Origin of the sequence: Alteromonas sp. Cnat2-8 (assembly GCF_022348355.1) — a bacterium.
In the GTDB taxonomy this organism is placed as follows: Bacteria; Pseudomonadota; Gammaproteobacteria; order Enterobacterales; family Alteromonadaceae; genus Alteromonas; species Alteromonas macleodii.
Genome location: NZ_JAKREX010000006.1, coordinates 115,344 through 173,014 on the forward strand (window position 1 = coordinate 115,344; position 57,671 = coordinate 173,014).

48 protein-coding genes and 1 tRNA gene (2 of these 49 cut by a window edge) are annotated in these 57,671 nt (G+C 44.5%); 27 read left to right on the plus strand and 22 right to left on the minus strand.

Annotation, left to right across the window (positions count from 1 at the left end; translation table 11 throughout):
- Positions 1-235, minus strand: the 5' end (the start) of a protein-coding gene (locus MHN00_RS16440; protein ID WP_061486089.1) for a Crp/Fnr family transcriptional regulator. 455 nt of this gene lie to the left of the window's left edge; 235 of the gene's 690 nt are visible here — the first part of the coding sequence; the start codon lies at positions 233-235; its stop codon lies beyond the left edge, outside the window.
- Between the two features lie 174 nt (positions 236-409).
- Here MHN00_RS16440 and MHN00_RS16445 point away from each other — a divergent pair, with 174 nt between their 5' ends.
- The 10 genes from MHN00_RS16445 to purF all read left to right on the plus strand — a co-directional run bounded on the left by MHN00_RS16445 (position 410) and on the right by purF (position 15,075).
- Positions 410-1,165, plus strand: coding sequence for a class II aldolase/adducin family protein (locus MHN00_RS16445; RefSeq protein ID WP_039225270.1), 756 nt, complete (start codon positions 410-412; stop codon positions 1,163-1,165).
- A 237-nt stretch (positions 1,166-1,402) separates the two neighbouring features.
- Positions 1,403-2,605: a 4-phosphoerythronate dehydrogenase gene (locus MHN00_RS16450; protein ID WP_239301827.1), complete on the plus strand. Its 1,203-nt coding sequence runs from the start codon at positions 1,403-1,405 to the stop codon at positions 2,603-2,605.
- A 29-nt stretch (positions 2,606-2,634) separates the two neighbouring features.
- The gene (locus MHN00_RS16455) at positions 2,635-3,651 is read left to right on the plus strand and encodes an aspartate-semialdehyde dehydrogenase (protein WP_014979671.1); all 1,017 of its coding nucleotides are present in this window, start codon (positions 2,635-2,637) and stop codon (positions 3,649-3,651) included.
- Between the two features lie 498 nt (positions 3,652-4,149).
- A complete protein-coding gene (locus tag MHN00_RS16460) occupies positions 4,150-8,739 on the plus strand; it encodes a FimV/HubP family polar landmark protein (protein WP_239301828.1) in 4,590 nt (1,529 codons plus the stop codon).
- Between the two features lie 204 nt (positions 8,740-8,943).
- Positions 8,944-9,735, plus strand: coding sequence for a tRNA pseudouridine(38-40) synthase TruA (gene truA / locus MHN00_RS16465; protein ID WP_014949946.1), 792 nt, complete (start codon positions 8,944-8,946; stop codon positions 9,733-9,735).
- Positions 9,736-10,044: 309 nt separating this feature from the next.
- A complete protein-coding gene (gene accD / locus MHN00_RS16470) occupies positions 10,045-10,890 on the plus strand; it encodes an acetyl-CoA carboxylase, carboxyltransferase subunit beta (RefSeq protein WP_014949945.1) in 846 nt (281 codons plus the stop codon).
- A complete protein-coding gene (gene folC, locus MHN00_RS16475) occupies positions 10,890-12,221 on the plus strand; it encodes a bifunctional tetrahydrofolate synthase/dihydrofolate synthase (RefSeq protein WP_239301829.1) in 1,332 nt (443 codons plus the stop codon). Before accD ends, folC begins: the two co-directional genes overlap by 1 nt.
- 46 nt (positions 12,222-12,267) lie before the next feature.
- Positions 12,268-12,888, plus strand: a complete 621-nt coding sequence (locus tag MHN00_RS16480) for an SPOR domain-containing protein (RefSeq protein ID WP_239247467.1) — start codon at positions 12,268-12,270, stop codon at positions 12,886-12,888.
- Between the two features lie 160 nt (positions 12,889-13,048).
- A complete protein-coding gene (locus MHN00_RS16485) occupies positions 13,049-13,537 on the plus strand; it encodes a CvpA family protein (protein WP_239301831.1) in 489 nt (162 codons plus the stop codon).
- A gap of 14 nt (positions 13,538-13,551) precedes the next feature.
- Positions 13,552-15,075 carry an amidophosphoribosyltransferase gene (gene purF / locus MHN00_RS16490; protein WP_014949941.1) on the plus strand — a complete coding sequence of 508 codons (1,524 nt, stop codon included), beginning with the start codon at positions 13,552-13,554 and terminating at the stop codon, positions 15,073-15,075.
- A gap of 76 nt (positions 15,076-15,151) precedes the next feature.
- On the opposite strand, the gene MHN00_RS16495 is transcribed toward purF, so the two are convergent.
- Together MHN00_RS16495 and miaE are read right to left on the minus strand one after the other, a co-directional pair.
- A complete protein-coding gene (locus MHN00_RS16495; protein ID WP_014949940.1) occupies positions 15,152-15,751 on the minus strand; it encodes a Yip1 family protein in 600 nt (199 codons plus the stop codon).
- Positions 15,752-15,967: 216 nt separating this feature from the next.
- Positions 15,968-16,744, minus strand: a complete 777-nt coding sequence (gene miaE, locus MHN00_RS16500; protein WP_239301833.1) for a tRNA isopentenyl-2-thiomethyl-A-37 hydroxylase MiaE — start codon at positions 16,742-16,744, stop codon at positions 15,968-15,970.
- 181 nt (positions 16,745-16,925) lie between these two features.
- On the opposite strand from miaE, the gene MHN00_RS16505 reads away from it, so the two are divergent.
- From MHN00_RS16505 to MHN00_RS16520, 4 genes are all read left to right on the plus strand, one after another.
- Positions 16,926-17,513: an ACP phosphodiesterase gene (locus tag MHN00_RS16505; RefSeq protein WP_049586864.1), complete on the plus strand. Its 588-nt coding sequence runs from the start codon at positions 16,926-16,928 to the stop codon at positions 17,511-17,513.
- 150 nt (positions 17,514-17,663) lie between these two features.
- A complete protein-coding gene (locus MHN00_RS16510) occupies positions 17,664-19,280 on the plus strand; it encodes a carboxypeptidase (protein WP_239301983.1) in 1,617 nt (538 codons plus the stop codon).
- Between the two features lie 178 nt (positions 19,281-19,458).
- Positions 19,459-20,715, plus strand: coding sequence for a nidogen-like domain-containing protein (locus MHN00_RS16515; RefSeq protein WP_239301834.1), 1,257 nt, complete (start codon positions 19,459-19,461; stop codon positions 20,713-20,715).
- 53 nt (positions 20,716-20,768) lie between these two features.
- Positions 20,769-21,248, plus strand: a complete 480-nt coding sequence (locus MHN00_RS16520) for an invasion associated locus B family protein (protein ID WP_014976879.1) — start codon at positions 20,769-20,771, stop codon at positions 21,246-21,248.
- Positions 21,249-21,264: 16 nt separating this feature from the next.
- On the opposite strand, the gene MHN00_RS16525 is transcribed toward MHN00_RS16520, so the two are convergent.
- Entirely contained in the window at positions 21,265-22,194 is a 930-nt protein-coding gene (locus MHN00_RS16525; protein WP_197047992.1) for a LysR family transcriptional regulator, read from the minus strand.
- 99 nt (positions 22,195-22,293) lie between these two features.
- Between MHN00_RS16525 and MHN00_RS16530 the strand changes: the two genes are divergently transcribed.
- The gene (locus MHN00_RS16530) at positions 22,294-23,307 is read left to right on the plus strand and encodes a zinc-binding alcohol dehydrogenase family protein (protein WP_075177559.1); all 1,014 of its coding nucleotides are present in this window, start codon (positions 22,294-22,296) and stop codon (positions 23,305-23,307) included.
- 76 nt (positions 23,308-23,383) lie between these two features.
- Entirely contained in the window at positions 23,384-24,145 is a 762-nt protein-coding gene (locus MHN00_RS16535) for a TerC family protein (RefSeq protein ID WP_039225280.1), read from the plus strand.
- A gap of 64 nt (positions 24,146-24,209) precedes the next feature.
- Here the strand turns inward: MHN00_RS16535 and MHN00_RS16540 are convergent, their stop codons facing one another.
- On the minus strand, positions 24,210-25,205 hold the full coding sequence (locus MHN00_RS16540; RefSeq protein WP_239301835.1) for a YhdH/YhfP family quinone oxidoreductase: 996 nt from the start codon (positions 25,203-25,205) through the stop codon (positions 24,210-24,212).
- Positions 25,206-25,425: 220 nt separating this feature from the next.
- Here MHN00_RS16540 and MHN00_RS16545 point away from each other — a divergent pair, with 220 nt between their 5' ends.
- Positions 25,426-25,866, plus strand: a complete 441-nt coding sequence (locus MHN00_RS16545) for a helix-turn-helix domain-containing protein (RefSeq protein ID WP_275444371.1) — start codon at positions 25,426-25,428, stop codon at positions 25,864-25,866.
- 212 nt (positions 25,867-26,078) lie between these two features.
- Here MHN00_RS16545 and gtfA read toward each other — a convergent pair whose 3' ends face one another.
- The 3 genes from gtfA to MHN00_RS16560 form a co-directional block, all read right to left on the minus strand.
- On the minus strand, positions 26,079-27,575 hold the full coding sequence (gene gtfA / locus MHN00_RS16550; protein ID WP_239301836.1) for a sucrose phosphorylase: 1,497 nt from the start codon (positions 27,573-27,575) through the stop codon (positions 26,079-26,081).
- Positions 27,576-27,948: 373 nt separating this feature from the next.
- Entirely contained in the window at positions 27,949-28,128 is a 180-nt protein-coding gene (locus MHN00_RS16555) for an oxidoreductase-like domain-containing protein (protein WP_239301837.1), read from the minus strand.
- 230 nt (positions 28,129-28,358) lie between these two features.
- The gene (locus MHN00_RS16560) at positions 28,359-29,114 is read right to left on the minus strand and encodes an SDR family oxidoreductase (protein WP_239301838.1); all 756 of its coding nucleotides are present in this window, start codon (positions 29,112-29,114) and stop codon (positions 28,359-28,361) included.
- Between the two features lie 112 nt (positions 29,115-29,226).
- Between MHN00_RS16560 and MHN00_RS16565 the strand changes: the two genes are divergently transcribed.
- Positions 29,227-30,132, plus strand: coding sequence for a LysR family transcriptional regulator (locus MHN00_RS16565; protein ID WP_239301839.1), 906 nt, complete (start codon positions 29,227-29,229; stop codon positions 30,130-30,132).
- A 58-nt stretch (positions 30,133-30,190) separates the two neighbouring features.
- Here the strand turns inward: MHN00_RS16565 and MHN00_RS16570 are convergent, their stop codons facing one another.
- The 4 genes from MHN00_RS16570 to MHN00_RS16585 form a co-directional block, all read right to left on the minus strand.
- A complete protein-coding gene (locus MHN00_RS16570) occupies positions 30,191-31,960 on the minus strand; it encodes a flotillin domain-containing protein (RefSeq protein ID WP_039236487.1) in 1,770 nt (589 codons plus the stop codon).
- Between the two features lie 18 nt (positions 31,961-31,978).
- A complete protein-coding gene (locus tag MHN00_RS16575; protein WP_014949924.1) occupies positions 31,979-32,593 on the minus strand; it encodes an OB-fold-containig protein in 615 nt (204 codons plus the stop codon).
- Between the two features lie 113 nt (positions 32,594-32,706).
- Positions 32,707-33,432: a UDP-2,3-diacylglucosamine diphosphatase gene (gene lpxH / locus MHN00_RS16580; protein ID WP_239301840.1), complete on the minus strand. Its 726-nt coding sequence runs from the start codon at positions 33,430-33,432 to the stop codon at positions 32,707-32,709.
- A gap of 140 nt (positions 33,433-33,572) precedes the next feature.
- Complete coding sequence (locus tag MHN00_RS16585) at positions 33,573-34,064, minus strand: peptidylprolyl isomerase (RefSeq protein ID WP_014949922.1); 492 nt, start codon at positions 34,062-34,064, stop codon at positions 33,573-33,575.
- 185 nt (positions 34,065-34,249) lie between these two features.
- On the opposite strand from MHN00_RS16585, the gene cysS reads away from it, so the two are divergent.
- Positions 34,250-35,632, plus strand: coding sequence for a cysteine--tRNA ligase (gene cysS / locus MHN00_RS16590; protein WP_101565047.1), 1,383 nt, complete (start codon positions 34,250-34,252; stop codon positions 35,630-35,632).
- A 122-nt stretch (positions 35,633-35,754) separates the two neighbouring features.
- Here the strand turns inward: cysS and MHN00_RS16595 are convergent, their stop codons facing one another.
- Positions 35,755-37,761 (minus strand): arginine N-succinyltransferase, encoded by a 2,007-nt coding sequence (locus MHN00_RS16595; RefSeq protein WP_239301841.1) that lies wholly within the window; start codon positions 37,759-37,761, stop codon positions 35,755-35,757.
- 213 nt (positions 37,762-37,974) lie between these two features.
- On the opposite strand from MHN00_RS16595, the gene MHN00_RS16600 reads away from it, so the two are divergent.
- A complete protein-coding gene (locus MHN00_RS16600) occupies positions 37,975-38,409 on the plus strand; it encodes an Lrp/AsnC family transcriptional regulator (RefSeq protein WP_014949919.1) in 435 nt (144 codons plus the stop codon).
- A gap of 19 nt (positions 38,410-38,428) precedes the next feature.
- Here the strand turns inward: MHN00_RS16600 and MHN00_RS16605 are convergent, their stop codons facing one another.
- The 4 genes from MHN00_RS16605 to gloB all read right to left on the minus strand — a co-directional run bounded on the left by MHN00_RS16605 (position 38,429) and on the right by gloB (position 42,606).
- Positions 38,429-38,854, minus strand: a complete 426-nt coding sequence (locus MHN00_RS16605) for a halomucin (RefSeq protein ID WP_231514300.1) — start codon at positions 38,852-38,854, stop codon at positions 38,429-38,431.
- Between the two features lie 119 nt (positions 38,855-38,973).
- Positions 38,974-40,005 carry an ion transporter gene (locus MHN00_RS16610; protein ID WP_239301842.1) on the minus strand — a complete coding sequence of 344 codons (1,032 nt, stop codon included), beginning with the start codon at positions 40,003-40,005 and terminating at the stop codon, positions 38,974-38,976.
- 80 nt (positions 40,006-40,085) lie between these two features.
- Positions 40,086-41,750 carry a LysM peptidoglycan-binding domain-containing protein gene (locus tag MHN00_RS16615; RefSeq protein WP_239220211.1) on the minus strand — a complete coding sequence of 555 codons (1,665 nt, stop codon included), beginning with the start codon at positions 41,748-41,750 and terminating at the stop codon, positions 40,086-40,088.
- Between the two features lie 64 nt (positions 41,751-41,814).
- Complete coding sequence (gloB, locus tag MHN00_RS16620; protein WP_239301844.1) at positions 41,815-42,606, minus strand: hydroxyacylglutathione hydrolase; 792 nt, start codon at positions 42,604-42,606, stop codon at positions 41,815-41,817.
- An 84-nt stretch (positions 42,607-42,690) separates the two neighbouring features.
- Here gloB and MHN00_RS16625 point away from each other — a divergent pair, with 84 nt between their 5' ends.
- Entirely contained in the window at positions 42,691-43,548 is an 858-nt protein-coding gene (locus tag MHN00_RS16625; protein ID WP_239301984.1) for a methyltransferase domain-containing protein, read from the plus strand.
- Between the two features lie 187 nt (positions 43,549-43,735).
- Here MHN00_RS16625 and MHN00_RS16630 read toward each other — a convergent pair whose 3' ends face one another.
- Both MHN00_RS16630 and metG read right to left on the minus strand, forming a co-directional pair.
- A complete protein-coding gene (locus MHN00_RS16630) occupies positions 43,736-44,575 on the minus strand; it encodes a mechanosensitive ion channel domain-containing protein (protein ID WP_014949914.1) in 840 nt (279 codons plus the stop codon).
- Between the two features lie 343 nt (positions 44,576-44,918).
- On the minus strand, positions 44,919-46,946 hold the full coding sequence (metG, locus tag MHN00_RS16635; RefSeq protein WP_014976866.1) for a methionine--tRNA ligase: 2,028 nt from the start codon (positions 46,944-46,946) through the stop codon (positions 44,919-44,921).
- Between the two features lie 108 nt (positions 46,947-47,054).
- On the opposite strand from metG, the gene apbC reads away from it, so the two are divergent.
- From apbC to MHN00_RS16650, 3 genes are all read left to right on the plus strand, one after another.
- The gene (apbC, locus tag MHN00_RS16640) at positions 47,055-48,161 is read left to right on the plus strand and encodes an iron-sulfur cluster carrier protein ApbC (protein WP_239301846.1); all 1,107 of its coding nucleotides are present in this window, start codon (positions 47,055-47,057) and stop codon (positions 48,159-48,161) included.
- A 236-nt stretch (positions 48,162-48,397) separates the two neighbouring features.
- Positions 48,398-48,991, plus strand: a complete 594-nt coding sequence (gene dcd, locus MHN00_RS16645; protein ID WP_014976864.1) for a dCTP deaminase — start codon at positions 48,398-48,400, stop codon at positions 48,989-48,991.
- Positions 48,992-49,115: 124 nt separating this feature from the next.
- Positions 49,116-50,552 carry an SLC13 family permease gene (locus tag MHN00_RS16650; protein ID WP_049586885.1) on the plus strand — a complete coding sequence of 479 codons (1,437 nt, stop codon included), beginning with the start codon at positions 49,116-49,118 and terminating at the stop codon, positions 50,550-50,552.
- On the opposite strand, the gene MHN00_RS16655 is transcribed toward MHN00_RS16650, so the two are convergent.
- Entirely contained in the window at positions 50,539-51,435 is an 897-nt protein-coding gene (locus MHN00_RS16655) for an AraC family transcriptional regulator (protein WP_049586886.1), read from the minus strand. The two genes, MHN00_RS16650 and MHN00_RS16655, sit on opposite strands and share 14 nt — an antisense overlap.
- Positions 51,436-51,563: 128 nt before the next feature.
- Between MHN00_RS16655 and MHN00_RS16660 the strand changes: the two genes are divergently transcribed.
- Together MHN00_RS16660 and MHN00_RS16665 are read left to right on the plus strand one after the other, a co-directional pair.
- On the plus strand, positions 51,564-52,025 hold the full coding sequence (locus MHN00_RS16660) for a YHS domain-containing (seleno)protein (RefSeq protein WP_101565029.1): 462 nt from the start codon (positions 51,564-51,566) through the stop codon (positions 52,023-52,025).
- Between the two features lie 111 nt (positions 52,026-52,136).
- Positions 52,137-52,213: transfer RNA gene (locus MHN00_RS16665), tRNA-Pro, on the plus strand.
- A gap of 305 nt (positions 52,214-52,518) precedes the next feature.
- On the opposite strand, the gene MHN00_RS16670 is transcribed toward MHN00_RS16665, so the two are convergent.
- A complete protein-coding gene (locus MHN00_RS16670) occupies positions 52,519-53,355 on the minus strand; it encodes a DUF3596 domain-containing protein (RefSeq protein WP_239301848.1) in 837 nt (278 codons plus the stop codon).
- Positions 53,356-53,540: 185 nt separating this feature from the next.
- Entirely contained in the window at positions 53,541-53,975 is a 435-nt protein-coding gene (locus MHN00_RS16675) for a hypothetical protein (RefSeq protein WP_239301850.1), read from the minus strand.
- 1,055 nt (positions 53,976-55,030) lie between these two features.
- Here MHN00_RS16675 and hsdR point away from each other — a divergent pair.
- Positions 55,031-57,671, plus strand: the 5' portion of a protein-coding gene (gene hsdR / locus MHN00_RS16680) for a type I restriction-modification system endonuclease (protein ID WP_239301851.1). Its footprint extends 881 nt past the window's final position; only the first 2,641 of its 3,522 coding nucleotides appear in the window; its start codon is at positions 55,031-55,033; the stop codon falls past the right edge of the window.

Consider the following 57,671-nt stretch of genomic DNA (forward strand, 5'->3'; position numbering starts at 1 on the left):
TGCCGGGGCCCAGTAGCGCAAATAGCATTTCGCGACCATCTACGCCCACAGTGACAACTCTTAAACGGCCTTCGCATACGCCGTAAAAACCGACACCGTCTTCACCTTTGGCATGAAGTTGCTGCCCTGCTTTTAGGTGTTTTAGGCGCATCTTGTCGAACATGGCTTCCTGCAAATAGGGTGGGAGCGCGCCAAACCAAGTAGAGCTAGCGAGAACAGGTTTAAATTTTTCCATTTAACAAATTTCTTACAATGTCGTATATCCGACAGTGTATAGCAATTACTGCGCGTAATGTAGGCGGTAAGAGAAAGTAAGTGGAAGTTTCATTGAAACGTTCAAGGTATCGAGCCTTCCACCTAGGGCACCCGCCTCAAATGAAATTAATTTGTACGTTAAAAGAGTAAAGCTATGACAGATTCAGTAAAGTCGAAAGTTAGCAGTGAAGAATGGCAAACCCGTGTTGATCTAGCCGCATGTTATCGTGCAGTCGCTATGTATGGTTGGGACGACCTTATTTTTACTCACATTTCTGCTCGTGTTCCTGGGCCTGACCACCATTTCTTGATTAATCCCTACGGTTTAATGTTTGATGAAGTTACTGCATCAAGCTTGGTTAAAGTTGATCTTCACGGTAACAAAGTAATGGAAAGTGAATACGACATTAACCCAGCAGGTTTTACTATTCATAGCGCTGTTCATGAGGCTAGAGACGATGCCAAATGTGTGTTGCATTTGCATACAGCAGAAGGTGTGGCGGTATCCATTTTAGAAGAAGGGTTGCAGCCATACTCGCAGCAATCGCTTTTTCCGCTGGCGTCGCTTTCCTATCATGCCTACGAAGGCGTGGCGTTGAATCCAGAAGAAAAAGTGCGATTGGTTCGCGACCTTGGCGATACCCAATTTATGATTTTGCGCAATCACGGGCTTTTAACCTGTGCAGACAATATTCCCGATGCCTTTTTGTTTATGTTTATCATGCAGCGCGCCTGTGAAATTCAGTTAAAAGCGCAGGCCACAGGCAAGCCGCTTATTCCAATTCATTCGGCAATTCTAGATGGCATTCGTACACAAGCCGATCAAGTCACTCGGCAGGCTGGTGGTTCGTTAGCATGGCCGGGTATTAAACGACGCGTTGAACGCCGTTTCCCTGGTTACGACAAGTAACTATTTAAAGTTAACGTTATCCAATACCACGTTCGCAAAGGATGAAGTGGACAAAAAACGTGAGCTAAAGCGGTTTGCTCTAAGCGTTCCCGTTTTAAAGAATTGTATGAACTTCGGCCGTCTCTTTAATGTTGCGGCCAAACGTGCATCAAAATGACGTAAATTAAACGAATCACCGATAAGATAAATCAAGGGCGCTTGGTTACTAAAAGCCTAAGTTAAGGTACACTTAGCGCCATGAAAATACTTCTTGAAGATACTATTCCGTTTGGCACCGATTACCTTAATAGCGTAGGTGAGATTGAAACCTATGCGTGGCAATCTCTTGTGCCTGAAATGCTGCGCGATGTAGATATTCTTGCGCTACGTTCTACCACCAAGGTTACCCCTGAACTGCTGACCAGCGCTAGCAAGCTCAAGTTTGTTACTACGGCAACGGCGGGGACCAATCATTTAGATAAAACGCATTTAGATAGCGTGGGTATTATGCACAGCAGTGCAGCAGGCTGTAATGCCGTAGCGGTTGCCGAGTACGTGTTGAGTGTTTTGCTGCACGCGCAAAAAGCCCAAATGCTCGATTTATATAATGCGACAGTGGGAATAGTAGGTGCTGGTAATGTGGGAACTGCATTATCAAGAATTTTAATGGCAATTGGCGTTAAACACTGTCTGTATGACCCGCCGCTACAGCGAGCGCTAACAAAATCTGGTAAGAAGGAGCATAACGGTCAGTCATTTGTAGACTTAGCGCAAATAGCAAAGTGCGATGTTATCTCGCTTCACGTGCCTTTTATTAAAGGCGGCGAATATCCTACATATCAGATGATAGACGAAGCGTTTCTGGAAGGATTAACGTCAAACCAGCTGCTTATAAATGCATGCCGGGGTGAGGTTATTGATGAAGTGGCACTACTTAGCGTACTTCAATGGGAAAAACCGCCAACGGTGGTACTCGACGTATTCGACAATGAGCCTGCCATAAATACAGCATTATTTGACTATGTTTGGTTCGTTACACCACATATTGCGGGGCACTCTGTAGAAGGCAAAGTGCGCGGTACGCAAATGATTTACGAGCAAATTTGTGACGTAGTGGGCAAAGCCCCAGATAAATTGCTTAGCGACTTTTTAGAGAAAACCAACCCGATCAAAGCTGAGTTAAATTCGCCAGAGGCAACGCGGTTGTCTGTTGATGATCTCATTGCCGTATTCCACGATGTGTATGATGTAGCTATTGACGATAAGATAACGCGAAATGCGTTTGCGTCAGGCCATAATGAAACGCCAGAGACACACATTGCAAATACGTTCTCTACATTGCGTAAGCAATACAGAGTGCGTCGCGAGTGCAGCGCCTATGCGTTACACTTGCCAAAAAACACCAGTAAGCAAATCCAAGATACATTCACCAAACTGGGCTTTCACGTAAGTCTGGTTTAGTTATTTTTACATTAGGAGCAAAAAGCATTATGTCGCAAGCGTTTGACGTAGCGGTACTTGGCGCCACAGGTTTAGTGGGCCAAACCATGATTGAACTATTAGAAGAGCGAGACTTTCCGGTAAACCGTTTGTATCCGCTTGCCAGTAAACGTTCAGCAGGTAGTACCGTGTCGTTTAAAGGCGAAGACATTGAAGTATTAGATGCTGATGATTTCGACTGGTCATTAGTGCAATTTGGCTTTTTCTCAGCTGGAGGCAGCATTTCTGCAAAATTTGCTCCGCTAGCGGCAGAGGAAGGCTGTATTGTTATCGACAATACTTCAGAGTTTCGTTACGAGCCAGATATCCCACTTGTGGTGCCAGAAGTTAACGCCCATGCACTGGCAGAGTTTCGCAATAGAAACATTATTGCGAACCCAAATTGCTCAACCATTCAAATGTTGGTTGCACTTAAGCCTATTCAAGACGCGGTTGGTATTGACCGTATTAATGTATGCACGTACCAGTCAGTTTCTGGTGCCGGTAAAGAAGCCATGGAAGAACTGGCTAAACAAACCGCAGGTTTGCTAAACGCACGTGAAGTAAAACCAGAATCGTTTAGTCGCCAAATTGCCTTTAATGTCATACCTCAAATCGACGTATTCCAAGACAACGACTACACCAAAGAAGAAATGAAAATGCTGTGGGAAACCCAAAAAATCATGGGCGATCAGAGTATTTTGGTAAATGCGACGGCTGTGCGTGTACCGGTTTTCTACGGGCATGCTGAAGCTATTCACCTTGAAACGCGTTCGCCAATAGACGCGCAGCATGTTAAAGAGCTTTTAGCCGATGCGCCAGGCGTAACAGTTTACGACGGCAATGAGCAATTCCCAACGCAAGTAAGCAGTGCTAGCGGCAACGACATTGTGCATGTAGGGCGTATCAGGAATGATATTACTCACCCTTGTGGTTTAAACCTATGGGTAGTGTCAGACAACATTCGAAAGGGTGCAGCGACAAATAGCATTCAAATTGCTGAGACACTTATTCGCGACTACTTGTAAGTATTCTACAGAGACACAGCCTCTGATTAATCGGATAAGCACAGGAAAAGGTAAACATTTTTCTGTGCTTGCCGATACGCAATGAAAGGGGCATTACCTGTTGCAATGAAGCGGCACTATTCAACGGGATAGAAAGACAGCACTCTAAGCTACTGAATGACGGTTTTTAGCGAAAATTTGAGCATTAGAGCGCTTCAATACTACTGTCTAACTAGATCACCCTTAATAACTGGTTTATAGTTTGTAAAGTTAGGAATAGAACAACGTTAAAAACAATACTCAGTCAGACACTTAGGCGAAGGGTAAGAACTCTAAAAAGCGCAAATAAATCTTACTGCTAAGTTCATAAAGACTGTAAAACGCTAGCTTGATTATTAATGGTTTCAAGGTGGCTTAAGAATAAAAATAAAAGCCAATATTTTCTTCCGTACTGATTGGCTAGAAAATCCGCCCATACGTCTCGGGTGGTAAAGACGCTTGAGGGCATATAGGACTGCTATGAAATTGCATTTGACGGGCTTACTTTTACTAACACTTTGTTTGTCTGGCCCTATTATCACTGTAGATGCACAAGAACGCGCTACCTTCTTAAAAGGTCCCAAAGACGCAACTGACCAGTATTCAGGCCTAGAATATGGCCCTATCGACGCCAACGATACCTTATGGCGTATTGCTGAGCGCTATCGCCAAAACAATAACCTGAGCGTATATCAGGTTATGACCGCCATTTACGAGCTCAATCCAAACGCATTTGAAAACGGCAATTTAAATTTATTAGTTGATGGTGCGGTATTAAAGTTACCATCAGAGCGATATATCGCTAGAATTGATAAGCAAAAAGCCCAGATGCGTGCTGAGCAGGATGATAGAGCATTTGCTGAAATGCTTAATAAACCTGGCAGTAGCGTAAGAAACATCAAGCCCGCATCGCCTCTAGTAAATCAACAAGACTTAACGCAAACCCAAACTGATATTGAGCAGAAAATCACTCGCTTGGATCAGGAGCAAACCCGACAATTCGACGAACTGCGTATGCAGTTTGCAGCCTCACTTGAGAATGTTGAAGCGATTCTTAACGAAAACAGACGCTTGTACGAGCGTGTTGAGGCCGTTAATGGTGAGGTAGAAACCTTGCGTGGACAAGTGGAAGGTGATGTTAAGAGCCAACTTGATATGCAAGTGGCGCTTCAGCAAGAATTGCTCGACATGATCAAGGCCGAGCAAGCGCAGCGCGAAGCAGAAAAGCAGTCTTCGTTTTTAAGCGCACTTACCAGCCCACTCAGTCTAATCATAGGCTCTGCAATTCTGTCACTATTGTTAGTAGGTGGCCTTATCCTGTGGCTGCTAAAACGTAATAGTAAGCCTGACGAAGCGCCTGCGGCTGGACCTACGATTACAGCCGATAACGATGAAGTGCCGGTACCTGATTCTGACATTGGCGATCTTTCAAGTGCACTGGCCCCTGACTTTGATGATAAAGCAGAGTTGTCAGATGATGACTTGTTCAATGACGACGACCTACTTGATGACGTACTTACCTCAGATTTAGAAGAAAGCCTAGATGACGAACTAGAAACCTTCGCTGACCTTGAAGACGACATGTTGGTGCCAGACGATGGCAGTGATGACTTGTTTGAAGCTGGCGATGATGAGCTTGATCAAAGTGAACTAGATAGTCTGTTTGATGACGATGACCTGTCAGATAAAGTATTAAACGAAAACGACACTGACGACCTTGAAGGCTTCGACCTGTCAGGGGATGACGACATCTTTGATGAAGATTCTGCCGATGAAAGCGAGCCAGAGACGGAAGTTGCTGACGAGGCGGCATCGACAGATGACGATGATTTTGACATTGATGACTTGCTTGATGATGTACAAAGCCAAGACGCGGCAGAACTTGAGAGTGATGAGCTAGATGAGTCGGGCGACATAGACCCTGACGACATACTGGCTGAGGTCAACGGTACCGCTGAATCTGACAATGTTGATGAAGACGATATCGACGCGTTGCTTGCCAGCTCGGTTGATGATTTATCTGACGCTGGCGAAGAAACAGAAAGTGTTTCTTCTTTGCCAACCGTAGAAGATGAGGACGATAAGCCTGAAATCAGTATTGACGATTTGCTAGAAGAGCACGGCGTTGATGCAGGTCTTACTGATGAGCTAGACAGCAATGACGACCTTATCAATGAGGATATGTTGAGCAAGCTCGACGACGAGATTAATCAGCAAAATAAAGAAATAGATAAAATCACCGACGATTTGTTAAATGAAATTGAGCAAATCGAAATGATGGGTGGCCTAGGTGAAGAAGATGACGAAGACGAGGATGATCTTGAGGAAGAAATAACAACTTCTTCGCCGTCGCCGCAGTCTATTCAGAGTCTTGATGCCATTACCGACGATTTAGACGAAATAGTCACCGACGAAATCGAAACTAACGCGGACTTCAGTGACCCTCTTTCCGATGAGCTTATTGCTGAGCTACAGGCGGAAGATGAGCTTGCTGAAGAGCCTTCAGCGGTTCAAATGCCTTCAGCGGATCAAGAGCCTTCAGCTGATGAAGAGCTTAATGAAAGCGCTTCTAGCGATTTACCTACTCAATCCGATGAGGAAGGTGATTTTGATGATCCGTTTACTGATGAACTACTTGCAGAGCTTGAAGCAGAGTTAGATGGCGAGCCTGAAGTTAGTCCTGAAGCTCACGAAGAAGACGTAGATCTTGAAACGCCTGAAGGCGATGAAGAAGATGCAAGCGAAGATGATTTTAGCGACCCGCTAACTGATGAGTTGCTTGCTGAACTAGAAGCTGAAGAATCTAAAAGCAGTGAAGATGTAGATTTGCTGACAGACGAGCTACTTTCTGAGCTTGAGTCTGAAATAGAACCAGATGATGAAACAGATGCAGAGTTCGAACCTGAGGTCGAGTTTGAGTCAGAACCAGAAGCTGAGCTAGAAGCTGACTCGGAAGATGAAGTAGAGCTTGAGACGGAAGCCGAAGGTGAACCGCAGTCAGAACTAGAATCAGAGCTTGGCACTGAAGTAGAAGCAGAGCAAGACGCTGAGATTGAGCCTGAACTAGAAGCGGAACTTGAGTCTGAGCCGGAGCCGGAATCAGAGCTAGAATTTGAAGCTGATTCTGAATCTGAATTCGAACAGGATTTCGATTCTGAAACAGAACTAGACCAAGAAGCAGAAGAAAAAGCTGAGCACGAAGCCGCCTCGGAAGATGCAGTAGAGTTAGACACAGAATCCCAGGGTGAAACGGAGTCAGAACTAGATTCAGAGCCAGAACTTGGCACTGAAGTAGAAGCAGAACAAGACGCTGAGATTGAGCCTGAACTAGAAACGGAACTTGAGTCTGAACCAGCGACGGAGTCACAGCTTGAATTTGAAGCTGAGCCTGAGCCTGAGCTTGAATCTGAAGTAGAACAGGATATCGATTCTGAAACAGAACAAGACCAGGAACCAGAAGAAAAAGTTGAACCTGAAACTGAAGTTGAACCTGAAACCGACTTGGAAGATGAAGTAGAGCTAGAGGCGGAAGCCGAAGGTGAACCAGAGTTTGGCACTGAAGTAGGTGCAGAACAAGACACTGAGATTGAGCCTGAATTAGAGGCGGAACTTGAATCTGAGCCAGAGCCAGAATCAGAGCTAGAATTCGAAGCTGAGCCTGAAACCGACTCGGAAGATGAAGTAGAGCTAGAAACGGAAGCCGAGGCAGAACTACAGCCAGAAACAGGCTTAGAGCCAGAGCTCGACGCTGTCGATGAAGACGCTGAAGAAAAGGCAGGGCAAACGTCAGACGATCCACTAGATGACGCTATTGAAGCGTTTGAAAGACAGATGATGGATGATATTCCTTCGTTCAGTCAGATGGATACGGAAGAGCCATCAGCGCAGGAAAAGCCCTCAGCGCCAACAGAGCCAGCGGAAGATGCTTCAGCAGAAGACAGTGATGAATACGACGACAGCCTGTTAAACGCTGCGTATGACGAAGTAGAAAGCTTTGAATTAGAGCAAGAAATTGACGGTGAAGATGAAGGTGACGAAATATCATCAGAATCTAGTGCTGCTGAAGAATCGAGCTCACCTGAAGAAACTGATTTAAACCAAAGCGATTCAGATAAGAACAGCGAAGAAGACTTTAACGAACTTGACGATGTTCCAGGCCTTGACGACTGGTTGTCTGCTTCCGGTGACGATGACCATGTAGACGACAACGAGATTCTTGACGATCTTGACAGTGCGGAATTCGATGAGCTTCTTCAAAGTCTTGAGTCAGACGCTATTGTTGATACAAGTGATGTCGACACCAGTGAAATTGAAAGTGATGACGACGGTCAGGATCCAGAAGCATCTTCAGCAGAGAGTGAAGATACTTTCGAACTTGAGCTGGAAGATGATGAAGCCACATTCGAGTTAGAAGGGAGTGACGACAACCTTGGATTCGACGAAAGCGATGATACGTTTGAACTAGACGAAGAAGATGAAACCTTTGAGCTAGACGAAGATGGTGCTTTTGAGTCTGAGCAAGAAGACGACGAAGATACTTTCGCCCTTGAAGAAGATGATGCGGAACTTGCATTAGACGACCTTGAAATTCCAGATGATGTGGAATTGGATATTGCCACGCCAACTGAAATTGAAGAGGACGAACAAGAGGCTCAATCCGTTGAGACTGAAAAGGCTCAAGAGGATGATCTTAAACTCGATAACCCTGATTTAGATCTTGCCGCCTTACTTAGTGATGTCGATAGTGAAAGTGACGCGCAAACGCCACCAGAAGACTTCCTTGATGTAGAGGCTTTAATGGACGATGGCGATGATGCAGACGCTATTGACCCGGATAGCCAAGCACTAGATCTTGATGTAAGTTTATCTGACTTCACAGGTGTATCTGATGAAGATACGGTGATTGATATAGATAAAGACGCAGGGCAGAACGCTAACCTGGACTTAGCTCGCGCTTATATTGAAATGGACGATGTGGACGCTGCAAAAGAGTTGCTTGAAGAAGTAATGAAAGAGGGTAGCGAAGAGCAAAAACAGGAAGCCGCATCGATTTTAGCGAATATTGCTTAAGTAGTTTGCTCTTATGCGCATAACCGCGCTCTCGTTTGAGATTTTGGACGGCCAGTATATTTACAAGATATACAGGCCGTTTTTGTTTTAGGTGATGTACATTTATTTTCTATGACCTAAAAGAGTTTTGCGTATTAGCGGCATTGCATGTTGCAAGCGACATGACTACACTTAGCGCCTTTTCAGAAACGGGGTAATACAGATATGGGGCGAATTGCCTTAGGGATTGAATACGACGGTGCTGCTGTATACGGATGGCAACGCCAGCGTGAAGTACCAAGTGTTCAGGAACATCTTGAAAAGGCACTATCGACAGTAGCCAACGAACCCATTGAAGTGCAGTGCGCTGGACGTACCGATGCTGGTGTACACGCTACTGGGCAAGTGGTTCACTTTAACTGTGATGCACCACGCTCAGAGCGCGCTTGGACACTCGGCGTAAATGCGAATCTGCCTAACTCTGTTGCTGTTACCTGGGCAAAGAACGTCAGCGATGACTTCCATGCACGTTTTTCTGCTACCCATCGCCGCTATCGTTACGTTATTCATAATGCGAAAATGCGTCCTGCTATTCTCCATTCCGGGGTTACCCATATCCACCGCGAATTAGACGAGAAAAAAATGCATGTTGCCGCACAAGCCTTGCTAGGCGAACAAGATTTTACCTCTTTTCGCGCAGCGCTTTGCCAAAGTAAAACACCATTTCGCAACGTTACTGATGTAAGCGTATATCGCCAAGGGCGATACGTTATTATCGATATTCGCGCCAATGCTTTCTTGCATCATATGGTTCGCAATATCACGGGCGCGCTTGTTGAGATTGGGGCAGGGGAGCAAGATGTAAATTGGATAGCTCACTTGTTAAGCCTGAAAGACAGAAGTAAATCTGCAGCTACGGCGAAGCCAAATGGGTTGTACTTGGTTGACGTCACATACCCTGACGAGCACGGTTTGCCTAAACCGCCTTTAGGGCCGCTATTCCTTCCAGAGGCCTAATCTATCTACCTTCGTCTTTAAATTTTTCAATCTGAGTTAGTTGCACATTATCTAGCAGTTAACTCAGGTTGTATTGAAGCATGTATCTTCAAATCATCCCTTGCCAACTTCTAAGACCAGTTTTGTTTTTTCCATTTCGTTGTATTGTGGTCTAATAGCGCGCTATATTAGGTAGCTGTTCTATTGTGTTACGTATTTTTTCTTTGTAATACAGTATGAAACTTAAAAAATTAATGTGTTGTTGGCCACAAGTATGAACAAACATCAATCGTCACGGTCGGCAAACAAAAAACAAAGGATTCAATTTCCATGAGCTGGATTCAAAAAATTCTTCCTCGCACGCAAACATCAACCAAAGGTAACGTACCAGAGGGTATCTGGACGAAGTGTGGTTCATGCCAAGCAGTGCTGTATAAGAGCGAACTGGAAAAACTTCAGGAAGTTTGCCCTAAATGTGACCATCACATGCGTATTACGGCACGCCGCCGTATCGATGCGTTCCTAGATGATGGCGATCGCGTTGAGTTAGGTGCAGAGCACGAGCCGCAAGACGTACTTAAGTTTAAAGACTCTAAGCGCTATAAAGACCGTATCGTTGCAGCACAAAAGGCAACGAACGAGAAAGACGCGCTAGTGGTAATGCAGGGCAAGCTAAAAGGTATGCCGGTAGTGGTTGCGTGTTTTGAGTTTGCGTTTATGGGCGGCTCAATGGCATCGGTTGTAGGTGCTCGCTTCGTTGCTGCTGTTAATGCATGCTTAGAAAACGATATGCCGCTTATTTGCTTTAGTGCTAGTGGCGGTGCGCGTATGCAAGAAGCACTGATGTCGCTAATGCAAATGGCTAAAACATCTGCAGCGCTTGCTAAAATGAGTAAGAAAGGCCTGCCTTATATTAGTGTACTTACAGACCCTACAATGGGTGGTGTATCTGCAAGTTTGGCAATGCTTGGTGACGTAAACGTAGCCGAGCCAAAAGCGCTAATCGGCTTTGCGGGTCCTCGCGTAATCGAACAAACAGTAAGAGAAAAGCTGCCTGAAGGTTTCCAACGCAGTGAGTTCCTTGTTGAGAAAGGTGCAATTGATATGATTGTTGACCGCAGAGATATGCGTGATAGATTACACAGCCTGTTGGTTAAGTTGCATTATAAGAATTAGTGAATAACGAAAACAATCTAAATACTGGCTCAGCGCCACACGCAGAAAACGCTTCAGCGTCTTCATCTTCGCAAAAAAGCCTGAGCCAGTGGTTATCCTACCTAGAATCTATTCATCCTAGCGCCATCGATATGGGGCTAGACAGAGTGAAAGAAGTGGCCAATGCCATGGCACTTTCACTTAGCCAGTCTTTGGTTATTACTGTTGCAGGCACAAACGGTAAAGGCACAACGTGCCGCTTACTTGAGCAGGCCATGCTTTCGCAAGGCAAAAGTGTTGCGGTATACAGTTCACCCCATTTAACCGACTATCGTGAACGCGTGCGTTACAACGGCGAATTACCGCCTGCCGATGAATTTGTAAATGCATTTGAGTTTGTTGAAAGCGCGCGAAAAGACACGGGTGGCGAACCTATTACTCTAACTTACTTTGAGTTCGGTACACTGGCTGCCATGAAAATGATGCAGTCATGGGCTGTTGATGTGGTCATTCTTGAAGTAGGCCTAGGCGGACGTTTGGATGCCACCAACATTATTGATCCCAATCTAGCTGTTATTACGACTATCGATCTTGACCATCAAGATTGGCTTGGTAATACCCGCGAAAAAATTGCTCGGGAAAAAGCGGGTATTATGCGCAAAAACGGCAATGCTGTGGTTGGTGAACTGTTTCCTCCATCATCGCTTTACGATGTGGCTAACGAGCTACAAGCTAACGTACGTTGGGCTACACAAGATTTCGAAACAGTGGTAGCAAGTGATTACAGTGAGTGGAGCTGGAGAGGGAAGAGCAATAGTTATACGTCGCTACCTTATCCTAAAATTCCACTTCAAAATGCGAGTACTGCGTTGGCCGCGCTAGAACTTTTAGACTTGCTGCCCGAAGAACATGTGGTTAGAGATATTATTGAAAATACCACCATGCCCGGGCGTCAGCAGACTATTAGTGAATCACCCCTCGTAGTTGTTGACGTTGCCCATAATCCACAGGCGACGACAGCTATGCAAGATTGGCTAAATCGTTACGATGTAAGCCAAATGCGTATTGTGGTTGGCATGCTAAAAGATAAGTCTATTGCAGAGACCTTAGCGCCACTGGCGGCACTTAATGCCAAGTGGTACGTAGCATCAACAAGTGGTCCTCGGGGCTGTAAGGCAGAAGTACTTGAAAATGCACTTGTTAATGCCGGCACAACCATAGAGAATATAGACACGTTTCAGAACGTGACCTCGGCATATCAGCGCGCGCTTGCAGATTATCAAACTGGTGAACTTATTCTCGTTTTTGGTTCTTTTGTTACCGTAGCAGACGTGCTTGCTGAGCAAAACTAACACGCGCATTGTAGAGTAAAACCGTGTATTCAAGCAGGAGAGCACAGTGACATCGGCATTAAAGAATAGACTGGTGGGGACAATTATTGTTGTCGCCCTAGCGGTAATCTTTTTACCAGACTTTCTTGATGGCAAAAAGCAAACAAACAGAGAGCCTTTTGTCTCTGTACCTGCTAATCCGCCTAAAAAGCCCATCGTAGAGCCAGAATCTTTTCCATCAGAGCGCGTAGCGAAAGCTGCGGTGCCAGCGGTTGAAATTCAAGATGAAACGGCATTAGATGATGATCTGGATTCTTCTGGCGCAGGGGAAAGTGGTAGTGCAGGTGAAGCCACTACCGCAAAAGCGCCAGCGGTGAAAACCTTTGAAGAAGAGGACAATCTAGCAAGCCAAACGGTGGTTAATACAAAAAGTGCCGCAGACGATGACGCTGGTTGGGTTATTCAACTTGGTAGCTTCCGCCACGAGAAAAACGTAAAAGCGCTGTTAGCTAAGCTAGAAAAGGCTGGATATCGTGCGTTTAGTCGCAAAATTCAAACCAGTTCTGGCCCGCTTAATAAAGTTTTCGTTGGCCCAGATTTAGACAAGAAAAAACTGGAATCGGCACTACCGCATTTAAAAGAGCTGACGAGCCTTAAAGGTAAGGTCACTACGTTCAAAGTTGAATAGTGCGCATTGTTCCTGGCGCTAGTCGAATTAAGCACGGACAGAGCAACAGGGATTGGTATTACAGACTAGTAATATTTTTATCTTCTGTTAGAATGCGCGCCATCTCGCCAAAGGCTCGTTGCTTTACGATAAAAAGCAACATCAACGCAATAAAGAGACGATGAACTGGGTAGACTTTTCCATACTGGGTATCATTGCGGTATCTACCTTAATAAGCCTGATCAGAGGGTTTGTTAAAGAAGCCATCTCGTTAGTGGTATGGTTTGCTGCACTCTTTATTTCAAGCAATTTCTACGCTGACCTCGCCGTTTACTTCACAGCCATTGACGATCCTTACTTAAAAAACGGTGCTGCAATTGCAGCATTGTTTGTCACCACGCTCATTCTTGGCGGCATGATCAATTACGTGATTAGCCAATTGGTTCAGGCAACAGGGCTGTCTGGAACAGATAGGGCCCTCGGTATAGTTTTTGGCGCACTGCGTGGCGTGCTTATAGTTAGCGCATTGCTCTTTTTTATGGATACCTTTACTGGTGCAGCTTCCTCAGATTGGTGGCAAGTATCGGTACTCATTCCAGAGTTTGGTGTCATCATTGAGTGGTTTTTCAGCTATGTGAAAGACTCCTCCAGTTTCTTAAATCCCGCTTGAAATAGGTAACGCACATGTGTGGTATAGTCGGAATAGTTGGTAAAACGCCCGTAGCTCAGTCACTGTACGACGGTCTAACGGTTATTCAACACCGTGGACAGGATGCCGCAGGCATAATGACTATCGACCAAAATATGTTTAATTTGCGTAAGGCAAATGGTTTGGTTCGAGATGTTTTCCATACGCGTCATATGAAGAGGCTGTCTGGCAACATGGGTATTGGCCATGTTCGCTATCCTACCGCGGGTACATCAAGCTCTGCAGAGGCGCAACCGTTTTATGTGAACTCGCCGTTTGGTATTGCCTTTGCTCATAACGGCAACCTCACCAACGCCCATGAGCTACAGGAAGAAGTATTCCGCATTGCACGCCGCCACATCAACACCACCTCAGATTCAGAATTATTGCTTAACATTCTTGCGCATGAACTGCAGCAGGTAGCAGGTTTAAGCGTAAGTGCCGAACACATTTTTGAAGTGGTAACGAAAGTTCATAAGAAAATTCGTGGTGCCTACGCAGTTGTTGCGGCCATCATCGGCCAAGGTATTGTAGCGTTTCGCGACCCGCACGGTATTCGTCCTCTAGCACTCGGTAAGCGTATGAGCGAGCTGGGTGAGGAATGGATGGTGGCATCTGAAAGCGTGGCGCTTGATGCTGTTGGCTTCCAGTTTGTACGCGATGTAATGCCAGGTGAAGCGGTATTCATTACCGAAGAGGGTCAACTGCACACCAGACAGTGTGCCGAGAATCCAGTAACCTCTCCGTGTATCTTTGAGTTTGTTTATTTTGCTCGCCCAGATAGCTTCATAGATGGCATTTCAGTTTATGCATCGCGTGTAAACATGGGCCGTAAGCTAGGTGAAAAAATTAAGCGCGAATGGGCAGATCTGGATATCGACGTGGTTATTCCTATTCCTGAAACGTCGATGGATGTGGCGCTTCAAATCGCGAACACACTGGATTTGCCATATCGCCAAGGCTTCGTTAAAAACCGCTATATTGGTCGTACTTTCATTATGCCTGGCCAAACCATGCGTAAAAAATCAGTACGCCGTAAGCTAAACGCAATCTCATCTGAGTTTAAAGGTAAGAGTGTACTGCTTGTCGATGACTCTATCGTGCGCGGTACTACATCGGGTCAAATCATTGAGATGGCGCGTGAGTCAGGTGCGAAGAAAGTATACTTTGCGTCAGCTGCTCCAGAAATTCGTTTCCCAAATGTGTATGGTATTGATATGCCATCGGCAAACGAACTGATTGCTTATGGTCGTGAAATAGATCAAATTGCAGAGCTTATCCAAGCAGATGGCCTTATCTTCCAAGACATTTCTGACTTAGTAGATGCCGTTCGCGAAGAGAACGAAACCATTCAGCGTTTTGAAACGTCTGTTTTTGATGGTAACTATATTACTGCGGATATCGACCAAGAGTACCTTGAGCGAATTGATATGTCGCGCGGTGAAGCGTCAAGAAAAGCGCCAGTGGTGCAAGCAGAGCTTAGCAACCTTGATGTGCATAATATTGATGCCGCTGATTAATGTAAGACGCTCTTTGATATAACAAAAAGCCGCTTTTTAAAGCGGCTTTTTTAATGCTTTATTTCAATGAAAGAGGCTAGTGAACAAATACTGGCCCGCCAGACAGTCCCCACACCAAAACTGAACCTGTCATTAGAATAACGAGCAATACTAGCCCACATGTCACTACCGAGCTTGAGTAAATGAACCCTTTATCTTCTGGCATATGCATCAAAATTGGCACGCCAGAGTAGAGCAGGTATACCGAATAGCTAATACCGACTAACAGCGCCGTCATCACTACCCAGAGTTCTGGGTAAAGACCTGCGAAGCCCACCATAAACAACGGTGTAGCCGTGTAGGCCGCAAGTTCCAGCGACTGCGTATAAGTTGGCGTCGCATCAAACGCTTTAGCCAACTCATGAATAAGTACAGCCAATGCGACTACGCCTGCAATCAAGCCAAAATACATGCCTATACCCATCATAATGGCGGTATTTTCGCTAAGGCGAATTATGTCACCTGCGCCGATACTCCAGCCAGTATGGGCACTGGAATAATAGGCCACGAGTGATGGAATGAGAGATATAAAAGCGATATGGGTAAGCGCGTAAAAATAGGTTTCGTGTTTGGTATCAATGGTTTGCCACTCTTCTTTTGGATGAGTGTAAATACCAATTAAATGATTCAAAATCATAAAGTCCTGCCTTGTTCACCAACGTTATTATTTTAAAAAATATTGTTGTGAGGCAGGGAGAACACACGGATTAACCGTAAAACCAAGGAAACACAAACACAGCGCAAAGCGCTAAACACTGCCGTTAACAATATGTTTACAAATTGAGTGTGCAGCAGAATGACTAAGCCGTCAACATAAATTGATTAATTTATAAACGGATGCAAAGCGTTAACTTTAGCGTGGTGCGCCTGAGTGGAAACGCAATTCGTCATCGTCGCTTTCAATCAATGATCTTTCAACGTTTCCGAAGTGGGCAACGCGCTCTGAAATATCAGTTTTAGCGATTTGCCCAGCCAGCGTTAGGTAGTCTTCAAAGTGTCTGGCCTCAGAGCGCAACAGCGACACATAGAACTTGCCTAAATCTTCGGAAACATACGGCGCAAGTTTGGCAAAGCGTTCACAGGAGCGCGCTTCAATGTAGGCACCACAAATGAGCTTGTCGACAAGCTTTTCAGGTTCGTAAGTGCGTACGTGACGCAATAAGCCATTGGCGTAACGACTGGATGTTACCGACTTATATTCAAACCCCAACTCGTGCATAATTTCTAGCACTTGGTAAAAATGATGAAGCTCTTCTTTAATTAGCATGACCATTTTATCAAGCATGTCTTTTTTAAAAGTGTCTAGCCCTTCTGTGTTAAATACATTTTTGGAAAGGTGCTTAGTATTAAGCGATTGCCAATCGCCTTCGTGGCGGTAAGTGAAGTCTTCGTAAGGTTTCAACCAGCCCAGCAATACCTTACTGGTTTCTTCATCGGCCACATAGCGGCGAAGTAGGTACATAGCAGACTGAGCTGCTTTAAGCTCGCAAATTAGGTGGTCAGTAAGGATAACGCGAAGGTTTTCCTCTTTCTGCGCTTCGTCTATCCATGACTGAGGCGTCTCGCAATGTAAAAAGGCATTGATTGGTGAAAGTAGAGACGTGACTTCAGAAGTGGATATTACAGACATGTTGAAACTCAATTTTAAGTGCTATGGTTTTTCAGTTACATTTGAATTTGGCTGCTGCCAACGCTAGTTTCGGCAGTTCGGTTTATAAAAGCACAAAATTCAGCGTATCTGAATTGGACCGCAATTTTACTTGATACCAACAAGCCCTTACAACTTAAAATAGAGGCCAATAAATTACAAAATGAATTATCTTGCCCATCTTTTCTTAGCCCGACCAACTGCCGATTCTCAATTCGGTAACTTACTCGGTGACTTCAGGCGGGGTGTTGATATTAAAGAGTTTGGACAAGCGGTACAGCTAGGTCTTAAAAACCACTATGAAGTCGATAGGTTCACCGACAGTCATACCAGCGTCTTAGCAGCAAAGGCGTTATTTCATAAAAGTCGTCGGCGCTTTGCACCTGTGGCGCTGGATATCTACTTCGATCACTTGCTAATTAAACATTGGGCGTCGTTTACAGCACAGGGTTTTGACGACTTCAGGGAACAGAGTTTCGCATTGTTAGAACAGCGATTGCCCACTATGCCAAGAACGATGCAGCACAGTGTTGGGCATATGATAACCCATGACTGGTTTGAAGATTATGCTAAGGAAGAGGGCATTGCTAAGGCGATTGCTGTGGTTGCTAAACGTATTCGTTTCCCCAACACGTTTCATCATGCTGTGGATGATATTAATACGAACAGAGACGAGATTGAAGCGAGATTCTTAACGTTTTTCCCTGAACTCATTACACACATAAAAATCAATGGCCCTGAGAATATTTGAAAGGCTTAACCGTGTTACAGAAATGTATCGAAGAAATTGGTCGTTTTGTCGTTCATTGCTAAGCTGTCATGTGAACAGCGATATAGTAAAGCGTGCAATACAAAGACAACACAAAAAAGATAAAATTAACGACACTCAAAGATAATAATGATGAATATTCAATCCTTAGTTAGAAATACATCGCCCGTATTATTAAGTCTGGGTAAAAATAAACACAAAGCGCAATCGCACGCGACCCTAGCATGGTTAACGGCAGCCTTAATTGCTTTTGTAGGCTTAACTACCAGTGCTTCAGCGCAAGAAGAAAGCGCATCTGCCCATGCTCGTTCAATAAAAATTGATAGCAGTGTACTGACAGAGCACGAAACTAAAATCCTAGGCAAGCGCGTAAAGTACAGTGCTACCACGGGTACTCAACCGGTTTGGAACAGTAAAGACGAAGCGGTTGCCACTTTGTTTTACACTTACTATCAGCGCACTGACGTAAAAGAGAATACTGAGCGCCCGCTTATTATTTCTTTTAACGGTGGTCCAGGCTCTGCGTCAGTGTGGATGCATGTAGCCTACACAGGCCCTCGTATTCTTAATATTGACGATGAAGGCTATCCAGTTCAGCCCTATGGTGTTCAAACCAATCCTTACTCCATTTTGGATGTGGCAGACATTGTGTTTGTTAACCCAGTGAATACAGGGTACAGCCGTGTGCTGCCTAAAGCTGACGGCAGCATGCCATCGCAAGATGAACAGCAGAAAATGTTCTTTGGTGTAAACGCCGATATTAGCTATTTGGCAGACTGGGTGAATACTTTTGTAACGCGTAATAATCGCTGGCGTTCACCTAAATATCTTATCGGTGAAAGTTACGGCACGACGCGTGTGTCAGGATTAGCATTAGAGCTTCAAAATCGCCAATGGATGTACTTAAACGGCGTTGTGCTTGTATCGCCAACCGATATTGGTATAGAGCGCAACGGGCCGGTAAAAGCCGCTAATCGACTGCCTTATTTTGCTGCCGCGGCGTGGTATCACAATAAGCTTGAACCCGCGTTGCAAAACAAAGATCTTACTGAGCTATTGCCTGAAGTTGAAGACTTCACCATCAATACGCTTATTCCTGCTCTGGCCAAAGGTGGCTTCATTGGTGAAACGGAAAAGCGCGATGTGTTAAAGCAAATGGCGCGCTATTCTGGGTTAAGTGAAGCGTCTATTGCGCAAAACAACTTAGACGTGAGCACTGCATTTTTCTGGAAAGACTTACTGCGCGACGAAGGGAAGACGCTAGGTCGTTTAGACAGCCGCTATTTGGGTATAGATGCTAAGCAAAGCGGCGACCGCCCTGACTATTGGGCTGAGCTAACATCATGGCTTCATTCGTTCACGCCCGCTATTAATTACTATTTGCGTGAAGAGTTAAACTACAAAACTGATATTAAGTACAACATGTTTGGAAACGTGCACCCATGGGATAGAAGCAATAATCAAACGGGTGAGAACTTGCGATTGGCCATGGCGCAAAACCCGTATCTGAATGTGATGATTCAAGCTGGCTATTACGACGGCGCTACGAACTACTTTGATGCCAAGTATACGATGTGGCAGCTCGATCAAAGTGGCAATTTAAAAGACCGTTTGAGCTTTAAGGGATATCGCAGCGGCCACATGATGTACCTGCGTCGCGACGACTTAAAACAGTCCAACCAAGACCTACGCGAGTTTATTAAAATGAGCACACCAGGCAAAGGCATACCTGCTGAATACAAGCGATAGTACGTCTGAAAATCTAAAGACAAGGATGTCAGGTTTTTTTACATTATATTAAACTAATTCATTATTTATTTTTTAAGCTTCTGTATTTAAAAGCTATTTTAGATTTGGCTTACACTTTGCTAAATCGGGTCTGCTAAATAATGAAATTCTTATTAACATAAACTACAAGGACGTATACATGAAAAAGTCTTCGCGTTTTTCATTATCCCTGTTGGCGAGCGCAGCGCTAGCATTCTCAATCTCAAGCACCACAGCCAATGCTTCAGTGCTCCTTTCCGGCTGGGAAGGCTCTACTGAAAGTGGATTTGGCAACTTAGCGATGAATGGTAACGACGACGGTTCATCGGGCGCTATCGTATTTGACGCATTTGAATCGCTTGCCTTCGATAGTGGCGTAAATTTCTTTGGTACTTCATACGATAGATTCTTCATAAACAATAACGGTAATATTACCTTCAATGGCACCGTGAGCTCCTTTACGCCAAGACCCTTCCCCATAAGCAACCAGCCAATGATCGCGCCATTTTGGGGCGATGTAGATACGCGCTGTGCAGAGTGTGGCGACGTGTTTATCGGTTCACCGAATGAAAACACGCTGGTAGTGACATGGAACGATGTTGGTTACTACAGTCAAAACAGTAACCCCACAAACACGTTCCAATTAGTGTTAATTGATCGGGAAGACACAGGTGCGGGAAATTTCGACGTTGAGTTTAGATATGAAGATATCGGCTGGACTTCAGGTAGTGCGTCAGACGGCGTTCCAGCACAAGCGGGTTATGACGCGGGAGATGGGGAAAACTTTTTCACTGTGCCGGGGTCTCAAACCGCCGCTATCGCTGATATAGACGAAAGTAACAGCAACACGGGCACGCCTGGTATTTGGAAGTTTGCTATTCGCGATGGCGTACTACCGGGTGATACTCCAGAAAACCCTATATTGCCAATTGTTAATCCAGAAACACCGACAGACTATGAATTTGAATTCTCTATCGATGATCCAGATGAACTTGTATTCATCGACCCAGATGTGGCAGTAGGCTATGACTATATTGTAAATAGTGGTCCAAACATCGCGTCAGTACTTTTGCCTGAAGGTTACGATGACAACATGTTTGACCTATTTCTTTGGGATAATGTTCTGATGGATTGGTTCGATACAGGCACAAATATCACTGGTGGTGAGGAGTACGACTTCAACACCCCTGTTGACCGCTTCAGAATTATGGGAATAGATGTTTCGAATATGCTCGAGCCTACGCCGGACGCATTTGTAACCGGCCTCACTTTCGATGGTTCTGGCGTTGTTAATATGAACCAGAATGCCGTTACTGTGTTTGTACCTGATCCTGTATCTGTGCCAACACCCAATACTCTATTTCTAATGCTAAGTGCAATGTTTGCTACGCTTGTTATAAGAAAGCGGAAGCAATAAAGTTGTCATAAAAGAGGGGGAGCGTGCGCTCCCCGTTTTGCTAAGAGGTGAAAGTGAAATATTTAGTAGCAGTTAGTTTAGTACTTGCATCGTTCTTTTCATGGGCTGTAACCACAAGTGACTTTGGTAGTTGGAGTTTGCTATGTAATGATTCTTCTGTGTGTACGCTCAGCCAGCTCGTTGCCAAAGACAAAGAAGCAAAAAAAGTGCTATTGGGCGTCAACGTTGACTACTCCTATTCGCAAGATTTTCCAGTATTGAAAATAAAGCTTCCAAAAAATACACTCACAAAAAATGGTGTAGGAGTAAAAATAGACGATTTTGCATCCATACAAGTGCCATTCTCAGGCTGTGACGAAAAGTCTTGCCAAAGTATAGTGAAAATCGACAATGAACTTTTGAAACAAATGCACAATGGACAGACTATGCTAATAGCGTTTCAAAAATCTGAAAACCAGCAAGTTACCTTACCCATATCATTGACAGGTTTTGAGGAAGCTTACGTACAGCTAAATCAAAGTATTCAAAAGTAAATGCACAGATACTCGTCTATTTTTGATATTTTGACACGTTGAATGCGGCTAGCTGCGCTAAACATTCAGCGCAGCGCTCTTTCAGCATATCTCTGAATAGTCTTACTGCTGGAGTAATAGATTGGCGGCTAGGGCAAATCAGCCAAAGCTGTTTCGGTTTAGGTTGATATTCGGGCAACAAGGTTACAAGTCTACCCTTTAAAATGTCGTCGCACGCATCTAAGCCAGATTTAACAGCAATACCTTTACCCGCGACGGCCCAACGCTTTACTATTTCTCCGTCGTTTGCGGTTCTGTTGCCTCGCATTTTTATCTTCAGCGGTGTCCCTTTGTGAAAAAACTCCCATTCGTTATATACCTTGTCATGTAGTTGGTAAAAAAGCCCGTTGTGTGTTTGCAAGTCTTCAAATTTTTCAGGGGCACCATGAGAGCTGATATAAGATGGGGAGGCAACAAGTAAACTTGGTACATCACAAATTTTGAAACCGTATACATTCGCATCGGTTGGAGTACCGTACCTTAGCGCTAAATCGACGGGATCGCGATAAAAGTCGATGTTGCTGTCACTCAGGTTGAGCTTTACGGTTATTTTGTCATGCAAATCCATAAAGTCATCTAGCCACGGCGCAATCACATTTCGGCCTAAATCAGACGATAAACCTAACCTAAGCTCGCCCTCAATCACGCCTGTATCGCCCTTTAAGTTCTGCTTGGCATTAGCCAGCATTGACATGGCTTCTTGGCACGTTGGCAAAAACCTTTCACCCGCAGACGACAGACGTAGTGAGCGTGTAGTACGAACAAATAATTCGGCACCAAGGGCCTGTTCTACGCGTTTGACCGCAGCACTTGCGGTTGCTGTACGCATATTCAAATGTGTCGCTGCTGCAGTAATGTTTCTAAATTCAGCAACTTTTATTACTACATTCAAGTCGTCGAGTAACATGGCTTTCAAAAACTATTTGATAATGTTTCTTTTATTGTGCTGTTTATCCAAATTTAATCAAGAGTATGATGATGATATTACTCAAAGGAGAGACAAATGATGAAAGCTATTGGTTATACCCACTCACTTGGTATTAGTGAGCCTAATGCACTGGTGGATATTGACATCGAAAAGCCCAGCGCGTCGGGTCGAGATTTACTTGTAAAAATAAGTGCGATAGCAGTTAACCCGGTGGATTATAAAATTCGTCATCGCGTTAATCCTAATGGAGGTGATCCCAAAATTCTGGGGTGGGATGCAGTAGGTGAAATCGTTGATATAGGCGCTGATGTTACCGAGTTCGCAGTTGGTGACAGGGTTTACTACGCTGGCGACCTTACCAGAGCCGGCTCAAACGCAGAGTTTCAATTAGTTGATGAACGTATTGTCGGTAAAGCGCCTAAGTCTCTGTCAGACAGCGATGCTGCGGCACTTCCTCTAACCACAATCACAGCATACGAATTGTTGTTTGATCATCTTGCTCTAAGGCAACAAAGTGAAAAGAGCGATGAGGTTGTGCTTGTGGTAGGCGCAGCTGGTGGCGTGGGTTCTATTATGCTGCAATTGCTTAAAGTACTAACGGGGGCTACCGTGATCGCCACTGCCTCGCGTGAAAGCTCAAAAAGCTGGGTTCAGGAGTTAGGTGCCGACTACGTAGTGGATCACAGCAAGCCTATGGCTGAGCAAATCAAGGCGTTAAACATTGGTGAAGTGACTCATGTCGCAAGTTTAAATAATACGCACCAGTACATTGAAAGCTTTGTTGAAGTTATGAAGCCAAAGGGCAAACTAGCGCTAATTGACGACCCAGAAAGTCTTGACGTAGCCAAGCTAAAGCAGAAGAGCTTGTCACTTCATTGGGAGTTCATGTTTACGCGCTCAATGTTTGAAACCGACGATATGGCAGAGCAAAGCCGTCTGCTTACTCATGTAGCATCGCTTATTGACGAAGGCAAAATTAGAACTACCGTTGGCAAACACTTAGGTAAAATTAACGCTGCTAACTTAATCGACGCGCACAAAATTTTAGAAGAAGGGCGAGCTATCGGTAAGTTGGTTCTAGAGGGCTTCTAAAGAAAGCGTGCTTGAGATGATATTCCGTAATACTATGCGCTAAATTAGGTGGTTTTGGCTAAGGTTTATAGCGCAAATGTTTGAATGGCTTGCGAGTCCAGAAGCTTGGGTGGCATTAGGCACCTTAATGGCATTAGAGATAGTGCTTGGTATTGATAACATAATCTTTATTTCAATATTGGTGGGCAGGCTACCTGAACATCAAAGAAATAAAGCACGTCAAATAGGCCTTGGTTTAGCCATGGGCTCGCGACTGTTATTGCTATTTAGTTTGGCTTGGGTAATGGGCTTAGTTAATCCGTTATTTAGCCTCTTTGGGAATGAAATATCTGGCCGTGACATTATTTTAGTGTTGGGCGGCCTCTTTCTTATTGCAAAATCAACCCACGAAATACATGCCAGTTTCGAGGTGACCGAAGCATCAACTACGGAAGTAGCAGCTTCTGGTTTTTTCTCAATTTTGGTTCAAATTGCGGTGCTCGATGTTATCTTTTCTCTCGACTCTGTTATCACAGCAGTAGGGTTAGTTGAACATTTAAGCATCATGGTTATTGCTATTGTTGCGTCAGTAGCAGTGATGCTAGTAGCTGCAAAGCCGATTGGCGACTTTGTGGATGCAAACCCAACCATCAAAATGCTGGCTTTATCGTTTTTGATTTTAGTGGGCTTTACCTTAATAACAGAAGGCTTTGATGTTCATGTACCTAAGGGGTATGTTTATTTTGCGATGGCGTTCTCGTTTATTGTAGAAATTCTGAATATTAAGGTTCGCTCGCGAAGAGCAAAGCAGGTCAGCACCATTCACTTGGCTAAAAAAATGAGTAACGACGGGAACTAGTCACTCGTAGGGGCGAGCCAGATAAACCGAAGGCACCATATTAAGGTGCCTTCTTTTTATGTGCTTAGCCTTGAACATTAACCAAAGTACGGCCAGAAATCTGCCCTTTTAAGATTGCGTCTATTTTTTCATTTACCGCATCAAGGGTCACTTCCTCGGTAAGGTCATCAAGGCAGTTTAGCTTCCATTCACTAGCAAGCTTGTCCCACAACCTCAAACGGGGAGGCATTGGACACTGCACAGAGTCGATTCCAAGCAATGAAACGCCTCGCAAGATAAATGGAAATACGCTTACGTTAAGTTCAGCAGATGCGGTTAGGCCACAGCACGTTACTGTGCCGCCATATTGTGTCGCTTTAATTGCCTGCGCTAGATATTCACCGCCTACCGTATCAATAGCGCCAGCGTATAGCTCTTTTAACATAGGGCGTTCTTTATTTTCCAATAACTCGTCGCGAGTTATCACTTTGCCTGCGCCAAGTGTCTTTAAAAATGACTCATGCTCTTTTTTTCCAGTGCATGCCACAACCGAAAAGCCAGCTTTGGCCAACAGGGCAACAGCGACAGAGCCCACGCCTCCTGTAGCGCCAGTGACTAGAATATCGCCTTTGTCAGGAGTCACGCCGTGTTCAACCAAGCCTTGAACCGATAGTCCTGCAGTAAAACCTGCGGTACCAATGATCATTGACTCTCTCAACGTAAGTCCATTTGGCTTAGCTACCGCCCATTCACTTGGAATTCTGATGTATTCGCCAAAGCCTCCAGCGGTGTTCATGCCGAGGTCAAATCCGGTGACAATAACTTCGTCTCCTTCTTTAAAGCGATTGTCACCACACGATACCACCGTGCCTACTGCATCAATTCCTGGGGTATGAGGAAAGTTTCTGCTCACACCTGGATTGCCGGTGGCTGACAGTGCATCTTTGTAGTTAAGCGATGAATAATGCACCTTAATGAGCAGCGTGCCTTCAGGCAAGTCATCAAGTGAACGCTGCGTTACTTTACGCGTGAAGGATTTATCTTCCAGCTTTTCTACAAGCAAAGCTTTAAACGATGTCATACCTGTCTCCGTTAGTCGAATGATTACGCTACCCATTGTGACGATATATAAACTTTGCGCAAGTATGCACTTTTTAGTAGGGTAGTACCCTAAAATATACTATTGGCGTGATGTAAACCCTTTGCTCGATTTAACAAAGACCACTGACATCAATGCTGACATTAATAATAATGCCTTTTACGTAGTGAATATGAACGTAATTACTCTAAGAGGGAGTAGTATGACCGCAACTTTGAACAGTGTAGTGGCAGAGGAAAGTGATGTGACATCAGACATTGACAATAACGCCGTCCTAAAAAGCCAGAAACAAGATAATGCGCCCAATGCTGCAGAAAATACGAACGACTCAAATCAATACATTTGTGGCGTAGCAGTATCCCTTGAGATAATAGGCGGTAAATGGAAAGGGGTTATTTTGTGGCACCTTTGCCATAAAACGCTACGTTTCAGTCAGTTGCGTAGACGATTGCAAGGCGTTACCCAAAAAATGCTTACACAGCAACTCAGAGAGTTAGAGCGTGATGGGTTGGTAAACAGGAAAGTGTATGCTGAAGTGCCCCCTCGTGTAGAGTATTCTCTTACCGATTTAGGCCGTACACTAGAGCCTACTTTACGTCAGCTATGTGACTGGGGTAGGGCGTATAACGACGACTATAGATAAAACACCAACACAAAATAATACGTCGTTTAGGTAAACGAGTACTGAGTTAATTCACAACAATACCAGTTCTTCTGGTGGGGCTTGTAATACTTAAATCGTAATGGCTAATACAAGGTTTACGTGCCGCTAATGCGTTTAAGCGCATTAACGGCACGTGTTAATTCCTGAATAGCTGAGCGCTAAGTAGCTAAACTAACGCTAGAGAGTGCGCTTTAAGCAAGTAGCGAGTCGATTGACAACACACTTTCTTCACCATTATCCACTGTATGAACAGTTGCTTCCATTGTGCTGAAGTTCACGTTTAGTGACGCCGCATGGTTGCCGTTTTTCCACGAAAGCACGAATACGTTGTTGATGTAACTCACGTCAAATACACCGTTAAAAGCATCGCTTTCGTTTCTTAGCCTAATAAGCTGCATCAAGCCTTTAACCACTGGCTTTTCAACGGCTTCTTTTACCATGGCAGTAGACAAGTATGGGCGGTTAATGTCGCGGCCAACATTGGTTTTAGCAAGTAACGCCATGTCATTGTGCGCAGCAAGCAAGCCACCGTAGTAAACTTGAGGGATACCCGGGCTAAAAAATTGAATGGCGCGTGCGACTAAATAAGCGAAGTCATCTTTACCTAACGCATCGTAATATGTGCAGTTAACCTGGTAAAGGTCTACATTATTTGCCGCAGCACCGGTGGCTTTTTTAGACTCGCCATTGGAATTTTCATGTATTTGGTCAACGAGCGAATTAATCGCATCTGCGGTAAGCAGACCTGGTTTGTCACCACTCGCGCCCACGTCAACAATGCCGATGCCATCGTGAGTATCAAGCACGGTAAAGCAGTTACGTGGCGAAATTGAAAGCCAGTATGCCAATGCCTCTGCATTTTTAGAGAACAAGGTGTGTAGTACAAGCGGAGGTAAAGCGAAGTCGTAAACACTGTCGCAACGCGCAGCAATATCAATTTGAGTTTGATAGTGACTGTGTATTTCGACCAAACACTGCATGCCCATACCACGTGCGCGGTTTGATAATTCTTCGATAAATTCGAAGGTTTCTTCAAGCATAAAGCAGTTCGAACCTGCGCGTTTAATTGCATAGCCCGCCGCATCTAAGCGAATAAGATCAACATTACTTTCAGTAAACGACTGAAGAATAGAAGATAGGTAGTCTTTGCCTAACTGTGACTCCACATCAATATCAATTTGATTAGAGGTAAAAGTTGTCCAGAACGGCACGGTTTCAGGGTTACCAGTCTCTGTGCCCACCTCGTAATCGCTGAAAAACGGTGTGGGTCGAGGGCGGAACACTTGTGCTATTTGTTCGTCAATTTGCGTTTGATCGTTGCCCTTAAAAATATCTTCCTTGGTTAAGAACAGCGGCCAATAACTCGATTCGCGCCCGTTTTTCAGCACGTCTTTGAAAGCTTCACTTTGCCCCGACATATGGTTAACAATGAGGTCGGCCATGATATCTACCGATTCGCCAAGCTTTTTAACGTTGTCCCAATCGCCCAAGCGCTCATCGACCAAGGTATGATCGATAGGATCGAAACCCGCGTCTTCACCATCGTAAGGGTAGTAAAAAGGAAGGATGTGAACACCCGTAAACAGGCCACCTAACGGGCCCTGAAGTATGCTTGTTAGACTCTCGATGTTGCCATCGCCTAGTCGGTCTGCATAGGTGATTAGTTGAACGCCATTGCGTATAGACATGATAACTCTCCAAAATTCAGCATGCGCTTGCTCGTACTTCTCTTACGTATCGCGAGCACACATTACTACGAATTAAGCACTACCAGTCTGGCAGATTCAAAATTAACCATGTAACGGGTTTAGCTTAATTCTTAATCTTCTGCTATTGACTGACCAAATTTGGTTGAGACTCACAGAAAATCAAAATCTTAATCGATTAAGATAAAATAGCAGTAGAATAGAAATTTGTAAATGAGAAGTTTAAAAAATGGAACTGTCGAACGCTCATGCGGCGGTTTAAATTAGGCAAGTTCTAAGGCAGGGTAGCTCGTTCAAGGGCTGTTCAATAGTAGAAAATAGCGAACAGGGCATTTTTAAATACGAGTACGGACCGCTAGTCTGAAGATCTTGTTTCTGATGACTCATTATTCGCTAACTCGTCAAATTCTCGCTTTGCTTCTTTCCACTTAGCAAGCTTTTCGTAGTATAGGTCCCAAATACATGGGCAACACGAACCTCCGCCGCAACAATCGTCTCTTAATGGTTTCTCTGGTTCTTCGGGTAGCGACTTCATAGCACTTATCCTCGACTTTCTGCCTTAAAAATATCTAAATCTCAGATAATATTTTCAAGGCTTAACAATATCCTCACGTCCAAACCTAATGTTTAAGCGCAGAGAATACAACTTTGCCTGTGTATGTTACTCCTTATGATACGCCTTTGCAGCTTGAAAGGTTACAAAGGCGTTTAACCTATTTTCGTTAATACGTAAAAGCTGACATCAATGCCATCATGCTTATGGTGTTACAACTTCATACCACCAGATGCCTCAATCCTTTGGCCGTTAATCCAATAACTATCGTTACTTAATAGCGCTGCCATAACGCCACCTATATCTTCGGGTTGGCCAACGCGGCCTAAAGTGGTCTGAGAGGCTATAGCATTATTGACTTCGCTATTATCGCGAACATAGCCACCGCTAAAGTCAGTCTCAATGGCACCTGGAGCCAGGGTGTTTACTCTAATTTTACGGGCTCCTAACTCTGCAGCCAGGTAACGACTCATGACCTCTATGGCTCCTTTAGCCATACCGTAGGCGCTGTATCCTGGGAAGCAAAATCTTGCCAAGCCAGAGGAAACATTCAGTATTGCTCCGCCATCCTCAACAATAGGTAACAGTGTTTGGGTTAAAAAATAAGGTCCCTTCACATGCATATCAAATAGCGTATCGAACTGTTTTATACTTGTTTCTGTAAAAGAAGCATTTAGACCAACGCCGGCGTTATTTACCAGATAGGTAATAGCCTGTTTGCCAAATTGGTTTTTCAGGACGTCTTTAAGCGTAACCAGAAATTCCGGGAACGAATAATGCGAGGCGGCAGTGTTAAGGGGCAGGGCACAGGCTTTTCTTCCAATGCTCTGAATCTCTTTAACAACCTCATCGGCCGCTGCTTCGTTAGTGTTATACGTGATAACAACGTCTATCCCTTTTTTCGCCAGTGCTAATGCGCCAGCGCGCCCAAGACCTCGACTTCCACCTGTTATTAATGCAATCGCCATTGTTATCTCTCTTTGTTGGTTAATTCGTAGACGATTATATTGACTAAAATTGGTATGAAAAACCTACCTAAAGCGATAACATTGTTCTTATTTGGTGAACAATAGGCGAAAGATGGACAGGTTCGATATGCTTACACGGTTTGTAGAAACCGCGAGATTGGGAAGCTTCAGTGCGGCGGCCGCACTTCTTGGTTTACCGAAATCGAGTATTTCTCAAGCGGTAACAAATCTTGAAAAGCAGTTGGGCACGCGCCTTTTTAACCGAAGTACGCGAAGCGTTTCTCTCACCTCTGATGGAGAAACGTTTTTGCCGCAAAGTATTGCCTTATTGAGTGAATGGGACGCCTTACAATCACAATTCATAACGTCAGCAGACAGCGTAAGTGGCGAGCTTCGTATCGATATGCCAAGCCGATTTGCAACCAATATTCTGCTTCCCATTTTAGGTGAGTTTATCTCTACTTACCCCAAGATTACGTTGCGAGTAAGCAGTGTCGATCGCAAAGTTGACCTTATTAAAGAAGGCTTTGACTGTGTGATTAGGGTTGGTGAATTAGCGGATAGCAGTTTGGTTGCCCGTCGCCTTTTAACTTATCCAATTTATAACTGTGTAAGTCCTGATTATGCGACGAAGTGGGGCATACCGCAGTCGCTGGAAGATTTAGCTAATCACAAGCTTATTGATTATTCCCATACCCTAAGCCATAAAACACCAGAATTTAAATTTATGAAAGGCGGAGAACTCCATGGTGTCGAAATGCAAAGCTTGTTAAGTGTTAACAGTACCCAGGCCTACTTTGCGGCGTGCGCAAGTGGATTAGGTATTGCGCAAATTCCAAGTGTGGGGGTTGAGTCAGAGCTGAAAGAAGGAAAGCTAATTCGTGTGCTTCCTGAATTCGAGGCCCAGGCGATGCCGGTAAATCTCCTGTACCCCTCTAGAAGACAAATGCCACTTCGATTAAAAGTATTTTCAGAATGGTTAGTTGATAAATTACGTGAAAACAAAAAGCCCTGTTGAATTACAGGGCTTAGGATGTTGTGTCGTATTAGCTAGCTAAATACTAGCTCAATAAGCATTAATCAGCTGGAAGCTCTTCCGACGCTTTATTACCATTTAGGTTTTCTGGTGCTGCCACAATAGGTTTAGGTTTTACGGCATTGGCCTTGGTCAGTATGTCGCTGTTGCCTGTTACCAAATCATCTAATGTGCCTTTTTCCGCATCGACCAAGCCCACTTCACGCAACATAGAGTCTACCAGTGGGGCGTTAGCACGATAGCTTAGTGCGGCTTGCGTTACTTGTTCAGCTAAACCACTACCAGCAGTAGCAACGGTGTGATCGCCTTTCACGCCACTCCCTTGGCCGTAGCCTTGAAGAATTTTAATACCTTCTATGTTTTCAAGTGGCTTAACGGCGTGTGCCACAAGCTCAGGCAATATTTTGAGCATGGCAAGGGCTTTTTGCAGCTCAATTTGCTCGGTCTTAAGCGTATTTTCAGCCTCATAAAGCGCTTGTTTACCTTGTGCTTCAACAGCAAGCACTTTCTCATCAGCTTCAGCCTGAAGCATTTTTGCATCGGCAGCGGCCTTAGCTTCCGTAAGAATAGCGGCAGCAGAGTTTTCAGCTGCTTCTTTCTTAGCTTGTGCTTCTACGGTAATGCCTACAGCCTCACGCTCTGCCTCTTTGCGCGCGTCTATAACTTCAATTTGTTTCTTACGCTCAGCTTCTGCCACCATTTTCGCTGTGGTTACTGCTTCCACTTTTTCCACTTTAGCTTTTTCCGCTTCAGCAGCTTTAGCACGTGCGGCCGACTCTTCCTCAGATTTTGTCGCAACGGCAATTTGTTTAATTTGCTCAGAAACCTCAACTTCTTGCTGCTGACGAATGCGCGCTTGCTCTAATGCCTGACGCTTAGCAATTTCTTGGGTTTCAATTTCCCGTGATTTTTCGATCTCCGCAGCCTCGATAGCACGGTTTTTCGCGATCTCTGCTTCGCGCTCTTCCCGTTCTTTCATTTCGCGCTGCTTAGCAATTTCTGCTTTTTGTTCCTGACGTTTAAAGGCTAGAATTTGCTCTTGGGCTAAGCGAGCTTCTTCTTCGTCTCGTTTCACCTCTAGTGATTGTTTCTCAGCAGCCAAATTACGCTGTTCAATGAAAATGCGGTTTTCTTGTTGAATATCGTTGGTTTCTTTGCGTTTTTCTTCAATGATCTTCGTTAAGCGTGCACGCCCCTCTGCATCGAAAGCGTTGTTTTCATTGAAAAACTGTAGGTCGGTTTGGTCAAAACCAGTCAAGCTCACCGATTCTAACTCAAGACCGTTCTTTTCAAGGTCGTTAGCTACGCTTTGCTGAACTTTTTGTACAAAGTCAGCACGCTGTTCATGCATTTCGGTCATGCTCATTTCAGCAGCTACGGCACGTAGTACGTCAACAAACTTAGACTCCATTAGTTTCTTAACTTCTTCAGCGCGAGTGGTGCGCGTTCCTAGCGTTTGCGCAGCCATTGATATGCCATTGGCATTGGGGGCCACGCGTAAATAGAAGTCTGCCTTAACATCAACACGCATGCGATCTTTGGTAATAAGCGCGTCTTTTTGAATTTTTTCCACTTCTATACGAAGGGTGTTCATATTTACTGGAATGATTTCGTGAACGACAGGAAGCACGATAGCGCCACCGTCCTTAATGACTTTTTCACCGCCTAAACCGGTTCTTACGAACGCTGTTTCTTTCGTCGCGCGGGTGTAAAGTTTGGCAAAGATAAGGCCAATAACGATAAGCCCTACAACAATAGCACCGGCAATAAAGAGTATTGACGGCAAGCTAGATGGTTGAATTGTATCCATACTTTTATCTCTTTTAGGTTATAGGTAGCGGGTTGCTAACCAGCTGTGTTGTTTTTTCTGAACTAAAATGACGCGCTCTCCCTGTGCGAACAACTCTTCATCTTCGAAAGGCTCTACTAACACAAAATGAGGCTGTGAATAATGGTCGGTAAACTTTGCTTCAGCTGGGTTGCCTCGGCTTGCTTTTCCAATCGTGATTTCGGCCACAGACCCAATGAAGTCATCGCTGTTAACCGCGCTAGACTCTACACTAGGCAACAAGCCTGAAATTACCTTTACGGTTTTAGCTGTTACGAATGCGCCAATAACAAATGCAAGAGGAACGGATAGGAAAGCTGGCAAGGTATAGCCGAGTGCACTCGCTGTTAAGCCGTTAACCATCAAGCCAACTAAACCGAATAGAGTAAGAAGTACTACTAGGTAAATAAGAAAGGGAACTTTATTGATATTAAGCCAGTTGGCAAACGAGGTATTAAGAAACCCATCGCCATCAAACTCTGCAAAATCATCGCCTAACCCCAACAGGCTTATACCAAAAATAGTGCTAACAAGTTCTAGTATGAAAATAAAGAAAACGGCTATGAGCGAAATGCTAAACCAGAAGTTTGTAGGGGAAAGAAGAACATCTGTCATTTACACCATCCATGATGACTAACTTGCTTTTATTCTTTATACCACAGAACAAAAATTAAGCCAGCGTCTAACACATGTACTTTCGGCTAGTTTGTAACAAATAATGATGGTGACTAACTGAAGTTATGTTTCTGCAGCATCACATCATTTTCAGTAACCTTCAATACACTGCCTTGATCATACCAATCGCCAAGTACAATACGAGTTGCAGGCTTGCCGTTTGCTGTAAGGCTATGAATGTTGGGTCTGTGTGTGTGGCCATGTATCATGCGCTGCACGCCCCATTTTTCCATGACTTTCACCACTTCTTCAGGCGTGACATCCATAATATCTGGCTTAAGATTTTGCTGCTTAGCCTTACTTTCCTTACGACCGTTATCGGCAACACGCTGTCGATACCATAACGGAAGCGCAAGCATTAAACGTGGCCACCACCAACCGCGGGATTTCTTGCGAAACTTTTGATAAGCAACATCGCGAGTGCATAGTTCGTCACCATGAGTAAGCAGGGTAGGTGTGCCGTATAAGTCTACAACTTCTTGTTCGTTTAATAACGTCATGCCGGCTTTTGATAGCCACTTTTCACGTATGGCGAAATCGCGATTACCGTGAATGAAGTATATAGGGCAATGCTGACTCACTACCTTGAAAGCTGATGCTATGGCAGTGTTAAATGGAGTAACGTTGTCGTCGCCAATCCAAACTTCAAACAAGTCACCAAGAACGTAAAGTGCATCAGCATTAATCGCATGTTCTTTTAAAAAGCGCATTAAGCATTCTGTAATGTCAGGGCGGTCGGCACTTAGGTGCAAGTCGGCAATGAAGTAGGTGAACGACATAAATCTTCTTATTGTGGTTTAAAAAGCCGCGTTAAAGTAACGCGGCTTGTTTTTAACTCAAGGCCTTGAGTATGTCTTGAAAATCATATTGGCCAAGGCGTTATTGAGACAGCTATTCAAGCATAGATGTCAGCGGCTATTTAAGAAATAGTCGCTTTTTCAATGATAACAGGCTCAACAGGAACATCCTGGTGATAGCCGCTGTTACCGGTTTTAACGGCTTTAATTTTTTCAACAACATCCATACCTTCAGTTACTTTACCGAATGCACAGTAGCCCCAACCATTGACAGACTTGCTAGAGTGGTTAAGGAAGTCGTTGTTATTTACATTAATAAAAAACTGAGCCGTCGCAGAGTGTGGATCTTGGGTACGCGCCATCGCGATTGTACCCACTTCGTTCGCTACGCCGTTGTCCGCTTCGTTTTCAATAGGGTCTTTTGTGTCTTTCTGATCCATATCTGGCGTAAAACCACCACCTTGGATCATGAAGTTGTTGATTACACGGTGAAAAATAGTGTTATCAAAAAAACCGTCTTCAACGTAAGAAATGAAGTTAGCTACCGTTTTAGGCGCTTTATCTTCAAAAAGCTCTAGGGTGATGTCACCGAAATTTGTTTTTAACGTAACCATTGTGGTTTGTCCTGTGTGTTAGCATACATATAAAGTGGCGGCATTTTAGCGCAAAACGAGTCGTTAGCGCAAAGAGACGGTTATCGCAAAACCCAGCCATATCGTTGCAAAAGGCTTGTACCATTTAAATCGTGACAGTGCTAAACTTTGCGGCCGAAAAATTATGACAAATAGGAAATATAGACATGCTACATCTTTACAACACCCGAACCCGTGAAAAAGCGAAGTTTGTACCGCTTCAAGAAGGGAAAGTGGGTTTGTATGTTTGTGGTATTACCGTTTATGACCTAAGTCATATGGGTCATGCCCGTACTTACCTGAGTTTCGATGTCTTAGTACGCTACATGCGCCACCTTGGTTTAGACGTGAAGTACGTGCGCAATATCACCGATATCGACGATAAGATTATTGCTCGCGCCAATGAAAATGGTGAAAGCTTTGAGGCGCTAACTGCACGCACTATTGCCATGATGCACGAAGACTTTGCGGCGATTAACTTACTAGAGCCAGACGTCGAGCCGACAGTAAGTGGTCATATGGATGAGATCATTGCAATTATCCAGCGACTCATGGACAAAGGTTACGCCTATCAAGCTAAAAGCGGCGATGTACTATTCGACGTAAGCAAGTACGAAGATTATGGCAAGTTAAGCAAACAAGACTTAGATCAGCTTAAAGCGGGTGCTCGTGTTGAAGTGGCGGCAGGAAAAGACGACCCGCTAGACTTCGTACTGTGGAAAACCACCAAGCCTGGTGAGCCGGCATGGCAATCGCCATGGGGCGAGGGACGCCCGGGATGGCACATTGAATGTTCTGCAATGAATCATAAGCATCTTGGTGCGCACTTTGATATTCACGGCGGTGGCTCAGATTTAACGTTCCCACATCACGAAAACGAAGTGGCTCAGTCGTGCTGTGCGTATGACACACCTTACGTAAACGTGTGGATGCACGCGGGTATGGTACAGGTTAATGACGAAAAAATGTCTAAGTCATTGGGTAACTTTTTTACCTTGCGCGATGTGCTTAAAGAGCACGACTCAGAAACATTGCGTTTCTTCCTGATGTCGGCGCATTACCGTAGCCAGTTAAGTTACTCTCAAGACAATATTACTCAAGCGAAGGCCGCCCTAGAGCGTTTGTATACAGCCCTTCGTGGTGTTGAAGTAGATGAAAGCACTGATCTGAGCTACGGTGGCTATCTGAAGCGTTTCGAAGCAGCAATGAACGACGACTTAAACGTACCTGAAGCTTTTTCGGTGTTATTCGACGTGGCACGTGAGCTTAACCGCCAAAAAGACAATGCTGACGAAGCGGGTAAATTGGCCGCGGTTCTTAAAGGTCTAGGTGCAATTTTAGGTATGCTTCAAAGTGACCCAGATACTTACCTTAAAGGCGGTGAAGGCAATGACGATGAAGCAGCAGAGATTGAAGCGTTAATTAAACAGCGTAACGATGCCCGTGCCTCCAAAGACTGGGCAGCGGCAGATGCCGCACGCGATGCGTTAAACGCAAAAGGCGTAGTGTTAGAAGACGGTCCGAGCGGTACTACGTGGCGTAAAGCGTAATTAGCACCCAATACTTTTTAACAGAATAAAAGCCCGCATTTGCGGGCTTTCTTTTTAGTTAAGCTTAAAGCGCACACCGAGTTTTCGTCATTGAACAGCGGTTTTTGGATATACGCACGAGGCTAAACATCTGAAAGTAAGATGGTATCTCCCGAGCTAACGTTTAATGCTTGTGCTGTTTTGCGAGAGATAACAGCTATTTCGTCTTGTTCTTCGGTTTCTGCCATCATTGCATAAAAAGGCTGGCTCAACGTGGCGACAAGCGTCATTTTACTCTCGGTGACACGCTTAGTACCTTCGCAAACTTTTATTCTTACTTGCCTTGTTGATTTGACAGTTTTTAGGCTTAAAACTTCAGCTTCCATACTTGGCGCACCATCAAAAATATCGATGTAGTTCGTGAATTTAAACCCTTCTTTTTCAAGCATTGCCATAGCGGGTTGGCCGTCGTTATGTGGTTTACCAATAGCCAACTGAGCCTCTTTGGGTAACATATTTACATACAGCGGAAGTTTAGGCATTAAATCAGCAATAAATTGATTTCCATTTACGGCGCCATATAAATCCGCTTCAGCGTATGTCATAGGAAAAAAGTGACGTCCGACGGCATTCCAGAAAGGCGAGTCCCCATGCGTATTTACATAGCCTCGTAGATCGGCCATGACCTGCTTTGGAAATACATGCTGATGTAAGCCCATAAAAAGGTAGCGTACTTTTGAAAGTAGTTTTCCGTTGAAGTGTTTTCTGTATTCAGGCAGTAAGTAGAGCGATGCCACTTCCGCGTAACCCTCAAAATGGTGACTTAGGTGCAGTATGTCATGGGTGTAGTGTGCGCCTAGTGATTTATTTCGCTGTGCGACTTTTTCTCGTTTGTAACTATAAAAACTGTCTTCTTTTCCTAATTCACCAAAAATTGCAGATGTACCAATAAGCTTGCCAGTTCGAAGGTCCTCCAATACAAACAAAAGGTAGTCTGGACGCTCTTGACGCATAAGTTTTTGTTCTTCTCTAATGGAACGCTTTAATTTGTTATCAAGCGTTGCTCTATCCGGTGGGAAGGTTGTCATACCTGGCGATGCAGCTTCAGCTAACGCAAGCAAGCCTTCCAAGTCATCACCTTTTGCTAGTCTCACGCGGGTGTCAAAGCTGATGTTATTAGTCGTAGTTTGTTCAGCGCCAATCGTTTTACACTCAAGGTGAATACCCGCGACCATGCAGCGAACGGAGCCTCCTCCCATTTCAATAGTAGGCACTGCGATGGGAAGTAAAGTAAGATCGCTGGGTAGTAAAGCTAGTTGCTCTTCGTTCATTGAACTAAAAGCAGTGTCTGATATAAGTAATAAACGTTTTCCATTGCTATTCAAAAGCTCTAGGCAGTTTCCGGCAAAACTGTTCACTTGTTCTTCGCTAATTTCGATGACGTTTTTACCCGTCTCCTTAAGTGTTGAAAGCACCACATTTTTGTCGCTTTCTTCTATCATGCTAGTAGCAACAATGGCAAAATCACTGCCCACACACATCATTACGTTGGTGTGGTAAATCGCCGTACCAGCAGTGTCAAAGGCGCTAAAACATATAGGCGTTAAACCAATAGCTTTACACGCCGACATTACAGCTCTCTTATTGGCTCGTTGGGATAGGCAAACATAGGCTAGCGCGTTTACATGGTCGATCACCATAGCCCCTGTACCTTCAACAATATCTCCGTCTTCTTCAAGGAAAGATAAATCTTTAGCTTGCTGTACGATATAGTGTTGCTGCAGATAACTGACAATATCGTCACGACGCTCCGCTCGGCGGTTTTCACAGTACATAGGGTAGGTGACAAGCAAACCGTTGGGATGTGTACTTAACCAATTATTTGAAAATACGGCATCGGGCGTGTTTTCCCCTTCTGTTTCAAACACCTCTACCGTTATGTGGTTCATACGTAAAGTGCGAACCATCTCATCAAATTCCGCACACGCATTTTTTGATATTTCCGCTCTATTTTTTCCCGTCGATACAAGGGGCTTCTGAAAACTATTGTCTTTGGCTGTTTGTTCGTTGGGGCGAAAGGCACAGGGGCGTACCATTAAAACGGAATTTGGTGTAGTTAATCGTGAGTTTTTGATGTGACTGGCTTGCATATAACGTCCTACAGCCCTTAGCTGAAATATTTCCACTGAAAAGAGCGTGTATTTTATTCTCTGGCGAATTCACTTAACCATGCTCAAGGTGTTGCAAGTTGTTATTTAGTTTAAGCATAATGCTCAATTGTTTTATCATTATGCTTTTCGCTAATTAGTCTTGGATAATGCGTTAATGACTCGACGATTTGTTTATCTATTGGGGAAACGACCATGTATGTAGATTTAGATGCGAAAGATCGCGAGCTTCTCGATATATTGAAGCGCGATGCGCGAACACCTGTAACCGTGCTAGCTGAAGTCCTCTCGTTATCGCGAAATACGGTGCAAAAACGAATCGACAGGTTAGTAAATTCGGGGGTGATCGACGGTTTTACTATTCGTGTTAACGAGCAGCTGCAACCAGACAAAATAAAAGCTCTTATGTCAGTCGAGCTTGAAGGGCTTAGTACAACACAGCTTATTAGTAAACTTAGGCAGGTGAATGGTGTTGAGCGGTTTCATACTACAAACGGAAATTGGGATTTACTTATTGTTATAACCGCCGAAAGTCTCGCGCACTTAGATGGCATTTTAAAAGAAGTGCGCGGCGTTAAAGGCGTGCTTAATAGTGAGACGAGTATTATTCTGTCTACTACTGAAAAATAGTGTGTACGCCTTATCAGTCTTAGCAGCTATTGTCGCCATTTATCCATCGATTTACATCATCACTTAAATTTAAGTCTGTGCCCAAGTTAAACTCACCTTCTCGAACAGATACCTCGCTGCCGTAGGTTGAGTGGGTAACGGTGACGTGTAAAAAAGGATATTGCGGGGTGCTCCCTTCTTTACGACTGGCCGTGAGTTTGTAGCCGTTTTGTATTGTATACGTGTTTACGACTATATCGCTATGGATTGGCTGATGCAGTGTGGACCAGCATCGGTTTGCATTGTATTCAATGCGCTCAACTATTTTTTCAGGTTCTTGGTTGGTGGAAATAGAAGAGGTCGGCAAGATCACCATGCAGCCTGAAGCAAACGCCGTTATACAACTTGCAAGTATTGCGTGGTTAAATGAGCGGCTGAACATTCTGCAGCGTTTAATTTTCATCATAAGTCCCTCTAATCGTTATAATTATATTCGTAAGGACTTTATATTAGCTTATTTGTATGAACAGTGGCTGAACAGAATACTGCTAGCGTTCACCTTGACTCTATCGCTTTGCAAATTAATTAAATTTCGGGCTTGCCAGTGGGGATTGCCGATTCTTTTTCGGTGAGATGTGACTTCCAACGCTGCTGTGCAACGTGCGCTTTCACCAGTTCTAAGCATTCGTTTACAACGTTAAGTACTTCTTTATCAAGTGCATCGGCGGTAGGGGTATAGTCGCGCATGCCGACTGAAATGAAATGGTCGATGCGCTCTGCGTCTAAGTCGCTTAACAGGTTAACTAGCGATGTGGTCACGATATCGGTGACTGACTCTTCCAACGTATTCTCAATGGTTTTGCCGATAACAGGTAGGTAATGCAGGGAAGAAACTTGTGCATTACTTCTCACCGCTTTACCCACGCTCTTGCGCACGTGCTCCCGTATCACCTCGCCGTGCTCTTCGCTTTGAATTGACTGGCCTAAATGGTTGATAACGCCAGCCATCCATTGGGTAATGACAGGACGGCGGGGGGCCAGTACCTGTGCGTTGATATCGTCTAACAAAGGCGAACCTGCTGAGATGTCTTTTTGCGCATCGCTGAGCACTTTTACAACAATTCGGTCGCTTAACTCTTCGACAAATACATCGTAGTAAAACGCAAAAAAGCGAAAGACCGCGGTTTGATTTAAGTCGATGATTTCGAATTTGTGCAGGCGGTGCAAAATAGAAAATATGCGCAAGAAACGAAATAGGCGGGTAGGTCCAGTAGGGATTAGACCTATGATATCGTACCAATGCAAAAACGGAAAAAAGTACCAGCGTAAGTGTTCTTTACGCACAATAGCTACAACCCACCGGAAGCAAAATTCGCTGAAGAAAATGGCGATAAACACCAAGTCGACCAACAGAAAGTTGTTGTGAACGGGATCGTAAGCACTAAGAAAAGCGGGAAAATACGTGCCCAATAGACCATAGACAAAGTCGGTGGCGTATAAGGCATCGAAAATGAGCCATGTTAGGTTCACAAAAAGTATACCTAACATGACTAAATCTAAGATTAACCAAGGCGTTTCATGACTGTTTCGCAAATTTTCTCGGTTAATTCTTAGCATTTCCTTATCCTGTATTCTGACTTAAAGCGTAACGTAAATGCAGTTAGGCATGAACAATATTGAACTTCAAGTATTAAAGGTTAGCTTGATGCGTTCAACCTTGTTACGTCTACATAAAGTTTTAGCTTCTGACCAGGTTGTAGATAGCGCTTAGTATTAAGTGAGTTCCACTTGCCTATGTCGCTTACTCTAACATTGAACTTGCTGGCGATACGAGACAACGAATCGCCATTTCTTACTGTGTAGGTCACTTTTTTGGTAACACCGTCTTGCGCTTTACCTTCCTGCCAGATAACTAAGGTTTTGCCAGGGTGAAGCATATCGCCAGGGGCCATACCGTTCCATTTAGCTAATTGTTTAGTGCCTATATTGTACTTACGGGCAATATCCCAAAGCGTATCACCAGATTGTACGGTATGACGTACTTTTTGCTTAGACGTGTTGCCGTTCTGCAAGCTGGCTAGACGCTGTTCCTGAGATAATGTGTAGCTGTCCAGTTCTTGAAGTGCTACTGGTACCATTATCGCTTGACCCACGCGGATCATGGACGAGTCTAGCTCATTCACTTTTTTAAGAACTTTCACTGTGGTGTGATACTGCTTAGCGATTTTACCTAAGCTGTCGCCGGGCTTCACCGAGTGGCGCACCCAGTTCAATCGCTCTTTTTGATCAATTTTAGCCAGAGCTTGAGAGAACGCAGCAGCCTTATCAAGGGGAAGTATTAATCTATGTGGTCCTTCTGGTGACGTTGCCCAACGATTGAACCCTGGGTTTAACCCGTGTAGTTCTTTTAAAGACATACCAGCAAGTTCGGCGGCAAACGCTAAATCGACCTGTGAGCCGATATCAACCACTTCGATAACCGCTACATTCTCAACTTCAGGCCACGCATACGCATATTCATCTTTATTTTTTAGAATATCAGCCAGTGCAAGCAATTTAGGCACGTAAGCACGTGTCTCTTTGGGTAAATTTAAGTTCCAAAAGTCGGTAGGTTTACCCGCGCGTTTGTTAGCTTTAATAGCCCTTTGAACGCGGCCTTCGCCACTATTGTAGGCGGCAAGTGCGTGCAGCCAATTACCATCAAACATTTCGTTTAGATAGGTTAGATAGTCAAGTGCACCTTGTGTTGAAGCAACAACGTCTCGACGTCCGTCATACCACCAATTCTGCTGCATACCAAAGCGCTTGCCTGTGCCAGGAATAAACTGCCACATACCAGCCGCTCGGCCATGGGAATAAGCAAAGGGATCAAAAGCACTTTCTACTATTGGTAAAAGCACAAGCTCCATCGGCATGTCGCGCTTTTCAATTTCTTCGGTAATGTAATAAAGAAAAGGCTTGGCACGTTTTACAACGCGAGCCATATACTCTGGGTGCTTCAGGTACCATTTACGCTGTGCGCTAATGCGTTTGTCGTCAGGGATAGGTAAGGCGAAATTCGCGCTTGCACGTTCCCATACGTCAGTAACGACCGCCTGCGTATGCATATCCGGTGTATCAGTAAGCTCAGCGCCTTCTTCTAGCGTATCATCATTGGGGTGAACAACATCAATAACGCCGTCTCTTGCAACTTCACAATCAGAAATGGCTTCTTCGTTGTTATGAATTTCACTGCACGCTTCTAGTGAAGCGGTTTCGTTACTTTCTAATTGTGCATTGTCGTTATTATTATCGGTTAACTGACAACCCGTTAAACCTAGCGCCAATATCAGTGGCGACAGTGGGAAAAACTTCAACTGCATATATGAAGAAACCTCGTGGAGCACTGCAAACCGACCATGTTACGATAATCGGCTTACTTTTGCATCAAAACTCATCTTTCCAGCGGCGAACTGCAGCAAATACCGCTACATCGTCAGCCAGGTTATTTTCGCAATAGGCTTCGGCAGCAGTTTTCACAGAAAGTTCATGAGCCCGTAAAAATGGGTTTATGTTTTTTTGCTCTTTGAGATTACTAGGTAGTGTAGGCTGACCTTGAGCGCGTTTTTCTGCCACCCACTGTGCGTAGTCACACAGCGCCTTATTGTCTGGCTCTACGGCTAAAGCAAACTGGACATTAGCCTGAGTATACTCATGTGTACAGAACACTTTCGTGCTGTCGGGCAGTCGCTTTAACTTATTCAGTGAATGATGCATTTGCTCTGGCGAACCTTCAAACAATCGTCCGCAACCTGCTGAAAATAACGTGTCGCCGCAAAACAATGCGCCATGCCCGAAGAAAGCAATGTGATCAAGGGTATGACCTGGCACTTCCATTACTTGCAGCGCCATTTTAAAAACAGGTAGCGAGACAGTATCGCCTTGAGAAACAGATTTAGTTATTCCTCTTATGTGATTGCCTCTTGGGCCAATAACTGGCAAATCTGGTACTGCAGATACTAATTTAGCAATACCACCTGTGTGGTCTCTGTGGTGATGAGTGATGAGAACTGCACTTAGCGTTAAGCCTTTGGCTTTAATAAAGGCCAGCACTGGCTCAGCATCACCTGGGTCGACAACAATAGCGCTACTCTCGTTATAAATACACCAAATGTAATTGTCGGTAAAAGCGGGAATAGGATGAATGGCTACGCCTGAAGGAAGTGTTTCTGCCGTCATAAGAGTACCTGCTTGTGTAGGTAGAATTATGCGTTACTATAGGGACTTGTGAAGAGCAGAGCAACCTAAGAGCGCGCAGTGTTAATGAGATCGGCGTTTAAAGCCAAACCGCCACGTTACCCTACAAATTGGAATGATTTCCCCGCCGGAGAGCACATTCGACATGCGGTCAATGCAGTTTGTAGCGATTATGCTGAGCGAATTTTTGGGTACCACTTTGCCAAACTAGGCTCGCTAAGCGCCGATATAAATCTCGATACCAGCCCAATTCGACACCACATCAATCACGTTCCGTTTAATGACCTAGCTAGCGAGCAGCCACACCACAATGAAGCGAAAGAGGCCTTTCCCAATCACAATGCATCGGGTATATCGTTAGGCGGTGATAAATGCGAACCTAAAATAAGTAGAGAAAACACGGTAGTGGGGCAGTCGCACTGCTTACCCTTCGCCGAAAACAGCATTGATGGCTTTCTACTTGCTAATGAATTAGATTTTGCACAAGACCCTCACGAAATATTAAGAGAAGTAGACCGCGTTATTACACAAAACGGTTATGTGATCATAAGTGGCTTTAACCCCTTAAGCCTCGCCGGAATTGCCAAATTTCTACCTGTTAAGCGCGGAAATATCCTACACGATGCACGCTTTTTTACGTCCTATCGCATTAAAGATTGGCTTCAGCTGCTGGGATTTGAAATTGTTGAACAACGTCAAGTGATGTTTTCAACGCTCTTTTTTCAACAAAAATGGAAAGGGGCGGTTAAGCTTCAAGACTATTTAGCATCTTATTTGCCATGGTGCAGTGCGGTGTACGTAATACTCGCGAAAAAGCGGGTTATACCCATGACCGCAATAAAACCCAAACGCAATTTGAAGCCGCGTTTTTCGGCGGTGGGCGCCAGTGTAAGGACCTCTACGATGAATCGCACGCTGCGCTAGTATTGTTAATGTGTATGCCATGTGCAAAGAGAGCACGCCAAGCTCTTAACTTGAAAGCAGCGACAGACGCTAACCATCTTCTATATTTACCAAGATGTTGTAACTAAAACGGATGGCTTTCGCGTTTTTACGCAAGTTTGAAAGGGGAATAGGAGATAGCATAGACTGCTATCTCCCAACTGAGACGTTAGTCGTCACTCGTTTTATAGAGGTGCACATCTCGCTGTGGATATGGGATGCTAATGCCTTCTTCATCAAAAGCTTTTTTAACTTTTTCCTGCATATCCCAATAGTAAGGCCACAAGTCATCTGTGGCGACCCACGGTCTAAACATCAAATCGACTGAGTTATCGCCTAATCCGCCTACACAAATCCTTGGTGCAGGGTCGGTTAACGAGCGCTCATCTTCTTCGAACAGGCGCTGCAACACCTTCTTTGCTTTATCGATATCGTCATCGTAGCCTATACCAAATGTCATGTCGCAACGGCGTTTATCATACACGCTAACGTTAATTAACGTGGCATTAGATAGGCTGCCATTGGGAATAACAATGCGCTTATTGTCAAAAGTGTTAAGTACAGTATAAAGAATTTGTATCTCTGACACTGAGCCTAAATGACCCTCTGCTTCAATGGTGTCACCCACTTTAAAGGGTTTAAAAATCAGTATTAGTACACCGCCAGCAAAGTTCGCCAGGCTGCCTTGTAGTGCCAGACCAATGGCCAAACCTGCAGCACCCACGACGGCAATAAATGAGGTGGTTTCAATACCTATCATTGAGGCAACTGAAATCAACAGCATTACTTTTAGCACCGCACTAATAAGTCCGCACAGAAACTTATTTAACGTGGGGTCCTTTTTACCTAGCCGATGATCTAATAGGTTTACAAAACGATTCACTAACCAAAGGCCCACCACCAAAGTAAGAATAGCCAATAATAATTTGGGGGTGTAAGTCATCACCAGTGAAATAGCTTTTTCGGTTAATTCCGATAAATCGATATTAGTCCCGAAGAAATCTTCCATAAATACCTCTTTTATTAATTAACCACGTTGATTACGTTAAAAAAAGAGGGTTAGATCGCCTTGATTCAAACCGAACGGAACTGCGCTGTTTTTTGACAAGAATTTTCTAGCCGATTTGCCTTATGCAGATAAGGTTAGTGAGTGGGTAAGTAATTAGTGAGTGAGGAGTGTAGGATGATAAGGCTTATTAGCATACCAAGTTACGTGCTTGCACCTTGATTCTGGTTATATGATTTTTGCTTTATAAATCTAAGCGCTGCTTTGACCGCCCAATAAAAAAGGTGACATCCCGTCGCATTATAGCGCTGAATGTCACCTTACTTTTAAGGGGGCGCTTTACAGCTTACTTAACACGCATACCAGGCTTTGCACCTTCGTGCGGCTCAAGAATGTATAGCTCGTCGCCACCAGGGCCCGCGGCTAATACCATGCCTTCACTCATGCCAAAACGCATTTTACGAGGAGCGAGGTTCGCCACCATTACTGTGTGCTTACCAATTAGGGCTTCAGGCGAGTAGGCCGACTTAATACCTGCAAAAACTTGCTTGGTTTCGCCGCCTAAATCTAGCTCTAAGCGTAGAAGCTTATCGGCTTTTTCCACGTGTTCAGCTTTAGCGATACGCGCAATACGTAAATCTACTTTGGCGAACTCATCAAACGAGATAGTGTCGCTAATAGGGTCTTTAGCAAGCGGGCTGTCTGGGTCGATTGCCGGTGCTGCTGGCGCTAGGCTTTCTTTTGAATCTTCAACCATGGCGTCGATTTTCTCCATTTCTACACGCTGCATCATCGGCTTAAATTTGTTGATGGCGTGGCCTTTCAATAGGGTTTGCAGTGAATTCCAGTCGAACTTGTCGTTTAGGAATTCTTCTGCTTTTTCTGCAAGTACTGGCAGTACAGGCTTTAAGTAAATCACCAACAGACGGAACATGTTGATACCTAGCGAGCACACATCGTGTGTGAACTGCTGCTTAGTCTCGTCTTTAATGGTTACCCAAGGTGCGTTGTTATCAATGAACTGGTTTGCTTTGTCAGCAAGGGCCATGATTTCGCGCACGGCTTGGTGGTACTTACGCTTCTCAAATAGTGCAGCAATGCTCTCTGACGCGTTTTGGAACTCTGCAATAAGCTCTGGCTCAATCACATTGTCAGACAATTTGCCGTCGAAACGCTTAGTGATAAAGCTTGCACAGCGGCTTGCAATGTTAACCACTTTACCTACCAAGTCTGAATTCACTTTTTGTGCGAAGTCAGTAAAGTTAAGGTCGATGTCGGTAACACCGTCGCCTAACTTAGACGCAAAGTAGTAACGCAGATATTCTGGGTTCAGGTGGTCAAGGTAAGTACGGCCTTTAATAAACGTACCGCGCGACTTTGACATTTTCGCGCCGTTCACCGTTACGAAACCATGAATATTTACGCCAGTAGGCTTACGGTATCCCGCACCTTCTAGCATGGCAGGCCAAAACAGGCAGTGGAAGTAGGTAATATCTTTACCAATAAAGTGATAAAGCTCAGCCTCTGAGTCTGCTTTCCAGAAATCATCAAACTCTAAGTTGTTTTGGTCGCAGAAGTTTTTGAAACTAGCCATATAGCCAACAGGCGCATCTACCCACACGTAGAAGAACTTGTTCGGCGCACCTGGAATTTCAAAGCCGAAGTAAGGCGCATCACGGCTGATGTCCCACTGTTGAAGACCTTCAGTAAACCATTCTTGCAGCTTGTTAGCCATTTCTTCCTGCAGGGCACCTGAGCGGATCCACTCTTTTAACATGCCTTCAAATTTTGGCAGGTCAAAGAAGAAGTGCTCAGACTCACGTAGCACTGGTGTAGCACCCGATACTACGCTGCGAGGGTTTTTCACTTCTGTTGGGCTATACGTTGCGCCACATACGTCACAGCTGTCGCCGTTTTGATCTTCTGCGCCACAGCTAGGGCAGGTACCCTTAACGAAACGGTCTGGCAAGAACATTTCTTTTTCAGGGTCGAACAGCTGATTAATGGTGCGTTTGCTGATGTAGCCCGCATTATCTAAACGGGTGTAAATTTCTTCACACAGCGCCTTGTTTTCTGGCGAATGGGTTACATAGTAGTTGTCGTAATCTACGTGAAAATCAACAAGGTCTTGGTGATGTTCAGCACGCGTTCTAGCCACCATTTCTTCTGGTGTAATGCCAAGCTCTTGGGCTTTAAGCATAACCGGCGTACCGTGTGCATCGTCGGCGCAAACACTGTAACATTCGTTTCCGCGAAGGCGCTGAAAACGAGTCCAGATGTCGGTTTGAATGTGTTCTAGCAAATGACCTAAGTGAATAGAGCCATTTGCGTATGGCAACGCACTGGTTACCAGAATTCGGCGTTTTTCTGACATAATGACGTTATTGATTCTTTGCGTTTCAAAATGGCTGCAAATACTAGCGGAAAACCGCGTTTTTTGCATTACGTAATTCACACAATTCTACTACTAGTAAGGCATTTTATGTTCTTTTCTCGCAAAGCAGAGCCGGCAACTCAAAAAGTTGCTGTAATTTTGGCCAAGTATTTTTCATTAGATGTTGAAGTTACCTTGCCATGGTGTGCTTTTAGTCAGCCAGAGAACGAAAATGAAGGCGTGACAGTTACCTTGCCGTTTTGTATTGCTACACAGCTAGACGCGCTTAAACAAGAAGTGCTTAACCAGCTAAAAGGGAAGCTTGGCGATGACCAGCTTACGTTTAAACAAAACGTAGCGAGTGGAGAAACTGAAGTAGCACCGGTCACCAACATTAAAAACATCATAGCAGTGGCTTCAGGCAAGGGTGGCGTAGGTAAATCGACAACCAGCATTAATTTAGCGTTTGCGCTTATGCAGGAAGGCGCGAAAGTAGGGATTTTAGATGCCGATATTTATGGGCCATCAATTCCCATTATGTTGGGCAACCCCGATGCACATCCTGAAAGCGAAGATAATAAGCACATGCAGCCCCTTATGTCACATGGGCTGGTGGCGAACTCCATTGGTTACTTAGTGCCCCAAGAAGACGCGGCCGTATGGCGCGGACCCATGGCAAGCAGAGCGTTAAAGCAATTATTAGATGAAACCCTATGGCCTGTGCTGGACTACTTGATTGTAGACATGCCACCAGGAACAGGCGATATCCAACTGACAATGGCGCAACAAGTTCCACTTACCGCTTCTGTGGTAGTTACAACGCCGCAAGACTTAGCGCTAGCCGACGCCCAAAAAGGCATAAGCATGTTTGAAAAAGTTAACGTACCTGTATTAGGGCTTATTGAAAACATGAGTTATTACCAGTGCAGAGCCTGTGGTACCAAAGATTATGTGTTTTCAAAAGACGGGGGCGATGCGTTGGCCGAACGTCACGGTTTGCCGCTTTTAGGTCAGCTGCCGCTTGATATCCATATTCGCGAGCATGGCGATGCCGGTACGCCATTGTTAATTACCTCGCCTGAAAGTACATTGAGTGAAAGTTATCGCGAGGCAGCGCGTGCATTGTCTATGCAGTTAGCCCTTACCGTCGCGCCACGCAAAGGGGCAGTTAAACACATTAAGGGCAACCCTATTGGCATTGTTGGTAAAGAATAAAAGGATAAAGCAAGGTTAAGTGCTAACACCTGGTGCGCAATATTTGAGAAAGTTTACTTTGAAGCCTAGTTATATGCCTAGCAAAGGAAAAATTGAGGTAAGTTCTGGCGCTTAAATTCAAATTCGTCATAAACTTAATAAAAATTGCGCAAAAGCAGATAAAACAAGCCTTTGAGCAGTTGAATGCATGCGGCGACATACGCATAATAGCGGCCTAACGAAATGAGGAATACACCATGCGCTTGTGCGACCGCGATATCTACCAACATCTGCAAGATGGAAAAATTAAAATTGACCCTACACCCAGCTATGATCAAATAAGTGGTGTAACGGTAGATATCCGCCTAGGTAATAAATTTCGCGTGTTTGAAGATCACCAAGCGCCGTTTATCGATTTAAGTGGGCCGAAAGCACAGGTTCAAGAAGCGCTTGACCATGTTATGAGCGATGAAATTGAACTAGAAGAGGGTAAAGCCTTCTTTCTACACCCTGGGGAGCTAGCGCTTGCCATTACCCACGAGTCAGTAACCTTGCCTGACAACATCGTAGGTTGGTTAGACGGGCGTTCTTCGCTTGCGCGTTTGGGCTTAATGGTTCACGTGACCGCGCATCGAATAGATCCAGGCTGGTCGGGCAACATCGTTCTTGAGTTTTACAACAGTGGTAAGTTACCGCTGGCGCTTCGCCCTAAAATGAAAATAGGGGCGCTTAGCTTCGAAGTGTTGTCAGCGCCAGCTGAAAAACCGTACAACGCAAGAGTGGACGCTAAATACAAAGGCCAAGCAGGCGCAGTTGCAAGCCGAATCTCGTCAGACGACGAGAGTAAATAAAAGAAACCGTCTTAAAAACACGTTTTTTTCGCAAAAGCGTAGTGCGTTTCCCGCTAATTACTGATAGAAAATATAAGAGCAATAACTAGCACTTATAATAAAGCTATTAGTAACGGGAAGCGCAATGCACACAAACTCTGAACCTTCTTCAGAAACTCTACAACGAAAGCCAACACGTAAAAACAGTATAATTCTATTTGCCTTTATCGCTTCAGTACTATGTGGCTTGGGATTGTGGGCCATTGATCAGCCCAGCGAGATCATTTTTACCGCAGCAATTACGCTGTTTGTCGCTGTGCTCTGGGTGACTGAAGCGCTCCCCATTCCCGCTACCTCACTTTTACCCTTCGCGCTATTCCCGTTATTTGGTGTGTTGTCTCACAGCGAAGCTGCCTCTGCTCTCGGAAGCCACGTTATCATTCTATTAATGGCTGCTTTCATGCTTTCAAAAGGGTTGGAGCGTGCTAACTTACACAAGCGTTTCGCCATTTACATGTTGCGTATAACGGGCAGCGGCAGCCCGCTCAAACTGGTACTGGGCTTTATGTTAACAACCGCAGTACTCAGTATGTGGATTAGTAATACGGCAACAATCCTAATGATGTTGCCAATGGCTATCGCTATTATCAACGCAGTAGACAATCCGCGATTTGGCGTGGCGCTTATACTTGGTATCGCTTATTCGGCAAGCTTAGGTGGGGTAGGGACACCGATTGGGACGCCACCTAATATTATCTTTATGAGCGTGTATGAAGAAACCCAAGGTATTGAATACAGCTTTATCGACTGGATGAAAACAGGCGTACCAATTGTAATACTAGGCGTACCTATTATGGCCTTATGGTTAGCGCGCGGTATTAAACAAGTGGGGAACATCGATTTACCTGTCCCAGGCACGTGGACAAAAGCCGAGAAGCGTGTTCTTGCTATTTTTGGCACTGTCGCTTTAGCTTGGATTTTCAGACCTTTTTGGACTGCTTGGATAGGCATAAGCACGATAAGTGACAGTACTATTGCCGTAGCGGGTGTTGCGGCTATGTTCTTTACAAACAGCGGAAACGATAATGGTGAAGTAGACGAAAAAGGAAACAACGACAAACTGCTTGATTGGAAAACCGCAAACGATATTCCGTGGGGCATGTTGTTATTGTTTGCTGGCGGTATTTGTATTGCCAAAGCGTTTATGTCATCGGGCCTAAGTGTTCTTATGGGAACATGGTTAACGGGACTTTCTACGCTTCCTGTTCTTCTGTTGGTACTTGGAATTTGCTTGTTCGTTACCTTCTTGACGGAAATTACCTCTAACACGGCAACATCTACACTACTAATGCCAATTCTAGCGGCCGCGGGTATGGCTGTGGGCGTAGATCCTAAGTTGTTGATGATCCCCGCGGCAATTAGCGCAAGTTGCGCTTTTATGCTGCCAGTAGCTACAGCGCCTAACGCCATTGCATACTCAACGGAAAAATTCGACATAAAAACTATGGCCAGAGAGGGTGTGGTGCTAAACGTGTTAGTTGCACTGGTAGTAACTGGGGTGTGTTACGTTACGCTGGCCTAGCTTGAACGCGCTTTTGTGAAGGAGATACGCCAATCTCTCTTTTAAAAGCCTTTGAAAAAGAAGCTTCCGTTTCGTAACCATATTGGTTTGCAATGGTAATTAACGGCTTGTTGCTTTGGATTATTTCTGTGCAGGCACAACGCAGGCGCCATTGCGTTAGGTATTTAATTGGAGTTACGCCTGCACAGGCTTTGAACTTTGCTGCGTAGTTAGATTTAGACATATTCGCAATACTCGCCAGCATTTCTACGTTCCAATGTTGTTCAGGCGCGTTATGCAGCGCTTGAAGGCTATTTGCTATGGCCGGATGCAGTAGAGCCCCTAAGGTTGATGAGTACTTGCTCATTAAATGCTTCACAATCAAAAGGAATACAACCTCAGCGATTTTGTTTAGCAGAACCGACGAAGTGAAGGTTGAGTCCGACACTTCTAACGACGCGCTGATAAGTAACTGCAGACTTTCATGTAGCACTCTACTTTCTTTTGATGCTTTTTTAATTATCCAAAATTCTGGCAGTTCTTTTGTTATTACTCTCATTAAAGGGTGCTGATACTCGAAGTAACCGCAAAGTAGCACCGGGCCTTCAGCTCCTAGTTTCTCGCTAACAGGAATAGAGCTTGCGCTAACATTTTTGTAAGTGTGAGTTTTTGTAGGACTTAAAAGGTGTGGGCTATCAACAGGCAGTAAAACCATGTCGCCTTTTTCTAACAGAACTGGGCCGTCGTCGTTACGGTGTAAGTAGCATTGACCGTGAGTTACGGCGTGAAAATTAATAAAGCCGGTGCCAGAAGTGTCAATTTGCCAGTTACCGCAATATTGTCCGTTGTGAAATACATTGGTGGTTATTTGAAGTTGGTCAAAAAGGCTTTCTAAATTTTTCATGGTGTTTTGGACAAGTATTTAAGCGTTTGGAGCATGTTTGTATAAGACTGAAGTACGTACCATATTCTTCGAACTTATACAGAGATAGTGTGAAAACACTCGAAACACCAATGTGGAGAAGAAATAGCATGAGAGTATTCTTAAAAGGTAGTTTATTTGCAGTTTCACTAATTGCTAGTGGCGCGGTATTCGCTGGCGTTGATACAGAGACCGACGAAAACGGAATTATTTTAGCCGGGCACGACGCTGTAGCTTATTTTACTGAAGGTAAGCCAGTGCTGGGTAAAGCGACTATAACGGCTGTCCACAACGACGCTATTTACCGATTTTCATCGCAGAAAAATAGAGACATGTTTGTAAGCAACCCAGACAAATACGCACCAGCTTACGGCGGCTTTTGTGCCTACGGCGCAACGTTTGGTAAGAAATTTGAAATAAACGGCAAAGCGTTTGAAATTGTTGATGGCGTACTTTATGTGAATAAAGACGAAAGTGTATACAAAGCATGGGCTAAGAACATTCCTACTCATATAAATGAGGCGAATGAAGAATGGCCAGAAATCAAAGATGTAAGTGCAGACGACTTGTAATAAGCTTCGTTTTAGTTGGGTTTTGTTTACCAAATAATCGTTTAGGCGGTTATTTGGTTTTTTTACATTGCAAAGTCGTTGAAATTGAGTAGACTTGTCGGCTCTTTCGGTCGGTGTGTAGCGCAGCCTGGTAGCGCACTGTCATGGGGTGTCAGGGGTCGGAGGTTCAAATCCTCTCACACCGACCAACTATCTTCCTGATATCCTTACAAAAATCCATTTTTCAAATGTCGGCTCTACCCCATAAACGGGGGATCAGCATTCACCTTACACGATTGATAACACCATCCCATCCACAATGGGTCATCACTCTTATTCGATAGTTTTCAAAGTTTCTAAAACCGATTGCAAAGCTATAGTACAAAACGTGTGTCTTGTTTGATAGCTATTACGATGGCGAATACCACAGGCTTTTAACCCTTTATTCCACATCAATCTCGGCGAAGCGTTATTTGTAAAAGGTTCTCCCGTAGACGGGTGAACAAATACTTCGCTATTTTGTAAAAAACGTCCACTGTTTCTGTCGTAATAATGCAGTTTTTGAGCGGGCATTAAACTCTACGTCTCTTACTTTGTAAGTTTTAGTATGTTTGCGAATTTTGTTTTTGATTTTGCTTCGTTCAATCCGTGAGTAACCACGATTAAAATCCACAGAATCCCAACACAATGCAATTTGCTCACTTGGCCTTAGCCCGCTAAAAAATGCATACTCAAAATAGTTTAGCCACATAGGATGCTGTGTGCGCTCTAACCATTTTAGAAACATCTCCATTTCTTCAATCAGTAGTGGATCTGCTTCTGGCTGCTGATGTTTGCCATTCTCAATACCCTCAACAGGATTGGATTTAATAGCTCGATCTCGCAGAGCGAGTTTGAACACACCTCTTAGTGGAATTAACGCATTGTTACGGGTTTTATTATGCTGAAAATCGAAGCTTCCAAGCAAGGCCAGTAATTCTGAATGCTTAATCGACTTAACTAGCCTGTATGCCAAACTCGGATAATAAAACCGTTCTAATGCCTGAGCATATTTTTCCTTAGTGTTTTCAGTGCACGTTAACGTGTTCAAATATAACTGCCCGTAATCTTTGAATGTCTGTGCACCCGTTTCTTCATTGGCATGTTTCGAGTCAGGGAAAAACTCTTGCCACGTGAAGGTTCCCCATTTTATAGCTTCCTGCGCTTGTTGCCGTAGTTTTCCTGCCTTTTTAGTGTTTCCCGCAGTGGGACGCCAAGGCAGGATCACATAGTGGCGTTTGTCGTTGTAGTTCAAACGAACTTCAATCGACCGATTTCGAGGAACTATCCCCGTTGGCCATGTTGAACCCATTTCTCATACTCCTGTATGTTCCAGTGGATCCTCCCGTCAGGCGACTTCACAAAGTGTACACCTTGTCTGAAGATCCCGTCATGGATTTTTTTACGGAGTGCGCCAACTGAATACCCTGTCAACTCGGCTAGCTTCTTAGTTGTTATCAAATCAATTGGATAGTTCATTTGGACACTCCCAATTAATTATTTATTGTGAGTTACTGAATTCAGTAACTTCATTGCCAATGATGCATGATCAGACCTGGCCGGCTTTACAGAGATTATTTTTAACGGTAAGTCTCCGAGGCGTCCAAGCGTTCCCCTATAAGCTTGCCAAGAAACAAACGATGATAATCCCTTATTCCAGCCTAAATAAATTCTTGAAAATACGAGGCCTTGGCCAAAATTTTGAATGATTAAAACGAGAGGTTCATCGGTCTCAACGTTTGAATAGTGGGTTAAGAGAACTTCATTACACACTTTAGCTAAAGTGCCTTGGTGAAAAGATGCACCAACAGCAGAAATTAACGCTCGTTCCGCGATAATATTTACTGAGATTTCTTCACCTGTAACAGCTTTCTGAAATACAAATGCAGAATATTCACTTAACGCGTCAATCGGGGTGAATACTGTTTTCATTAGGGTAGCCATATGCTCGCCCTTAATAAATTGATTTGAAATAGCCATGATCGGCGAAGATAAAGTGTATTAGGTGCTCATTTCGCAGAGAGATGCGTCTTCCCTCCCAAGTTAAATATGAAAGCGTCGATGCCTTTAGCGCTAACCTTTTAGCTATTTCGCTAGATGGGCAAAGGTACAGAATCTTCTCTCTATGACCTTTTTTACGCATAGACAAATGCGAGGCAAATATTGTTCGCAATCGCTTGCTGCTCTTTATTTCACGCTCAACTTCAATGCAGTAGGTAATATTTGCAGGGGAGCGGGCAATTGCATCTGGGTATTTTGTGGCTTGAAGCCTTGTCCCCAAATGTTTTGAATTCCGCCAATCTTGCCAGTTGTTTTGGATTGCACTAATTCGCAGCTTTTGCAGGAGAAGCGCTCCCAAGCGCTGATAAAGAGCTTGTCGCCCCAGTGACAGGCGAAAGGTTCGCAGGCCGCCGTCGGAGGGAGCGCAGCGAACCGGCAGACCAACGCAGTTTGTCGTGACTCGTCCAGAGTCAGCCGCTAGGCCGGGCGAATCCCCTCGGAGTCTCGGAGCGTTAGCGACTCGCCCTCGCACAAAGTGCGTTGGTCGGGCGGCACGTCCGGCGGCGGCATTGGGTGAATTTTGTTGAAACGTAATGTCCAGTGAAGTGCAGACAAAAGAGGGGGGAAGTCACAGGCCTCACGTGTAATTTACCCTCCATCATTGCATGAATCGTTCAGAGAAAAGCGATGATTCTCTTTGTATTCATGTTTAATAAATATATTTAAAAAGTCGGTTGATGTGCGTAACGTTCTAATTAAATGGCTTCAACCGTACGAACTCATATTTATTTTTAAGTGGTTAAACCAAGGATTCAAAAAAAGTAATTCAACGCACCGGTTCTGTAGTTTTATGGTTTTATACTTACTACTAAAGTATAGTGAATTTAGGTATTTGTGGTAGTCTCTTCTTTGCGATACACACAGAATAAAAAGTACTACTGAGTTCTGATTGAACCAGCATCAAGGTGAAATGGAGTTTCATAAAAATGGCGTCCTCTATCCAGCAAAGTAACTTCGGGTTTCTACAAGAGCATGATTCGCTTTTTGTTGAAATAGCCTTGTCTGCTGAAAGAGCTTTCTCGAGCGATCCCAACACAACGTTAATGAAGCTCAGGCAACTGGGTGAAGCACTAGCACAGCACATTGCAGCATTGGTTGGAATTGAGTTTGACGATAAGACTTCCCAGGCTGATTTGCTCTATAAAATAAACCGGGAGCTAAAACTAGAGCCAGTAGTCAGGGAGTTATTCCATACCCTCAGAATGGAAGGCAATAAAGCAACCCATACTTTTAGAACTCAGCACAAAGAAGCCATAAATGGTTTGGTGGTTGCCCGCAAATTGGCCATATGGTTTCATCAGTCTTTCGGAAAATCAGGTGTTCAATTTAAACCTGGCCCTTTTATTCCACCTGCCGACCCCAGCGAACAGTTACGTCAGTTACAAACTGAAATTGCGAAGCTAAAAAGTGATTTAGAACAAGCCAATGTTCACCTGGATTCGAGCAATCAGCTTCATGATCTCGTAGCCAAAGAAAAAGCAGAATATGAAGCGTTGGCATTGGCAATGGACGAAGAATCTCGTTCTCTGGCGAAGCAAGCGTCTGAACATGAAGAGGCATTACAAGCACAACGTAAAGATTACGAAGCAAAGATAAAGACACTTCAGGCTCAGTTAGCAGAGGCTGATGAGAAAACGCAAACAAACCAACGCATCCAGATAAACAAAAATACACAGGCGGCAACGCAACACATTGTATTGGATGAAGCGTTAACCCGCATTTTAATTGATCAGCAATTAGAAGAAGCGGGTTGGACTGCCGATAGCGAAGCGCTTACCTATAAAAGCGGGGCTCGTCCAGAAAAAGGCAAGAATATCGCGATTGCTGAATGGCCGACTGAGCATAATGGAGAAAAAGGCAGAGCGGACTATGTGCTGTTTTCCGGTTTAACGCCCATAGCCGTGGTTGAAGCTAAGAAAGAAAACACCAACGTTGCAGGAAAAATTCCCCAGGCAGAACGATACAGCAAAGGCTTTAGTGTCTCATCCCCTATGCTTGGTGCATGGGAATTAGCAGGAATGACAATCGCTTGGCCTGATGAAAATGAAAGCCATTATAACATCCCGTTTGTGTATTCCTGCAATGGTCGCCCTTACGTTCCCCAACTGGCTGAACAGTCTGGAACCTGGTTTCGGGATGTTCGCGACCAAGCTAATACTAAACGTGCACTCCCCAAATTTCATACGCCAGAAGGCTTAATCGACAATCTCAAACGCAGTAAAGAAGAGGCTGAGAAAAAGTTAAAAGCCGAGCCCTTTGGCTATCTAAAAGTGCGTGATTATCAGCAAAAAGCCATTATTGCGGTGGAAAATACGTTAGCGAAAGAAGTACGTACTGCGCTTTTAGCTATGGCAACAGGAACCGGTAAAACGCGCACCATCATTGGTTTGATGTACCGGTTTTTAAAGGCAGAGCGGTTTAAGCGTATTTTATTCCTGGTAGACCGCACTGCACTGGGTCAGCAAGCTATCGACGCCTTTAATGAGGCACCATTAGAACAAAATCATACCCTATCTAAAATCTATAATGTTGCAGAGCTGGGAGATATGGCTGCTGAAGCTGAAACGCGCGTGCAGGTAGCAACTGTACAGGCCATGGTAAAGCGCATCTTTATGAGCGATAACCCGCCACCGTTAGACCAGTTTGACTGTATTATTATTGATGAAGCCCACAGAGGGTATACGCTCGACCAGGAAATGACCGAAGGCGAACTCGCTACACGGGATGCAAGCCAGTATCTTTCCAGTTACCGCCGAGTGCTCGATTATTTTGATGCCGTTAAAATTGGCTTAACGGCAACGCCAGCAAAACACACCAGCGAAATTTTCGGTAAACCCGTTTATACCTATTCATACCGGGAAGCGGTAGCGGATGATTGGCTAATAGATCACGAACCGCCTATTCGATACGAAACCCTTCTCACTCAAAACGGGATTAAATTTTCAAAGGGCGACAAAGTCAGCGCGATTAATACTCAAACCGGTGAAGTACAAAGTGCAGAGCTGGACGATGAACTGAACTTTGAAGTGGATGCCTTTAACCGCAAAGTGATCAACGAAAACTTTAATAAAGTGATTTGCCAGCAACTGGTTCAGGAACTTGATCCCTTCGGCGATGAAAAAACCATGATCTTCTGTGCTACAGACTTGCATGCCGATATGGTGAAACGGTTATTAGATGAAGCGTTTAAAGACCTTTATAACTGGGAATATAACCAAACGGCAGTCGCTAAAATCACCGGACAAAGCGACAAAGTAGAACAGCTCATTCGTCAGTATAAAAACGAGCGCTATCCAAATATTGCTATTACTGTAGACCTGCTGACTACCGGTATCGATGTTCCCAAAATTTGTAATCTTGTGTTTATGCGCCGGGTTAAATCACGGATTTTATATGAGCAGATGATCGGCCGCGCCACACGCCGCTGTGATGACATTGGTAAAACAGTATTTAGAATTTACGACCCGGTGGATATTTATGCTGCATTAGCCGATGTTAATACCATGAAGCCATTGGTTAAAGATCCCAATATTACGTTGGAGCAGTTGGTAGACGAAATCACTAATC

What these genes read in the sequence shown, in the direction of transcription:
- MHN00_RS16540 (WP_239301835.1), bottom strand. Translation starts at nt 25,205, where the DNA reads ATGACATCGTTTAAAGCTTTGCTTGTAGAAAAGCTGGAAGATAAATCC.
- MHN00_RS16555 (WP_239301837.1), bottom strand. Translation starts at nt 28,128, where the DNA reads ATGAAGTCGCTACCCGAAGAACCAGAGAAACCATTAAGAGACGATTGT.
- MHN00_RS16445 (WP_039225270.1), top strand. Translation starts at nt 410, where the DNA reads ATGACAGATTCAGTAAAGTCGAAAGTTAGCAGTGAAGAATGGCAAACC.
- MHN00_RS16605 (WP_231514300.1), bottom strand. Translation starts at nt 38,854, where the DNA reads ATGATGAAAATTAAACGCTGCAGAATGTTCAGCCGCTCATTTAACCAC.
- MHN00_RS16675 (WP_239301850.1), bottom strand. Translation starts at nt 53,975, where the DNA reads ATGAAAACAGTATTCACCCCGATTGACGCGTTAAGTGAATATTCTGCA.
- MHN00_RS16615 (WP_239220211.1), bottom strand. Translation starts at nt 41,750, where the DNA reads ATGCAGTTGAAGTTTTTCCCACTGTCGCCACTGATATTGGCGCTAGGT.
- MHN00_RS16660 (WP_101565029.1), top strand. Translation starts at nt 51,564, where the DNA reads ATGAGAGTATTCTTAAAAGGTAGTTTATTTGCAGTTTCACTAATTGCT.
- MHN00_RS16535 (WP_039225280.1), top strand. Translation starts at nt 23,384, where the DNA reads ATGTTTGAATGGCTTGCGAGTCCAGAAGCTTGGGTGGCATTAGGCACC.
- MHN00_RS16505 (WP_049586864.1), top strand. Translation starts at nt 16,926, where the DNA reads ATGAATTATCTTGCCCATCTTTTCTTAGCCCGACCAACTGCCGATTCT.
- accD (WP_014949945.1), top strand. Translation starts at nt 10,045, where the DNA reads ATGAGCTGGATTCAAAAAATTCTTCCTCGCACGCAAACATCAACCAAA.
- gloB (WP_239301844.1), bottom strand. Translation starts at nt 42,606, where the DNA reads ATGACGGCAGAAACACTTCCTTCAGGCGTAGCCATTCATCCTATTCCC.
- dcd (WP_014976864.1), top strand. Translation starts at nt 48,398, where the DNA reads ATGCGCTTGTGCGACCGCGATATCTACCAACATCTGCAAGATGGAAAA.
- MHN00_RS16625 (WP_239301984.1), top strand. Translation starts at nt 42,691, where the DNA reads ATGAGATCGGCGTTTAAAGCCAAACCGCCACGTTACCCTACAAATTGG.
- MHN00_RS16595 (WP_239301841.1), bottom strand. Translation starts at nt 37,761, where the DNA reads ATGCAAGCCAGTCACATCAAAAACTCACGATTAACTACACCAAATTCC.
- MHN00_RS16650 (WP_049586885.1), top strand. Translation starts at nt 49,116, where the DNA reads ATGCACACAAACTCTGAACCTTCTTCAGAAACTCTACAACGAAAGCCA.
- lpxH (WP_239301840.1), bottom strand. Translation starts at nt 33,432, where the DNA reads ATGTCGTTCACCTACTTCATTGCCGACTTGCACCTAAGTGCCGACCGC.
- MHN00_RS16495 (WP_014949940.1), bottom strand. Translation starts at nt 15,751, where the DNA reads ATGATTTTGAATCATTTAATTGGTATTTACACTCATCCAAAAGAAGAG.
- metG (WP_014976866.1), bottom strand. Translation starts at nt 46,946, where the DNA reads ATGTCAGAAAAACGCCGAATTCTGGTAACCAGTGCGTTGCCATACGCA.
- apbC (WP_239301846.1), top strand. Translation starts at nt 47,055, where the DNA reads ATGTTCTTTTCTCGCAAAGCAGAGCCGGCAACTCAAAAAGTTGCTGTA.
- purF (WP_014949941.1), top strand. Translation starts at nt 13,552, where the DNA reads ATGTGTGGTATAGTCGGAATAGTTGGTAAAACGCCCGTAGCTCAGTCA.
- gtfA (WP_239301836.1), bottom strand. Translation starts at nt 27,575, where the DNA reads ATGTCTATACGCAATGGCGTTCAACTAATCACCTATGCAGACCGACTA.
- cysS (WP_101565047.1), top strand. Translation starts at nt 34,250, where the DNA reads ATGCTACATCTTTACAACACCCGAACCCGTGAAAAAGCGAAGTTTGTA.
- MHN00_RS16670 (WP_239301848.1), bottom strand. Translation starts at nt 53,355, where the DNA reads ATGGGTTCAACATGGCCAACGGGGATAGTTCCTCGAAATCGGTCGATT.
- miaE (WP_239301833.1), bottom strand. Translation starts at nt 16,744, where the DNA reads ATGTCTGTAATATCCACTTCTGAAGTCACGTCTCTACTTTCACCAATC.
- MHN00_RS16455 (WP_014979671.1), top strand. Translation starts at nt 2,635, where the DNA reads ATGTCGCAAGCGTTTGACGTAGCGGTACTTGGCGCCACAGGTTTAGTG.
- MHN00_RS16560 (WP_239301838.1), bottom strand. Translation starts at nt 29,114, where the DNA reads ATGGCGATTGCATTAATAACAGGTGGAAGTCGAGGTCTTGGGCGCGCT.
- MHN00_RS16565 (WP_239301839.1), top strand. Translation starts at nt 29,227, where the DNA reads ATGGACAGGTTCGATATGCTTACACGGTTTGTAGAAACCGCGAGATTG.
- MHN00_RS16545 (WP_275444371.1), top strand. Translation starts at nt 25,426, where the DNA reads ATGACCGCAACTTTGAACAGTGTAGTGGCAGAGGAAAGTGATGTGACA.
- MHN00_RS16485 (WP_239301831.1), top strand. Translation starts at nt 13,049, where the DNA reads ATGAACTGGGTAGACTTTTCCATACTGGGTATCATTGCGGTATCTACC.
- MHN00_RS16585 (WP_014949922.1), bottom strand. Translation starts at nt 34,064, where the DNA reads ATGGTTACGTTAAAAACAAATTTCGGTGACATCACCCTAGAGCTTTTT.
- MHN00_RS16610 (WP_239301842.1), bottom strand. Translation starts at nt 40,005, where the DNA reads ATGCTAAGAATTAACCGAGAAAATTTGCGAAACAGTCATGAAACGCCT.
- MHN00_RS16450 (WP_239301827.1), top strand. Translation starts at nt 1,403, where the DNA reads ATGAAAATACTTCTTGAAGATACTATTCCGTTTGGCACCGATTACCTT.
- MHN00_RS16600 (WP_014949919.1), top strand. Translation starts at nt 37,975, where the DNA reads ATGTATGTAGATTTAGATGCGAAAGATCGCGAGCTTCTCGATATATTG.
- MHN00_RS16630 (WP_014949914.1), bottom strand. Translation starts at nt 44,575, where the DNA reads ATGGAAGATTTCTTCGGGACTAATATCGATTTATCGGAATTAACCGAA.
- MHN00_RS16575 (WP_014949924.1), bottom strand. Translation starts at nt 32,593, where the DNA reads ATGACAGATGTTCTTCTTTCCCCTACAAACTTCTGGTTTAGCATTTCG.
- MHN00_RS16460 (WP_239301828.1), top strand. Translation starts at nt 4,150, where the DNA reads ATGAAATTGCATTTGACGGGCTTACTTTTACTAACACTTTGTTTGTCT.
- MHN00_RS16570 (WP_039236487.1), bottom strand. Translation starts at nt 31,960, where the DNA reads ATGGATACAATTCAACCATCTAGCTTGCCGTCAATACTCTTTATTGCC.
- MHN00_RS16515 (WP_239301834.1), top strand. Translation starts at nt 19,459, where the DNA reads ATGAAAAAGTCTTCGCGTTTTTCATTATCCCTGTTGGCGAGCGCAGCG.
- MHN00_RS16655 (WP_049586886.1), bottom strand. Translation starts at nt 51,435, where the DNA reads ATGAAAAATTTAGAAAGCCTTTTTGACCAACTTCAAATAACCACCAAT.
- MHN00_RS16525 (WP_197047992.1), bottom strand. Translation starts at nt 22,194, where the DNA reads ATGTTACTCGACGACTTGAATGTAGTAATAAAAGTTGCTGAATTTAGA.
- MHN00_RS16510 (WP_239301983.1), top strand. Translation starts at nt 17,664, where the DNA reads ATGAATATTCAATCCTTAGTTAGAAATACATCGCCCGTATTATTAAGT.
- truA (WP_014949946.1), top strand. Translation starts at nt 8,944, where the DNA reads ATGGGGCGAATTGCCTTAGGGATTGAATACGACGGTGCTGCTGTATAC.
- MHN00_RS16530 (WP_075177559.1), top strand. Translation starts at nt 22,294, where the DNA reads ATGAAAGCTATTGGTTATACCCACTCACTTGGTATTAGTGAGCCTAAT.